General features: G+C 38.4%; 63 protein-coding genes, 1 tRNA gene and 2 riboswitches (2 of these 66 running past the window's edge). Of the genes, 9 read left to right on the top strand and 55 right to left on the bottom strand.

Annotated features, from left to right (window positions below; genetic code table 11):
- The 4 genes in view from tenA to IGI97_RS03355 are tightly spaced (at most 11 nt apart) and all read right to left on the bottom strand, a layout consistent with a single transcriptional unit that may run on beyond the window.
- Positions 1-269 carry the beginning of a thiaminase II gene (gene tenA / locus IGI97_RS03370; protein WP_002379778.1) on the bottom strand. Its footprint begins 394 nt before the window's first position, so only the first 269 of its 663 coding nucleotides appear in the window; its start codon is at positions 267-269; the stop codon falls past the left edge of the window.
- 11 nt (positions 270-280) lie between these two features.
- Complete coding sequence (locus IGI97_RS03365) at positions 281-934, bottom strand: CbiQ family ECF transporter T component (protein ID WP_002359432.1); 654 nt, start codon at positions 932-934, stop codon at positions 281-283.
- The gene (locus IGI97_RS03360; protein WP_282897083.1) at positions 925-2283 is read right to left on the bottom strand and encodes an ABC transporter ATP-binding protein; all 1359 of its coding nucleotides are present in this window, start codon (positions 2281-2283) and stop codon (positions 925-927) included. The genes IGI97_RS03365 and IGI97_RS03360 overlap by 10 nt, the downstream gene beginning before the upstream one ends.
- The gene (locus tag IGI97_RS03355) at positions 2280-2843 is read right to left on the bottom strand and encodes an ECF transporter S component (RefSeq protein WP_002359429.1); all 564 of its coding nucleotides are present in this window, start codon (positions 2841-2843) and stop codon (positions 2280-2282) included. Before IGI97_RS03355 ends, IGI97_RS03360 begins: the two co-directional genes overlap by 4 nt.
- A 104-nt stretch (positions 2844-2947) precedes the next feature.
- Positions 2948-3038: riboswitch (TPP riboswitch) on the bottom strand.
- Between the two features lie 178 nt (positions 3039-3216).
- On the opposite strand from IGI97_RS03355, the gene IGI97_RS03350 reads away from it, so the two are divergent.
- Together IGI97_RS03350 and IGI97_RS03345 are read left to right on the top strand one after the other, a co-directional pair.
- Positions 3217-4002 (top strand): TraX family protein, encoded by a 786-nt coding sequence (locus IGI97_RS03350; RefSeq protein WP_002362333.1) that lies wholly within the window; start codon positions 3217-3219, stop codon positions 4000-4002.
- Positions 4003-4165: 163 nt separating this feature from the next.
- On the top strand, positions 4166-5527 hold the full coding sequence (locus IGI97_RS03345) for an MFS transporter (protein ID WP_002362334.1): 1362 nt from the start codon (positions 4166-4168) through the stop codon (positions 5525-5527).
- Between the two features lie 42 nt (positions 5528-5569).
- On the opposite strand, the gene IGI97_RS03340 is transcribed toward IGI97_RS03345, so the two are convergent.
- Complete coding sequence (locus IGI97_RS03340) at positions 5570-6760, bottom strand: MFS transporter (protein ID WP_438737984.1); 1191 nt, start codon at positions 6758-6760, stop codon at positions 5570-5572.
- Between the two features lie 145 nt (positions 6761-6905).
- Between IGI97_RS03340 and IGI97_RS03335 the strand changes: the two genes are divergently transcribed.
- Complete coding sequence (locus tag IGI97_RS03335) at positions 6906-7265, top strand: winged helix-turn-helix transcriptional regulator (protein ID WP_438737982.1); 360 nt, start codon at positions 6906-6908, stop codon at positions 7263-7265.
- An 89-nt stretch (positions 7266-7354) separates the two neighbouring features.
- On the opposite strand, the gene thiD is transcribed toward IGI97_RS03335, so the two are convergent.
- The 8 genes from thiD to galE form a co-directional block, all read right to left on the bottom strand.
- A complete protein-coding gene (thiD, locus tag IGI97_RS03330; protein WP_010712777.1) occupies positions 7355-8185 on the bottom strand; it encodes a bifunctional hydroxymethylpyrimidine kinase/phosphomethylpyrimidine kinase in 831 nt (276 codons plus the stop codon).
- The gene (gene thiE, locus IGI97_RS03325; RefSeq protein WP_002368794.1) at positions 8182-8817 is read right to left on the bottom strand and encodes a thiamine phosphate synthase; all 636 of its coding nucleotides are present in this window, start codon (positions 8815-8817) and stop codon (positions 8182-8184) included. The genes thiD and thiE overlap by 4 nt, the downstream gene beginning before the upstream one ends.
- Entirely contained in the window at positions 8814-9632 is an 819-nt protein-coding gene (locus IGI97_RS03320; protein WP_002397896.1) for a hydroxyethylthiazole kinase, read from the bottom strand. The genes thiE and IGI97_RS03320 overlap by 4 nt, the downstream gene beginning before the upstream one ends.
- The gene (thiW, locus tag IGI97_RS03315; protein ID WP_002356342.1) at positions 9616-10104 is read right to left on the bottom strand and encodes an energy coupling factor transporter S component ThiW; all 489 of its coding nucleotides are present in this window, start codon (positions 10102-10104) and stop codon (positions 9616-9618) included. The genes IGI97_RS03320 and thiW overlap by 17 nt, the downstream gene beginning before the upstream one ends.
- Positions 10105-10244: 140 nt before the next feature.
- Positions 10245-10333: riboswitch (TPP riboswitch) on the bottom strand.
- Positions 10334-10480: 147 nt separating this feature from the next.
- The gene (locus tag IGI97_RS03310) at positions 10481-10795 is read right to left on the bottom strand and encodes a YbaB/EbfC family nucleoid-associated protein (RefSeq protein WP_002382484.1); all 315 of its coding nucleotides are present in this window, start codon (positions 10793-10795) and stop codon (positions 10481-10483) included.
- A gap of 20 nt (positions 10796-10815) precedes the next feature.
- On the bottom strand, positions 10816-12576 hold the full coding sequence (gene dnaX, locus IGI97_RS03305) for a DNA polymerase III subunit gamma/tau (protein WP_438737980.1): 1761 nt from the start codon (positions 12574-12576) through the stop codon (positions 10816-10818).
- A 71-nt stretch (positions 12577-12647) separates the two neighbouring features.
- Entirely contained in the window at positions 12648-13898 is a 1251-nt protein-coding gene (locus IGI97_RS03300) for a UDP-glucose--hexose-1-phosphate uridylyltransferase (protein ID WP_025193878.1), read from the bottom strand.
- A complete protein-coding gene (gene galE / locus IGI97_RS03295; RefSeq protein WP_010824854.1) occupies positions 13879-14871 on the bottom strand; it encodes a UDP-glucose 4-epimerase GalE in 993 nt (330 codons plus the stop codon). Before galE ends, IGI97_RS03300 begins: the two co-directional genes overlap by 20 nt.
- 267 nt (positions 14872-15138) lie before the next feature.
- On the opposite strand from galE, the gene IGI97_RS03290 reads away from it, so the two are divergent.
- Positions 15139-15306: a DUF3042 family protein gene (locus IGI97_RS03290; protein WP_002356337.1), complete on the top strand. Its 168-nt coding sequence runs from the start codon at positions 15139-15141 to the stop codon at positions 15304-15306.
- 162 nt (positions 15307-15468) lie between these two features.
- Here the strand turns inward: IGI97_RS03290 and IGI97_RS03285 are convergent, their stop codons facing one another.
- From IGI97_RS03285 to IGI97_RS03250, 8 genes are all read right to left on the bottom strand, one after another.
- Entirely contained in the window at positions 15469-17307 is a 1839-nt protein-coding gene (locus IGI97_RS03285; protein ID WP_002370550.1) for an FAD/NAD(P)-binding protein, read from the bottom strand.
- A gap of 13 nt (positions 17308-17320) precedes the next feature.
- Complete coding sequence (locus IGI97_RS03280; protein WP_002362343.1) at positions 17321-17671, bottom strand: DUF488 domain-containing protein; 351 nt, start codon at positions 17669-17671, stop codon at positions 17321-17323.
- A gap of 121 nt (positions 17672-17792) precedes the next feature.
- The gene (locus tag IGI97_RS03275) at positions 17793-18191 is read right to left on the bottom strand and encodes a rhodanese-like domain-containing protein (protein ID WP_002356334.1); all 399 of its coding nucleotides are present in this window, start codon (positions 18189-18191) and stop codon (positions 17793-17795) included.
- Between the two features lie 15 nt (positions 18192-18206).
- On the bottom strand, positions 18207-19178 hold the full coding sequence (locus IGI97_RS03270; RefSeq protein ID WP_002356333.1) for an ROK family glucokinase: 972 nt from the start codon (positions 19176-19178) through the stop codon (positions 18207-18209).
- The gene (locus IGI97_RS03265) at positions 19179-19397 is read right to left on the bottom strand and encodes a YqgQ family protein (RefSeq protein ID WP_002356332.1); all 219 of its coding nucleotides are present in this window, start codon (positions 19395-19397) and stop codon (positions 19179-19181) included.
- 17 nt (positions 19398-19414) lie between these two features.
- A complete protein-coding gene (locus tag IGI97_RS03260) occupies positions 19415-20125 on the bottom strand; it encodes a rhomboid family intramembrane serine protease (protein WP_438737977.1) in 711 nt (236 codons plus the stop codon).
- A 10-nt stretch (positions 20126-20135) separates the two neighbouring features.
- Positions 20136-20678 carry a 5-formyltetrahydrofolate cyclo-ligase gene (locus IGI97_RS03255; RefSeq protein ID WP_002379786.1) on the bottom strand — a complete coding sequence of 181 codons (543 nt, stop codon included), beginning with the start codon at positions 20676-20678 and terminating at the stop codon, positions 20136-20138.
- A gap of 87 nt (positions 20679-20765) precedes the next feature.
- A complete protein-coding gene (locus IGI97_RS03250; RefSeq protein ID WP_002356329.1) occupies positions 20766-21536 on the bottom strand; it encodes an alpha/beta fold hydrolase in 771 nt (256 codons plus the stop codon).
- A gap of 165 nt (positions 21537-21701) precedes the next feature.
- On the opposite strand from IGI97_RS03250, the gene IGI97_RS03245 reads away from it, so the two are divergent.
- The 3 genes from IGI97_RS03245 to IGI97_RS03235 all read left to right on the top strand — a co-directional run bounded on the left by IGI97_RS03245 (position 21702) and on the right by IGI97_RS03235 (position 25018).
- On the top strand, positions 21702-22277 hold the full coding sequence (locus tag IGI97_RS03245; protein WP_438737974.1) for a DUF805 domain-containing protein: 576 nt from the start codon (positions 21702-21704) through the stop codon (positions 22275-22277).
- A 90-nt stretch (positions 22278-22367) separates the two neighbouring features.
- The gene (locus IGI97_RS03240) at positions 22368-23933 is read left to right on the top strand and encodes a membrane protein (RefSeq protein ID WP_016632964.1); all 1566 of its coding nucleotides are present in this window, start codon (positions 22368-22370) and stop codon (positions 23931-23933) included.
- A gap of 353 nt (positions 23934-24286) precedes the next feature.
- Entirely contained in the window at positions 24287-25018 is a 732-nt protein-coding gene (locus IGI97_RS03235; RefSeq protein ID WP_410497184.1) for a DUF4950 domain-containing protein, read from the top strand.
- Between the two features lie 277 nt (positions 25019-25295).
- On the opposite strand, the gene IGI97_RS03230 is transcribed toward IGI97_RS03235, so the two are convergent.
- From IGI97_RS03230 to IGI97_RS03190, 9 genes are all read right to left on the bottom strand, one after another.
- On the bottom strand, positions 25296-26360 hold the full coding sequence (locus tag IGI97_RS03230) for an FUSC family protein (protein ID WP_002362350.1): 1065 nt from the start codon (positions 26358-26360) through the stop codon (positions 25296-25298).
- Between the two features lie 255 nt (positions 26361-26615).
- Positions 26616-26867, bottom strand: a complete 252-nt coding sequence (locus tag IGI97_RS03225; RefSeq protein WP_002382470.1) for a hypothetical protein — start codon at positions 26865-26867, stop codon at positions 26616-26618.
- Between the two features lie 89 nt (positions 26868-26956).
- Positions 26957-27046, bottom strand: a tRNA-Ser gene (locus IGI97_RS03220).
- A 95-nt stretch (positions 27047-27141) separates the two neighbouring features.
- Positions 27142-27291, bottom strand: a complete 150-nt coding sequence (rpmG, locus tag IGI97_RS03215) for a 50S ribosomal protein L33 (protein WP_002356321.1) — start codon at positions 27289-27291, stop codon at positions 27142-27144.
- Between the two features lie 125 nt (positions 27292-27416).
- Positions 27417-29552 (bottom strand): peptidoglycan D,D-transpeptidase FtsI family protein, encoded by a 2136-nt coding sequence (locus IGI97_RS03210; protein ID WP_116495276.1) that lies wholly within the window; start codon positions 29550-29552, stop codon positions 27417-27419.
- Between the two features lie 164 nt (positions 29553-29716).
- Positions 29717-31654 (bottom strand): threonine--tRNA ligase, encoded by a 1938-nt coding sequence (gene thrS, locus IGI97_RS03205; protein WP_010777906.1) that lies wholly within the window; start codon positions 31652-31654, stop codon positions 29717-29719.
- A gap of 396 nt (positions 31655-32050) precedes the next feature.
- Complete coding sequence (locus tag IGI97_RS03200) at positions 32051-32230, bottom strand: 2-hydroxymuconate tautomerase (protein WP_002356318.1); 180 nt, start codon at positions 32228-32230, stop codon at positions 32051-32053.
- A 165-nt stretch (positions 32231-32395) separates the two neighbouring features.
- Positions 32396-33841 carry a L,D-transpeptidase family protein gene (locus IGI97_RS03195; protein WP_048943714.1) on the bottom strand — a complete coding sequence of 482 codons (1446 nt, stop codon included), beginning with the start codon at positions 33839-33841 and terminating at the stop codon, positions 32396-32398.
- 133 nt (positions 33842-33974) lie between these two features.
- Positions 33975-34838, bottom strand: a complete 864-nt coding sequence (locus tag IGI97_RS03190) for an aminoglycoside 6-adenylyltransferase (RefSeq protein ID WP_141435639.1) — start codon at positions 34836-34838, stop codon at positions 33975-33977.
- A 121-nt stretch (positions 34839-34959) separates the two neighbouring features.
- Between IGI97_RS03190 and IGI97_RS03185 the strand changes: the two genes are divergently transcribed.
- Together IGI97_RS03185 and IGI97_RS03180 are read left to right on the top strand one after the other, a co-directional pair.
- Positions 34960-35541 (top strand): YdcF family protein, encoded by a 582-nt coding sequence (locus IGI97_RS03185; RefSeq protein WP_002359392.1) that lies wholly within the window; start codon positions 34960-34962, stop codon positions 35539-35541.
- Between the two features lie 157 nt (positions 35542-35698).
- The gene (locus tag IGI97_RS03180; protein ID WP_002382461.1) at positions 35699-36643 is read left to right on the top strand and encodes an endo-beta-N-acetylglucosaminidase; all 945 of its coding nucleotides are present in this window, start codon (positions 35699-35701) and stop codon (positions 36641-36643) included.
- A gap of 280 nt (positions 36644-36923) precedes the next feature.
- Here the strand turns inward: IGI97_RS03180 and IGI97_RS03175 are convergent, their stop codons facing one another.
- From IGI97_RS03175 to bgsB, 25 genes are all read right to left on the bottom strand, one after another.
- Positions 36924-37754: a DUF6287 domain-containing protein gene (locus IGI97_RS03175; protein WP_438737971.1), complete on the bottom strand. Its 831-nt coding sequence runs from the start codon at positions 37752-37754 to the stop codon at positions 36924-36926.
- Between the two features lie 234 nt (positions 37755-37988).
- A complete protein-coding gene (locus IGI97_RS03170) occupies positions 37989-38708 on the bottom strand; it encodes a YebC/PmpR family DNA-binding transcriptional regulator (RefSeq protein ID WP_002356305.1) in 720 nt (239 codons plus the stop codon).
- A gap of 86 nt (positions 38709-38794) precedes the next feature.
- Entirely contained in the window at positions 38795-39982 is a 1188-nt protein-coding gene (locus IGI97_RS03165) for a nucleotidyltransferase (protein ID WP_002362361.1), read from the bottom strand.
- A gap of 80 nt (positions 39983-40062) precedes the next feature.
- Complete coding sequence (locus tag IGI97_RS03160) at positions 40063-40803, bottom strand: class I SAM-dependent DNA methyltransferase (protein ID WP_002356302.1); 741 nt, start codon at positions 40801-40803, stop codon at positions 40063-40065.
- A 1-nt stretch (position 40804) separates the two neighbouring features.
- Positions 40805-41143, bottom strand: a complete 339-nt coding sequence (gene rsfS, locus IGI97_RS03155) for a ribosome silencing factor (protein ID WP_033072556.1) — start codon at positions 41141-41143, stop codon at positions 40805-40807.
- Between the two features lie 46 nt (positions 41144-41189).
- Entirely contained in the window at positions 41190-41780 is a 591-nt protein-coding gene (yqeK, locus tag IGI97_RS03150; protein WP_002356300.1) for a bis(5'-nucleosyl)-tetraphosphatase (symmetrical) YqeK, read from the bottom strand.
- A complete protein-coding gene (locus IGI97_RS03145) occupies positions 41758-42417 on the bottom strand; it encodes a nicotinate-nucleotide adenylyltransferase (protein ID WP_002365150.1) in 660 nt (219 codons plus the stop codon). Before IGI97_RS03145 ends, yqeK begins: the two co-directional genes overlap by 23 nt.
- A gap of 17 nt (positions 42418-42434) precedes the next feature.
- Positions 42435-42746: a ribosome assembly RNA-binding protein YhbY gene (gene yhbY / locus IGI97_RS03140; protein WP_002356298.1), complete on the bottom strand. Its 312-nt coding sequence runs from the start codon at positions 42744-42746 to the stop codon at positions 42435-42437.
- A gap of 23 nt (positions 42747-42769) precedes the next feature.
- Positions 42770-43879: a ribosome biogenesis GTPase YqeH gene (gene yqeH / locus IGI97_RS03135; RefSeq protein WP_033595547.1), complete on the bottom strand. Its 1110-nt coding sequence runs from the start codon at positions 43877-43879 to the stop codon at positions 42770-42772.
- Complete coding sequence (locus tag IGI97_RS03130; RefSeq protein ID WP_438737969.1) at positions 43876-44403, bottom strand: YqeG family HAD IIIA-type phosphatase; 528 nt, start codon at positions 44401-44403, stop codon at positions 43876-43878. Before IGI97_RS03130 ends, yqeH begins: the two co-directional genes overlap by 4 nt.
- 222 nt (positions 44404-44625) lie before the next feature.
- Positions 44626-45414, bottom strand: a complete 789-nt coding sequence (locus tag IGI97_RS03125) for an acetyl-CoA carboxylase carboxyl transferase subunit alpha (RefSeq protein ID WP_438737967.1) — start codon at positions 45412-45414, stop codon at positions 44626-44628.
- A gap of 1 nt (position 45415) precedes the next feature.
- Positions 45416-46282, bottom strand: a complete 867-nt coding sequence (accD, locus tag IGI97_RS03120) for an acetyl-CoA carboxylase, carboxyltransferase subunit beta (RefSeq protein ID WP_002356293.1) — start codon at positions 46280-46282, stop codon at positions 45416-45418.
- A gap of 94 nt (positions 46283-46376) precedes the next feature.
- Complete coding sequence (locus tag IGI97_RS03115; RefSeq protein WP_010817634.1) at positions 46377-47747, bottom strand: acetyl-CoA carboxylase biotin carboxylase subunit; 1371 nt, start codon at positions 47745-47747, stop codon at positions 46377-46379.
- A gap of 7 nt (positions 47748-47754) precedes the next feature.
- Entirely contained in the window at positions 47755-48180 is a 426-nt protein-coding gene (gene fabZ, locus IGI97_RS03110; protein WP_002356286.1) for a 3-hydroxyacyl-ACP dehydratase FabZ, read from the bottom strand.
- 3 nt (positions 48181-48183) lie between these two features.
- Complete coding sequence (accB, locus tag IGI97_RS03105; RefSeq protein WP_002397489.1) at positions 48184-48672, bottom strand: acetyl-CoA carboxylase biotin carboxyl carrier protein; 489 nt, start codon at positions 48670-48672, stop codon at positions 48184-48186.
- A gap of 1 nt (position 48673) precedes the next feature.
- Positions 48674-49909, bottom strand: coding sequence for a beta-ketoacyl-ACP synthase II (gene fabF / locus IGI97_RS03100; RefSeq protein ID WP_002356284.1), 1236 nt, complete (start codon positions 49907-49909; stop codon positions 48674-48676).
- Positions 49910-49927: 18 nt separating this feature from the next.
- Positions 49928-50665, bottom strand: a complete 738-nt coding sequence (gene fabG / locus IGI97_RS03095) for a 3-oxoacyl-[acyl-carrier-protein] reductase (protein WP_002356283.1) — start codon at positions 50663-50665, stop codon at positions 49928-49930.
- A gap of 3 nt (positions 50666-50668) precedes the next feature.
- Positions 50669-51598, bottom strand: a complete 930-nt coding sequence (fabD, locus tag IGI97_RS03090; protein ID WP_438737964.1) for an ACP S-malonyltransferase — start codon at positions 51596-51598, stop codon at positions 50669-50671.
- A gap of 32 nt (positions 51599-51630) precedes the next feature.
- Positions 51631-52587 (bottom strand): enoyl-[acyl-carrier-protein] reductase FabK, encoded by a 957-nt coding sequence (gene fabK, locus IGI97_RS03085; RefSeq protein WP_002356279.1) that lies wholly within the window; start codon positions 52585-52587, stop codon positions 51631-51633.
- Positions 52588-52723: 136 nt separating this feature from the next.
- On the bottom strand, positions 52724-52951 hold the full coding sequence (locus tag IGI97_RS03080) for an acyl carrier protein (RefSeq protein ID WP_002356278.1): 228 nt from the start codon (positions 52949-52951) through the stop codon (positions 52724-52726).
- A gap of 52 nt (positions 52952-53003) precedes the next feature.
- Positions 53004-53969: a beta-ketoacyl-ACP synthase III gene (locus tag IGI97_RS03075; protein ID WP_002362374.1), complete on the bottom strand. Its 966-nt coding sequence runs from the start codon at positions 53967-53969 to the stop codon at positions 53004-53006.
- Between the two features lie 15 nt (positions 53970-53984).
- The gene (gene fabT, locus IGI97_RS03070; RefSeq protein ID WP_002362455.1) at positions 53985-54425 is read right to left on the bottom strand and encodes a fatty acid biosynthesis transcriptional regulator FabT; all 441 of its coding nucleotides are present in this window, start codon (positions 54423-54425) and stop codon (positions 53985-53987) included.
- A 389-nt stretch (positions 54426-54814) separates the two neighbouring features.
- Positions 54815-55045, bottom strand: a complete 231-nt coding sequence (locus IGI97_RS03065) for a YkuJ family protein (RefSeq protein ID WP_002379802.1) — start codon at positions 55043-55045, stop codon at positions 54815-54817.
- Positions 55046-55145: 100 nt separating this feature from the next.
- Positions 55146-56036 carry an NAD(P)-dependent oxidoreductase gene (locus IGI97_RS03060; protein ID WP_002356274.1) on the bottom strand — a complete coding sequence of 297 codons (891 nt, stop codon included), beginning with the start codon at positions 56034-56036 and terminating at the stop codon, positions 55146-55148.
- A 72-nt stretch (positions 56037-56108) separates the two neighbouring features.
- Positions 56109-57274: the 3' portion of a cell wall glycolipid biosynthesis glucosyltransferase BgsB gene (gene bgsB / locus IGI97_RS03055; protein WP_002389260.1), read on the bottom strand. It continues 58 nt past the right edge of the window; only the last 1166 of its 1224 coding nucleotides appear in the window; its start codon lies beyond the right edge, outside the window — the gene reads right to left on this strand; it ends in the stop codon at positions 56109-56111.

The raw sequence follows: 57274 nt of genomic DNA, 5'->3' as shown, positions 1-57274 counted from the left end.
AAAAAAGTTTCACGAATAGCTAATTCGCCCAACGCGAGATTTTCCGCATTTGTTAAGAGTAATTTTTTCAATCGAGGTTGTTGCGTTTGTGCCGCAATCAAGCGATAAAGTTGACTAAAGTGTTTTAAATAGTAATGATCTTGAATTAAATAGTAGCGAAAAATCGTTGGACTCAAGGTTCCTTCATGTAATTCTGTGATAAAAGGATGCTGAAAACTCCCTTGCCAAGAAGCTTGCGCTTGATCTTTGGCTTGTTCTGTAAATGTCATAGGTTTCTCCTTTACGTTAGAAAAATAAACAAATTTGTAAAAATGATGATCAAAATAGCAAGCCCCAGACTGACTTTTGCTGACACAAAATGCTCTTTTCGACTTCTGGTGGCTCCTTCTTCATAGCCATGGGCAGACATTGCTTCAGTATATTTATCTCGCCAAGAAACAGCGACGAGGAGTGTTTTAACATAAAGCATCGGCGACCAAAAATGAAACGTTTTGCCACGGAGTAGGCTTGCTTCTTTTAAATCATTAATTTCTCTTTTCACTTCCGGTAAGGCGTGAACCACCACTAAAATTCCATAAACAAAGTTTGGTGCTAGCCCCTTTTGTTCCAATAACAACAATAATTCTTCAAAATCAACGCCTACAGCAAAAGCTAGTCCTAAACCGGCAAAGGCATACGTTCGACTAAACAAAAGCCAGGCTTGTTGACTACTCGTACCATGCAAATAAATAGACCAAAACGTCCCGATTGCTGGTAAAAGTGGCAAGAAAAATAACCAAAGCAGTAAGCGGGATTTTCGCTGGCCTATTAAAAAAATGATACAACCCATAAAAACCGCCAAATTTGCCAAAATTGACTGAGAAAAAGATAATTCAAAGGTCAGAATAAGAATCAAAGAAGCATAAATTGCTGCATTTGTTTGCTTTATTTGCATGTGGTTCCCTCCTGCCAGATAATCAGTTGTTGCTGCAGCAATTCTATTCGGTAATTGCTCACGCCAGAGAGAGGTTCTAGCCGATGCGTGACGATTAGAAAATCTTGTTGCGCACTTTTTTCTTTGATCCATTCAACAAAATAATTGCATGCTCGCTCATCTAATCCAGCAAAAGGTTCATCTAAAAGTAAACAGTCCAAATCTAAGCTCAGCAAACTAATTAATTGCACCATCTTTTTTTGCCCTTCACTTAGTTGAAAAACACTGTGCTCTAGTTTTTCTTTTAAACCTAAAAAAGTTAAGGCTTCCTCTTGTTTTCTTCTTTTTTCTGCTGTCATGTTCTGACCAAACAAAAGCTCTTCTCGTAAAGTCAACGTGACAAACTGACGATTGGCTTGTTGCACCGCTAATGTCATGTGTTGATACAACTTTTTTGAAGCCCGCAAGCGGCGGCCCGCCAAGAACATTTTCCCTTGATATTTTTGTCTCTGAACGATGGCTTTTAATAAGGTGGATTTCCCCGCCCCATTTGGCCCCGTCAACGTGGTAATTCCTTTAAAAAAAAGCGCTTCTTTTTCTTCAATTAGCACTCGTTTTCCCTGAGACAAACGAAAATTTTTCAATTGGAGCATTGGTTGTTTTACCACAGAAGTTGTAAGCTGAAATGTCTGCGATTTTGTTTTGATAAACGTCAACGGTTGCTTTTCAAACTGGCCATTTTTCAACGTGACGACTTGGTCCACAACATCAGCGTAATCGTTGAAATCGTGGTCGCACACCAAAATCGTTTTGCCTGCTTGATGGAGTCTTGCTAAAATTTGAATAAATTGTTTTCGAGAGGTTGGATCAATGCTTGCAAAAGGTTCATCTAATAAAAGAATATCTGGGTTCATTGCTAGCAGAACTGTCAACGCCGCTTTTTGTTTTTCACCACCAGATAACGTCGCTAATTCTCGTGTGAATAAGGCTTGAGTCTGAACAAGTTGAAGCGCTGTTTGGATTTTTCGGTTCATTTCTTCAGGCGAGATTCCTAGATTTTCTAAAGCAAAAATCAGTTCTCGTTCCAAGGTTTTCATTGTAAATTGCTGACTGGGGTTTTGAAACAGCATGCCAATTTTTTGCGCCTTTTCACGAGTTGATAATTGTCGGCGTTCCATTCCTTCAATCAAAATTTCTCCTTGGTAATCAAGCGGAGCAAATCCGGCAATCAATCGTAAGAGCGTTGATTTTCCACTACCACTATCGCCAATTAATAAGGAAAACGTTCCTTGAGGAATTGCTAAATTTGTCTTTTCAAACAAGGGTTGTTCTCGTGAAAAGGACACAGCTTTTAATTGGATACTATTCATTTTGCCTTCACAGCTAACCCTTGCGCAGACTGATACATTCGTAAAATAACTTTCGTTAAGAAAATACCAAAGAAACAAATAGAAACGAACCGAACGCTAATTAAAGCAATGTTCATCCCCAGACCGTAATTGCCATAACCAAACTTAAAGTATTCATACACATAACTAAAAATAGTCGTCCCAATCGCACTATAAAATAACGTAAGTGTATCGTACCGTTTGTAGCGTGTCACAAAAAAGCCACTTTCACTACCTAGGCCTTGAATCACACCAGAAATTAATACACTAGGTCCGAAATACGAACCATAAAGCATTTCTGCCAAAGCGGCTAAAACTTCCGCCAAAACAGCACTTCCCGCTCGTGGAATCAGCATCGCTGCAATTGGTGCCACCATGGTCCACATTCCAAATAAAAGCTCATTGGCAAATGGACTCAGTCCTAATGGTAACAGCGCAGCATTCAATAACGCATAGAGGAACCCTGCCCCCATAAAAACACCGCCAAACAAAAAGGCTAAAAAAGCGAGTAAGACGACTTGTTGCAATGACCATTTTTTCAATAAAAAAACTCCTTTCTCTTAACAAAAAGCAAAAGGAGTGACTTAAATAAACCCTGATAAAAGAAAACACACTCATCCTAGGACAGAATGAGTGCGTGAAAAATCAAAGTAAATCGGCATTTCCCTGCGACAGTACTAACTGCATCAGGTTCAATGGGTATCATCTCAGCCATAACAGCACCCCAAATGTTTTTTATTAAAATGTACTTTTACTATAGCATAGAATAATTATAAAAACTAGTCTTGGCACTTTTTTCTTTCATCAAAAGCTGAAGAAATCAAACAATTTTGTAAGATAACTGTTAGGCAAATAAATGGTTGGTTTTTATGAACTTTGTTATATTGTTCTTTATGAAAGAGAGGCGTTTATACTATGGGTAAAACATTAACTGGCTTTCATTTGAAAGTCATTGGGGTTATTTCAATGGTCTTTGACCATCTATTGCAATTTTTTAGTTTTTTAGGCGTGCCTGGTTGGTTCGGATGGATTGGACGAATTGCTGCACCTATTTTCTTATTTGAAAGTTCTGAAGGCTTCATTCACACAAGCAATCGGCGAAAATACATGTTCCGGTTATTGTTAGGCTTCTGGATTATGGGGATTCTGAACGGCATTTTAAATGCGTATTTTTCAACAGGTGGCTTAATTATCAATAATATTTTTGGGACGTTATTTTTAGGTACGGTCTACATGCAGTCTATGGACTATTTTAAACAAAAACAAATTGGTAAAGGGCTTCTTTGGTTTATTGTGCCTTTATTAATCAGTGCTCTACCTCTCGTTGTTTTTAGTTCTCCAGACATATTAAGCAACCCTGCTATCTTAATTGGTTTCCAACTTTTCAATCTGATTGTGCCATCACTAATGATGACAGAAGGTGGTTTTTTATTTGTTCTCTTGGCCGTGGCTTTTTATTTATTCCATGGCAAAAAATGGTTACAAATTTCAGCGATTGGCGTTGTTGCGTTGATTTCAGCAGCCAGCTATAATTTCCAAGAACTATTCGGGGTGAACCACCAATGGATGATGATTTTAGCAGCGATTCCAATTGTTCTTTATAATGGTGAAAAAGGCCGTGGCATGCGGAATTTCTTTTATATTTTCTATCCAGCTCACATTGCTATTTTTGCAATTATTAGTTTCTTCATGCAACGTTAATTATTTTCTGCTTGACGATTGCCTAAAAACTGTTTACAATGCAACATGTAAACAAATCGTACAGATAACACGCAAGTTGCGTGTCGAGAGAGAGGCGGTTTCTATTATTATAGAAACTGCTTCTATTTTTTTACGAAAAAATGAAAACTATAGAGGTGATTAAATGGAACAAAAAAACGTACGATTATTCCCTGCCGTTTTAGCGACAGGAATTATGTCTTTTGCTGGCGTATTAATTGAAACAGCAATGAATGTAACCTTTCCGACATTAACAAAGGAATTTGGTGTTTCCACCGGTACCGTGCAGTGGGTGACAACGATTTATTTATTAGTTATTTCTATCATGGTGCCCTTATCCAATTATTTATTAAAAACCTATTCGCTAAGACGCTTATTTATCGTTGCGAATCTTTTCTTTTTGATTGGTTTAGCGATTGATGTCTATTCGCCATCTTTCAGTATCTTGTTATTAGGCCGACTCTTCCAAGGGGCTAGCACTGGGATTGCTTTGCCACTGATGTTTCATATTATTTTGAACTTTACTCCGCTGGAAAAACGAGGAACGATGATGGGGGTAGGCACATTGACCACTTCAATTGCTCCAGCCATTGGTCCAACGTATGGTGGAATCTTAACATCTTCCCTATCTTGGCACGCCATCTTTTTATTCTTAATTCCTGTTTTACTACTTTCTTTGTTTATGGGATTATCTGCTATTCCAGAAATACCTGTTAAAAAAACCACCACTCTTGACTTGGTTAGTTTAATTGGTATTGCCCTGTTATTTAGTGGTTTGTTGATGTTTTTAAGTAAAATTGGCACATTGTTTGGCTGGCTTTCACTTCTGGCAGCCGTTATTGGCTTTGTTATTTTTTATAAACGAGCAACAACCGCTGAACAGCCACTAGTTCGTTTGACAATTTTAAAAAATCCCGCCTTTGTTTTATTTTTATGTGGCTTTTTAGTTTGTCAATTCTTATTGTTAGGTATTTCCTTTGTCTTACCAAACTTTGTTCAAATCGTCCTTGGAAAAAATGCGTTTGTAGCTGGGCTAGTCATGCTGCCAGGTGCTACAGTCGGGGCCATTTTGGCACCACTTTCTGGACGAGTGTTGGATCAATACGGCGCTAAAAAACCTATATTATTTGGCTTAAGTTTGGCGACAATCGGTTGGCTAGCTTTAACAATTTTACTAGAGATGCCTGTTTTATTAGGATTCGTTGCTGGACATGTTACCTATATGATTGGTCTAGGTTTTGCATACAGTAATATGATGACGACTGGTATGAGCTTGTTAGAGGAGAAAGATTTTGGCGACGGCAATACGTTATTTAATACACTTCAACAATTTTCTGGCGCTATTGCGACGGCCATTGTAGCGACGATTATTAATATCGCTCAAGACCACGCAGATAATTTTGCTCAGGGGACAACGATGGGCTCCCTCATTTCTCTGATTTTCTTGTTAACCTTATTAGTAATTGTTTTAATTGCTTGCTGGAATTATTTCCGCAAAAAAGCTTAAAAAAAAGCAGCTGGTCAGTGACCAGCTGCTTTTTTTAGTTTTCTAAAGATAGTTGTTTTTTTGTTCTTCTTGCTTCCGAATATAAAGTACGAACAAGACAGCAATTAGCACGATAAAACCACCAAAAATCGGTGTATATGTTACTGATAAATGATCTGTGACCACCCCACCTGTCATTGAGCCAACGGTAATCCCAATATTAAAGGCTGCAATATTAAAAGCTGAGGCCAAAGTGATATCTTCTGGAACATACTTTTCCGCTAATTCTACAACATATAGTTGTAAACCAGGTACATTCATAAAGGCAAATAGACCCAACATCAAACTTGCTAATAAGCCTAGAAGACTGTTATCCATTAAAACAGTAATAAATAAAAAGACTAAGGACAGAATTAATAAGCTAAACATTTTTACTAACGAATCTAAAGGTTTTTTATTTGCCCAGTGACCACCTACTGTATTGCCAATTGCGACCATTACGCCATAAACAACTAAAATAATCACTACCGCGTTGGCTGAAAAGCCTAAATTTTCCAATAACGGTGACAAGTACGTATATGCAGCAAACGTTCCACCATAACCAAAAGCAGTAATTAGAAAAGATAAAACGAGGGGTTTGTTCGTAAAAATCCGCGTGATTCCTTTTAAGTCAACCTTCCCTGGTATCGGTAAATTTTTGGGAACTAAAAAATAACTAGCAATCAGTCCCACCAAGCCAATACTGGCTATAAAAAGAAAGGACATATGCCAAGCTGTTTGTTGCCCAATAAACGTCCCTAAAGGTACGCCAGTCACTGTTGCAACCGTTAAGCCCGTAAACATAATAGCAATGGTACTGGCTCGACGTGACGGCGGCACAACATCTGCGGCGATGACAGTCGAAACAGACATGAAAATACCATGCGCCAATGCAGAAAGTATCCGCCCTACCAATAAAATAATAAACGTTGGCGCAAATGCAGCAATTAAATTCCCACTAATGAAAAGAATCATAATCCCTAGCATTAATGAGCGACGATTCCATTTTCCTGTCAAAATTGTTAATAACGGCGCCCCAATCGTCACACCTAAAGCGTATAAAGAAACAGTCAAACCTGCTTGGGAAAGACTAATATGAAAACTTTTAACAATCATTGGTAATAAACCCACACTAATAAATTCTGTTGAACCGATTGCGAAAGCATTGATAGCTAATGTAAAGAGCGTTAAATTTGGTGAAATTTTCTTTTCCATTCTCTTCCTCCTAAAAAAACATTTGAATTTCAACAAAAATTACTATATACTAAGATTGAATTTTTGATAAGTACCTACTTTTTTGTATCATAGGTACCTTTTAGTAACTTTTGTTTATTATCAACCTATTAAGGAGGAATGTTTTTTGGAAACTCGTACATATGCGATTGGTGTCGAAGCAACGATGGATGTTATTGGCGGTAAATGGAAACCAATTATTCTGTGTAATTTACGGCACGGCGCCATGCGCCCCAGCGATTTAAAACGCGGTATTACTGGCATTAGTCAAAAAATGCTGACACAACAATTACGGGAACTCGAAGAAGACAACATTATCGAGCGAAAAGTTTACAACCAAGTTCCACCAAAAGTCGAATATTATTTAAGCGATTATGGTCAAAGCCTCTCTGCTGTCTTAGATAACTTATGTAATTGGGGAGAATCCCACGTGGCTCATTTGCAAGAACAAGGCCAAGAAATTTATTTAAAATGTGAAGATTATTGAACAAAACGTTTATAAACTATATTAAGAGGGAACTTTAAGCTATTTAAAGCCTGGGGAAAAATCATTTTAGATTTTTCCCCAGGCTCTTCTTATGCTTTAATAACTTGAATATCTTGCGTTAATTGGGCCCAATGATTAGTAGGTCCGTGGCCATGTCCAACAGAAATTGCTTGGCTAATGGCCCCTTGTATAAACTGTTTGCCAATCACAATCGCCGCTTCTAACGGCGTGCCTTTTGCTAATTCGGCTGCGATACACGCTGAAAAAGTATCTCCTGTTCCATGAGTATTTTTCGTTACAATTCGTGGTGCACTTAGCCAAAAGCTCGAACCGTCTTCCATTAACACATAATCAGCCGCTTGTTGATTTGTGCTATGTCCGCCTTTCATAATAATATTTTTTGTGCCCAATTGCTGTAATTTTTTTGCTGCGGTCTGCATTTCTTGTTCTGTCTTGATGGTCGTCTCTAGTAAAACTTCCGCTTCTGGTAAATTAGGTGTCACGACCGTTGCTAATGGCAACAGTTGCTCTTTAATTGTTTGAACTGCCTCGGCTTCTAACAAATGATGTCCACCTTTAGCTACCATTACAGGATCGACAATCAACGGACCAAAATCAACTTTCTGCAAATTGCGAACAACAGCTTCGACACGCTCACTATCTGCTAACATCCCCGTTTTCGCTGCCCCAATTTTAAAATCAGCCGCCAGTGATTGAAATTGTGCATCAATAAATGAACTAGGAATCGGTAAGCTATCTTGCACGCCATACGTATTTTGTGCCGTCAATGCAATGACAATATTTAAGCCAAATGCCTGCCGTGCTTGAAATGTTTTTAAATCTGCTTGCATGCCAGCTCCCCCACCAGAATCAGAACCAGCAATCGTGACTACTTGTGGGGTCAAATTACATTCGGTCATTTTCTCGCCTCCAACATTCGCTCCGTTACACGCATCAACCCTTGAACTTTCTCGGTTATCTGTTCAGCCAGCATAATTTCACTGACCAGTGAAACACCAGCCACTCCCGTTCCCATAAGTTGTTCTATATTTTCTTCTTTGATCCCACCAATCGCCACAACAGGAATCGTGACTGCTGCAGCAATTTCAGAAAGTGTCTGCAAAGAAGTTAACGGACTGTCCTTAGTCGTTGTGGGAAAAATTGCGCCCACGCCTAAATAATCGGCGCCCTCGTTTTCCGCTTCAACTCCTCGTGCCACCGTTTTGGCTGAAACACCTACGATTTTTGTGGACCCAACCAGTTTTCGCACAAGAGCAACCGGTAATTCATCATCCCCTATATGCACACCTGCCGCATCCACTGCCAAGCAAATATCGACACGATCATTAATAATCAACGGAATCTGATACGCATCTGTTACCGCTTTAACTTTCACTGCTAATTCGTAAAAGCGCCGTGTTGACACTTCCTTTTCACGCAGTTGGACCAATGTCACTCCACTGCGACAAGCAGTTTCAATTCGTTTTAAAAATTCAGTATCACTAAAATCATACCGGCCTGTCACCAAATAAACTTTCAATTGCTCTCTCATAGCACTCGTCCTTTCACCGCCTCAAACCAATCCTTCTCCTTCATTAAAAGAGATAACTGATTTAACGTATTTTGGCGAAAATCGGCCAGCCCTTGGCTCTTAGTCTTGGCTTTTTCTCCGCAAAGATTAAAATAGCTCACTGCGGCTACTGCCGCAGTCATTGGCGCGTTGCCTTCACCTAATAAAGCGGCAACTAATGCGCCGACTAAATCGCCCGTGCCAGTGAAACAATCCAACTCAGGAACGCCATTTTGTAAGACAATCACTTGCTCTTGGCTAACCAAAACATCTTGAATCCCTGTTGCTAAAAATACCGTCTGGGGAAACTTTTGTGTTTGTTGACGTAAAGCCTGAATCAGTTCCTCAATTGCTTCTTCACTTTGATCCAAAGGGCTGCCATCCACTCCTCGGCCATGACTCACCAACTGGCAAAAAGTCCGCATTTCTGAAAGATTCCCTTTCACAACGGTTGGCTGATTGTGCACAAGCTTTTCCCCGACTTCATTTCGAATATCACTGGCGCCATAACCGACTAAATCGACTACGGTCGGTTTATTCACTTGCCGAGCATAATCACTAGCTGCTAACAAGCTTTGCTCTCGTTCTTGTGATAAATGGCCTAAATTCAAAACCAAAGCACTGGTTTGCTGAAACAACTGCGGAAATTCCCGGGGATCATCTGCCATAATGGGCTTAGCATCAATATAAAGTAATGCATTCGCCATAGACTCACACGTAATTTCATTCGTAATGCACTGAATTAATGGTGCCGTTGTCAGTGGAAAAATCGTTTCAAACTTAACGCTTGTTTTCATAAAAGTACCCTCCCAAAAATAATTCCTGTGTTTGTTTAAATACCCGAGTTTCTTTCAGTTTTACTAAGACAAGCCAAGCAATCACTGAACCAATCAGTGTGGCACCAATAAATCGTGGTGTATAAATGAACCAATAAAAATTCTGCTTACTGCCAGTAAACCAAACCATTACAGGATAGGACAATAACGAGCCAATGATGCCTGTACCAAAAATTTCCCCTAGCATCGACCAGCCTAATTTTTGTCCCCATTGATAAAATAAACCAGCAAAAAATGCGCCAAAGACGGCACCTGTTAACGCTAATGGCGGAATACCTAAGAATGTCATACGGATTAAGCCGCAGACAAGTGCCATGAGCGTTCCGTAAAGAGGACCTAATAAAACTCCGGCAATAATGTTCATGACACTGGACATAGGGGCCATTCCCTCAATTCGCATTAACGGTGATAATACGACGTCCATCGCAATCATTAAAGCTAGTAACGTAACTCTGTGGATTCGATTTTTTTCCACGTAAAAAAACTCCTTTCTGCGAGAAGCAAAAGGAGGCGCGACTGAAAAAGACAGAAAAACCCAACCACAAATAAACGTAGTTGGGTGCAATAATCGGTCAAAATTTCAAGACATTTCCCTGCGCCAGTCCTAACTGTTTCAGGTTCCATGGGTATAATCTCAGCTAATAGCACCCCAAATGTTTCTCTTCAATTGGCTTTAGTATAGCATAGTTTTTTGGAAGCGACTACTAAAATTGCCAAAGAGTTTTCCCACAAAAACAGAAAAAACGTCATGCCCAAAAAGTTCGATTTTTTGGGCATGACGTTTTTCATACTCTCGTTTGTCTTATTTTTTAGAATCCTGGCATTCCTTTGGTGTATTTACCTAAAGTTGCTTCGGTTTCTTTTTCAATTTTTACTAACGCATCGTTGACAGCCATAATGACTAAATCTTGTAACATATCAACGTCTTCAGGATCAACCACGTCTTCTTTAATGGTCAAATCTTTCATTGTGCGATCACCAGTAAAGGTCGCTGTCACAAGTTGATTGGTTGCTTCACCGATAAATTCTTTTTCATTTAGCGCTTCTTGCGCTTTAGCCATTTCTTTTTGCATTTTTTGTACTTGTTTCATCATGCCTTGCATGTTGCCCATTCCTCGCATCATAATTCCTCTACTCCTTCGTATTAATCATCTAGTACTTCGACAAGCTCTTCACCAAACATAGCGATTGCTTCATCTACTACTGGATTTTCTTGTGAATGTTCATTTGTTACAGGCGGTTCGTCCGCTAGACGAGCCATTTCATTTTCAGGTTCAGAATGATTCAAACTGCCCTGATTTTGGTTAATAAAACTTTGTCTTAGTTTTGGCCAGCTTTCTCTAGTAATGCAGACCATCTCTGGTGTATAGTCCATCAAACGGCTTAAATTATTATTGAAAGCTAACTGCATCTCTTCATCGTCTGTTGCACGAGCACAAACAATCTCATAGTCAAATGCCACCACGATCCCCTTAGGACTCGCTGCGACAGGTTCACTAGCCTTTAGCATCGCTCGTTGAGTCACAGATAATGTTTGCAGTAAGTCTTCCCAAACATTTTTCACATTCATTAAATGTGTTCTAGTCGCTTCGTTTAAGACTTGATATACCCGTTCTGTGGGTACACGGAACGAACTTTTTGGCGCTTGTGGTCGTGCTTGTTGACGTGGCGCATCTGCTTCTTTAGCAGCTACACCGTGTTTCTTTAATTCAGCCAGTTCTTTCTTCAGTTGCCCGATTTGATTTTGTAAATCTGCTAATTCTGGATTTCCCTCTGCACTACCATCTTGATTAGTTGTTTCTGGCGTGTTGTGTTTATTGGGTTGCACCGTTTTAGCTAATTTGACAGTGGCTACTTCCAGATAGATATTCGCATTGTTGGTAAAGCGGATCTCATTTTGTGTGTCACTTAAAATTTGGATTAGTTGGTAGATTTTTTCAGCAGGCGTTTGTGTAGCTAGTTCCTTAAATGCTTCTGTCAAAGTTCCTGCTTTTTCTGCTAATAACTTCGGTGCTTGCTGATACATCAGTAAATCTCGACAATATAATAACAAATCTTCTAAGAAACGGCGCGCTTCTTTGCCTTCGCCTAAAATACTTTCCAAGCCTTCTAATGCTCGTTCAACATCACCGGCGACACAACACTGAATATAATGATCCATCATTTCATAGGTTAGGCTGCCTGTCACTTGCATTGCATCTTCCAGTGTTACTTTTTCATCACTAAAGGAAATCGTTTGATCCAAGATACTCAAGGCATCTCGCATCCCACCTTCCGCAGCACGCCCAATCACATAAAGGGCTTGTTCCTCATAATCGAGAGCCATTTCCTGCATGATATGGGCCATATGATCGACGATATCTTGCGTACTAATTCGCTTAAAATCAAAGCGTTGCGTCCGTGAGATAATCGTTAACGGAATCTTGTGTGGTTCAGTCGTTGCTAAGATAAAAATAACATTTTGTGGCGGTTCTTCCAAGGTTTTTAAAAGTGCATTGAACGCGCCTGTTGATAGCATATGAACTTCATCAATAATATAAACTTTGTACTCGGCTTGTGTCGGTGCATACTTTGCTTTATCACGAATATCACGGATTTCTTCCACGCCATTATTACTCGCCGCATCAATTTCAATGACATCATTTAAACGACCTTCCGTAATGGCTACACAGGTTTCACAAACATTACAAGGTTCACCATCTTGACTATGTTTACAGTTAATCGCTTTAGCAAAAATTTTTGCGGCACTGGTTTTACCTGTACCACGAGGGCCAGTAAATAAATAGGCATGAGATGTTTTCTTTTGCACTATCGCATTTTTCAGTGTCTGAGTAATTGCTTTTTGTCCTACTACGTCATCGAAACGTTGTGAACGCCAGACCCGATAAAGTGCTTGATAAGCCATTTTTTACCCTCCCTTATTTTTCATTCTTATCTATTATACGTGATTTTTAATCATTCGGCATCTTTTTTCTTTTAACGAGTCACTGGTGCAACCATTGCTAAAAAAGCCGCTTTTCCTTCACTTGTTTCTGCAAACGCACTGGCTTCTTTTAGTCGCTGTTGATACGCTGAAGCGACAGTTTCAAGCGCCTGCGTTTTCTGATTGCTCCAAGTCGTTAAACCTTGGACTTCCGCTAACGTTAACGAAGGCTTTGCTTGAGGTCGACTAAAAATTAAGTCCATGACATATAAAAGTTCTTTTCGTCGGGCAACGATTTGTATCTCATCCGTTGGCAGTTTTAGCATTTGCCACTGCTCAAAAATATCATTTGCGGCTTGGGCAACTTCTGACGCATTCGGTCCCTCTAAGCGAAATGTCGCAACTGGCCAATTCACCATTCCTGCGTTGATTAAAGGATAGTTAGCTAACTCAACATATTCTGAAATGCTCGCTTCGGCTAATGGAAATTGTTGCAAACCCGTTTGATAATAGACATGCTCATTTTGTTCAAAGTCAGCATCAATCCCAGCAAAATAATGAGGAAAGACCTCAACAATTTTCAACAATTGCTGAAAAGTCTTAACTGAACGTTTCGCTGCCTGATGTTTTTCAAACGCAATCACACCTTGTTGCTGATATTGTGCCTGTTTTACAAAGGAAAACCCCCAGCTTTCGCCATCTAAGTTCATTCGAATCACTCGATGGTTCGTAGTCGCAGGAAATTGCTGACTTCCCTGGTAGCCTTCTGTTGCCATGCACCATTCACAGCGGGGATAGCTTTGTGCAGAGAGCGTTGCTTTTGGCGCCTCACTGTGGACCTTATTTGCTAAAAAATCACCATAGACTGTTGAAAAAACAACAGGTTTTTCCTGTTCAATGACCGTACCGTTTTTTTGACAAAGTTGGTAAAAATACTCGGTAGCCTCTTGTGGCTCTTTGGCATAATGTTGTGCAAAAAAAGCATTAACCACAGAAGGTGGCGGTGTCAACAAATCCATCAATTGCACCATGAACTGTTCTTTTTGTTGCTCTGTTTTTACAAGTTGGTTGGCACTCGCAATTTGACACAATTGTTCCGCCAAATCAGCGGCGGGTGTTGCCACAGGCCGTATGTCTACTTCGCCTAATTCTTGTTCACCAATCATTGATAATAAACGGTTCTGAAGATATAAGCGATCCAACTCCATCCAACCACCTGCTTGAATAGCAAGTGTGGTAAAATCGGCAATCATTTGACTCGTGGTCATCGATTCATTCCTCCTATTACTTTTCTTGATATCCATGTGGATGAGCTTGGTGCCATTGCCAAGCGGTGGCGATAATGTCCTTGACCTCAGTTACTTCTGGTTGCCAGCCTAAAACTCGTTTGGCTTTTTCACTAGAAGCAATTAACGTACTAGGATCCCCTGCTCGGCGTGGCGCGATTGTCGCAGGGATTTCTTGACCTGTCACTTCGCGAGCAGCATCTAACATTTCTTTAACAGAATAGCCGTTGTTGCTACCCAGGTTAAAGACGTCACTTTCGCCGCCATTTTTCAAGTATTCTAAAGCCAAAATATGTGCTGCAATCAAGTCTTCAATATAAACATAATCTCGAATGCACGTGCCATCTGGTGTATCATAATCATCCCCAAAAATACTTAGCTCTGCTCGTTGGCCTAATGCCACTTGTAAAATAATTGGCACAATATGCGTTTCTGGCGTGTGATCCTCACCAATTGAGGCATCTTTTTTTGCTCCTGCAACATTAAAATAACGCAAAGCAACATATTTCATTCCATAAGCGTTGTCGCACCATTTCATGATTTTTTCCATCATTAATTTACTTTCCCCATACGGGTTTTTAGGATTCGTTGGGGTTTCTTCTGTAATAGGCATTGCTTTTGGTTCGCCATAAGTGGCCGCTGTGGAAGAAAAAACAATATGTTTCACTCCGAATTCTTGCATGACTTCCAAGGCAATTTGAGTGCCGTGAACATTGTTATTGAAATACATTAACGGTTTCTCCACGGATTCTCCTACTAAAGAATTGGCCGCAAAGTGCAACACCCCTTCAATTGATTCTTTTTCAAAGACACTACGTAAAAAAGCTTTATCACGAATATCGCCTTCATAGAAAGTCGCTTGTTCATGAACTGCTGAACGATGCCCTGTTAATAAATTATCAACAACCACAACGGTATAGCCTTTTGAAATTAATTGATCGACGGCATGTGAGCCGATGTAGCCTGCGCCACCTAATACTAAAATAGACATAAATACGCTCCCTTTTCTCTCTAATTTCTTTTTCTATTGTACCATTAAATAAGGTTTACTTCTGAATTATTTCATTTTGTAAACAGGATTTAATTTGGCCATTTCTCCTTATTCATTTTTCCTATAAAAATACAGAAAAGACTTGGTAAATTTTAACAAATCTCTAAATTAGTCGTAGAGTTTATGAAAAATCATTGTAACTATTGGATTTTTTTGCTTTTTTCCGTCATAATAGAAACAAATACAATTTGAAAGAAGGAATGAACGATGAAAAAATTTGTATCAGGTATGTTAGTCGGTACTGCTATCACAGTTGCTGCTTTAGCCGGTGTGGCTACAACTATTAAAAAAACAGTCATTGATCCAATTGAAGAAAAAGAAGATATGATTGAAGAAAACCGTAAAAAAGCGATGCGTAAACGTATTGCACGTTAAAAAATAGCTGTGACGTTGAGATAAAAAATCTAACGCCAAGAAATCAACAGGAGCGCTTCTGGCTCTGTTGATTCTCTTAAGCATAACAAGTGGTCATCCATCGCTTTGATGGATGACCACTTGTTATGCTTTCTTTTTTACCAAAGGAGCTGACTATTTTTCTTAACTATTAAAAATAGTAGCAGCAATCCGATCCATATCGCGCATATTCCAAGGATCCACACCAGGACGAGCTGCAGCGGCTGTTAACCAATGAATCCCTTCTGTTGGAATACCACAACTAAAAAGGCCTGTCGCCACCTGTCCATCTTTTGTGATGACTTGATTCGTGGCAGGCACAATCAAGAGTGCACCTGTTTTGACTATTTGACCATCGGCTAATGCTAGTTGATGGAGCGTAGCTAGCTTATCGGCTAATAACTGCCTTGTTAAAGGATTCAAACTTTTTTCATTATTGACTTTGGGAATGCGTGCTTCAATTAAAAAGTGACTATTATACCGATTTTCCGGAAACAAATTAGCATAAGTAATAAATTGACCCGCTTTCATTTCGACACGCATTTCTGGCCCCAGAATCGTGACTAATCCCAGTTCAACTAACGCCTGTAGCTCTTCTGTTCTTTCAACAGAAGGTCCCACCGACAAAAAGGTATTCAACGGGGTAAACCAGTGCCACAACCACTTCTGACTCTCGTCATTCGTTAATAACCCTTCATCCAAAACAAAGCGAATCTGATCTCTTAAATCTTTTAAACTGTCTAAAGCAGTGGTCAAAGGACCGCTAAGATTGCCTTTCTCTGCTTCTTGAATATCCCATTTTAAATACTCTAGTAAAAACGAACGAAAACTTTCATGAGTGGTTTTCTTTGTTTCAGGATGTTCTAACGCTTGCCAATCAAACCAATCTTGTTTTTCAAAGTGGGCTAAGCTTTCCGGCGCTCCCTTGGTTTGAATAAACAGCTGTTGAAAGGCCTCTTTAGAAAGATGCGGATATTTTTCTTCGATTAAGCAGGTGTAATACACATATTCCACTTCTTTTTTTAAATACCCAAAAAACTCTGCGCCTGTAACCTGTCCTTTTTTACGACATTCAGCTAAATACGTTTCGGTTAAAAAAACAGGCTGATAGGTTTCCCCGTAACCTTTTTGATTAATCCCTCGAGGATGAGAAGGAAAACCGCGACCAGAACCAGCAATAATAATAGGCTCTCTTCCAGAAGGTTCATAACGTAAGCGGCCATTTTGACGAGAAAAAACACCCCCGCGGCCAATCGTCAAGGCAGATAAATAGTCAAAAAATGCCAAACCTAAGCCTTTTAACACAACGGGTTGTTTTGCGGGTATATTGGCAAGTGCCAATAAAGCATCCGCCGCATTTTTAGGAGAAGAATAAAACAAACGATGCTCCTTGGCGTAGTCCGCAAGCTCTTGTTCAACAGTCGTTAATTCATTTTCTTGGTGACCCAAAGCTAAAATTACTTTGTCTGCCGTAAACTCAATGGATTGGGTGTACACATAATAGTTATCCTCTCCTGCCCGCACAGCAGTTACTGGCTCTTTAAAAAACGTCAGCGATGTTTGTTCGTTACACCGCGTGGCTAAATACGTATAAAACCATTTTTGGTACATGCCATAAAAAGCCCTCGAGCAGTGATCATTCGGTCCAAGGCGATGACATTCTTTCAACAACTCAAGATAATTATAGGGTTGTTGCTGTTGAATGTACTGCGCAGCTTCTGTTTGGGTCCATTCATAGAGAGTGGGGCCCTTGACAATTGGTCCTTCGCCACTAAAAGATTCATCTGTAAATAAAGTGACTTGACTAATCACGGTGTTCATTAATAAATAATTAGGTTGCTCTGCTCGCCAAATTTTCCCACCTGGACCGTATGGATCAAACAACGTGAGCTGAACATTTATTTCCGTTTTACGAGCCCATTCAATGACTCGTTCTGCAGCTGATAAGCCTCTGGGTCCAGCACCTACAATTGCAATTTTCATCCAATCACCTACTCTATTTTTCTAATAATTCTTTTAAGACAACCGCTTGATTATGCACTGTATCTTTCGCCCCATAGACCAGCGTGACTACTGGCTGATTTTTTACAATCGTCTGTAACTGCTTAAACGCTGTGGCAGTTGGCTCATGTTTCAATTCTTCTTGGTATTTTTGTTTAAACTCGGGATATTTATTTGCTTCATGATTAAACCATTTCCGTAGCTCTGTACTTGGGGCCACTTCTTTGAGCCATTCATCTAACTTTTCAGATTCCTTGGATTTTCCTCGTGGCCAAACACGGTCAACTAAAACACGGTAGCCATCTTGCTCTGTCGGTGCTTCATATGCTCGCTTGATTTGAATCATCTGCCTTCACCTCTTCTCTTTATTGTAGCTCAAAAAGTGAGGACTGACAAAAAGCAACATCTCTATTAAGCTTTCCTATATAAAAAGAGTTGGTCTCAATGAAGACCAACTCTTTTTGTTATTAACTATTTCTCTTTTTCACTTTCCCAGTCCAGCCATCATAGCCGCCTTTTAAAATATAAATATCAGTATAGCCATTTTTGCGTAATAAATTAGCTGCTCGGATACTTAAAGCTTTCTTCTGATCATAAAGATAAACAGGTTGATCCTTACGAAGAGAACCAATTGTTGTTTTTAACATGCTGTATGGCATGCTGCGCGCCCCTAAAATATGCCCAGCATCAAATGTATCTTTCTCACGAACGTCAATCACTTGTGCTTTACGCATTGTTTCTTTAAATTCTTCTTCCGTCAGCATTTTTGCTGAACGTTTCACCATAATTTTCAAATATAATTCATTGAATACCATCGCTAGTACAATAACTAGCAAAATGCCATTGATTACCCATAAAATACTCATTCTAAAAAGCCCTCTCTATTTCTCTTTTGAAAATTGTAATGCTAGTGAAGCGGCACCAATGACGCCGGCCTCATTACCTAGCTCTGCTAATTTGATTTTTGTACTATTTCGAACTTGTGGGAAAGTAAATTCTTGGAAATATTTTTCGACACGACTACGTAAAAATTCTCCTGCTGCAGAAACACCTCCACCGATAACCACGCTATCTGGATTTAACGTGTTACCTAAGTTTCCTGTGGCTAAGCCTAAATAGAAACAAACACGATCCACAACCATTAAAGCAAAATGATCGCCTTTTTCAGCAAATTCAAAAACATCTTTACTCGAAACATCTTGTCCATCATCAATCGCTTGTTTCAGTTCAGAGTCACCTGCAAACTCTTCTGATAAATGACGTGCAACACGAACGACACCAGTGGCACTAGAAACAGTTTCTAAACAGCCACGTTTCCCACAGGTACAGTCAAAGCCGTTAGGATCAACCGTCACATGCCCAACTTCACCAGCACAGCCAGCAACACCGTGGAGCAATTCTCCCGCTGCAACAATGCCTCCGCCGACACCTGTTCCTAAAGTAATAAAAATCACGTCGGGATTGTTTTCCCCCGCGCCCTTCCAACGCTCACCTAAAGCGGCAACATTGGCATCATTATCTAAGGCAAACGGAATTCCTAAAGCAGATTCGATTTGTTCTTTGACAGGCTGTACAGTCGTCCAGTTTAAATTATAGGCACCTACAACAGTTCCTTTTTCAATGTCGACACTTCCTGGTGTTCCCATACCAATTCCTACAAAATCTTCTTTTTTCATATTATAAAGATCTATACGGTGACGAATACTTTCAATAATTGATGGCACAATATGCTTGCCATCTTCTAAAATATTCGTTTCAATACTCCATTTTTGTTGAACAACGCCATCGGTTGTTAAAATAGCAAATTTGATGGTCGTTCCACCTAAATCAATCCCAATAATCTTCTTATCCATTTAGTCGATTCCTTTCTGCTTCCCTCTAGATTCTTCTATTCGATGCTCTCTTTGCAAAATATGCCGGGCCTGTAAATACGTATCTCGGTCTACCAATTGACCTTCATACAATTTTTTTAATTCAATCATCATTAACTCAATATCATAAATCCGTGCACCGACATAAATATACATCCCAAACTGTTTAAAAAGTTGTTGTACATCATATAACGTTTCCATACGAAAACACTTCCTTATTATACAGGTAAACCGTATTTTTTAAAACCCAATAACAGACAAATTACGACAAGAAAAATAAAAATTAACGTGGCCATAATTCGCTCGTGCTTATTAAATGCTTCTTCACGATTTGGAACAGCAAAAGCCGTCGCGACTAATAGTCCACCAATTAGACCGCCAACATGACCCATCATATCTACAGAGCTACTAAACAAGTTAAATAACAAATTAATCACAATAAACATTGAATAGCGTTGCACCATATACATAATCGCTGGATTGTCTCTAAATTGGCGTCCTAAAATAACAAATGCGCCGAACAAGCCAAAAAGCGCTGTACTAGCACCCGCTGAGACACTGTTGGGTGTCCCAAAGGCAAAACTGGCGATATTTCCAGCAATCCCACTCAATAAATAAATTCCCAAATAGCGCCAATGCCCATAAATTGCCTCAACCTGTGCGCCGATATAATAAAGAGTAACCATATTCAAAATAATATGCATAAACCCAATGTGAAGAAACATTGGCGTGATAAACCGCCAGTATTCATGATTTTGAGCTACCAGTGGACGAACCATTGCTCCCCAATTAACTAAGTTTAAAATATTTTCTGATCCTCCAGTTAATTCCAATCCAAGGAAAACAATGATTGAAATACCTAAAAGGGCATACGTAATGAACGGCTGATTTTTTAGCCGTTTCAATTTCATTTCTGTTTGATAATTCATTCCATTCCTCCTATTGTATAAATAATTGTTCGATTGGCTGATCAAACGCTTCTGGTTGCCATTGTTCATGGAGTTGTTCACTGAAAACTAAACTACATGCATGGCCCGAAAAATGTTCCAAATAACGATCATAAAAACCACCGCCGAAGCCTATTCGATAGCCAGCACGATTGAAAATAATCCCTGGCACAATCAATAAATCAATCGCTGTAGCTGTTATTTCTGCCGCTGTTAACGGAGGTTCTTCCACGCCAAATGCACTGGTGTCATAAACCGTCTCTGGAAAGACTTGATAAAAGTGCATTTTGCCTCCTTTAAATGTTCGCGGCACCGCCACTTGCTTGCTCTCTTGCATGGCCCGTTCGAAAATTGGCTGTGTTGATAATTCTAGCGGTAACGACCGAATCATTCCGATCGTTTGTGCTTGTTGCCATTGCTGACTAGCAAACAACTGTTCATAGAGACTTGATTCTTTATGTTGTTTAATTTCTGGATGTTGTTTTAGCCATTCCAGGGCAGTTAAGCCCACTTTTCTCAACTTGTTTTTCTCCATGTACACCTTCAACCCCTTTTCTGTTAAGTTTATAGAAAGTGTTCTTAAAAAACAAGCTGATTCCCCTTTTCTCTTTGAAAAATCCCGTTATTTTTCTAACGTTTTTGACGCTTCTTTAAAAAAGTCAACAACCAAATCCATTGTTTCTCCTTTCACTAAATGCCGCTCACCGATTTCCGTTATAAATTGCGTATTTCTCGCATACGTTTTCCCAGACACTAATTGTTCAAAATCAGCCATGTCTTCATAAGGAATTTTTTCATCTTCCGTTCCATGCCAAAACAGCATCGGTCGTTCTTGTAGTCTTTCTGGCGTTTGTGATAAATCGTATTGATGCACCCAACTTAGCAACAGTGGCAAGTCTTTAGGTACAAAAATAGCAAATTCTTTCGCCCGTTGAATCACTCGCTGAATATAGCGCGCCGGATAGGGTGTTCCCATTAAGCAAGCAGCAGCTTGAATCTCAGGATGTTGGGTCATAAGAGCGCTAGTAGTAATACCGCCCATGGATACACCACCCACGCCAATCCAATTTTCTTTAATCAACCCTAATTTATGAAAATGATGGATAATTACTGGAAATTCAATTAAATTATATTGAATGCTACTCCAAAATGTAATCGATGGAATCGTGGAAATAGGTCCTGTTTTTCTTTCTCCATGGTTCATGGCATCTGGTAAAATGACCCGAAACCCCTCGTGTGCTAATTTTCTTGCTTGTGTTAAAGATAATTCTTTAGCTGATTGCCAACCATGATAGTAAACAATTAAAGGTAATGCTTCGTTTTTTTGCTCTTCTGTTGTCACTTCTAATGCTGGAATTTTTGCTATGTAGCGATGTCTAATACTGATTTTCATTCATGATTCCTCCATTATAAAATATCTTCTCTTATTTTACCGTTTTTTGATAAAACCTGCTCTTTATATGATTTATCAAAAAAATCACAAAATATGCGAATTCGCATTTTCCTATTTTATTACTTTCCGTTATAATCATTTTATTAAATACAAAGGGGTGTTTTTATGGTTAAAATTGAGGAAAAAGGTAAAGTAACATTTGGACAAGCTTTTAAAGATTATTTTCGTGGATATGTTGATTTTAAAGGTCGGACCACACGTGCTGGTTATTGGTGGATGACATTGGTATTAAGCATTTTAGCACTTATTTTTTATATTGCCATTGTCGGCAAAGCCGTGTCAGCAATTTTAGCAGCTGAATATTTTGAAACCTATGATTTTGGAAACTTATTACCGTTGATGCTTTTTGCACTTGTTTTATGGTTAGCTTTATTATTACCAACGTGGGCAATGTGTGTACGTCGTTATCGTGATGCTGGGATGACAGGTTGGGGCGTGCTTGTTTTATATCTACTTTCTATTGCCTGTAGCTATACACAAGTTTTCTCTGTTATGTCAACTTTTAAATATGACGTTCAAACAGATACTGTGATAACAGGTGGCAGTTCCGTCTTCTTATTTTTCACTCTTGTGATTAGTCTGTTTTTCTTCTTACTAACAGTCTTACCGACAGATAAACTAACAACAACTAGCCAAAATAGCGTCTTACGCTTCTTCTTCCGTTACAAAGAAGTGAAGTAAGGAAAAGTTTTAAGCCTTTCTTTTAAAAGAAGGGCTTTTTTCTTATTTTAAAATCTTTATGATAAAATAAGAACTAGTCTAGCTAAAAAAATGGAAGGAGAAAATATGGCTACTTTTAAACGGATTCTGAATCTAGAAAATTATATTTTTACTTTTTTTATTTTATTTGTCTTTTACGGCGCAATTAACTCTCCCTATTCTCTGGTAAAAATTCTTTGGGAAAAGCCTAAGCACTTGCTTGTTTTACTTCCTCTATTAATTATTCTATTGTTGATTATTTATAAAAACAAAAAATTTCTTTACACTAAGATTCAAGCGCTCTGGCACTTAATAAAAACCCATGATCGTGTGGTTATTATTGGTAGTTTGGTCAGTTTATTTTTACTACAACTTTTACTCCTGACGCAGATTACTGTGCCGATTGGCTGGGATGTTTTTGACAACTTTCATAGTATTACCACTGAAAATAGGGATTATTCAAAAATCGTACTTTCTTTAAACCCCAATAACGAATTTTTCTTTTTCATGATGTATTACCTGAATAAATTTTTGCGTTTCATTGATGTAACAGGGAGCTGGAGCAATACTTGGTTTAGTTGGCAAGTGGTTAATTGCTTGTTTATTAATAGCAGTTTATTTCTCTTTTATCATGCCTCTAAGCGTGTCTTTAATCCATTAACGGCCTTCGTTGCTTACAGTTTATTTTTTCTTTCTTTCGGATTGTCTCCATGGTTACTCACGCCTTATACAGATACGGCCGTCTTATTGTTCATCAACCTAGTCTTTTTTGCATATAGCCTTTTTGACCAAGTTTCCCCTCCCTTCGTAAAATATTGTTTATTACTGTTTATTGGAATTGGCCTAGCTTGGTGTTTTTTAATGAAACCTTCGTCTATTATCTTTTTTATTGCATTTAGTTGTATCAAAGTGCTGCAACTTCTTTTAGTAAATCGGAACAAACAGTCTATCGTAAAATTAACCGTGGTTGCTCTCTTTTTACTGACTGGTTTCGCCAGCGCATATTATAGTTTTCAATTTTTTGTGGAAAAACAAACGATTACGGAAATCGATAAAGAACAAGCCAAACCTTGGACACTTTTTGTAATGATGGGTTTGACGGGAACTGGCGGTTACAATGATGCAGATACACAAGCAGTAAATCAGTTGCCTACACAAGAAGCCAAAAAAGCTTATACCATAAAAATGATTCAAGACCGTTTAAAAAATAAAGGATTCTTCGGTTATCTCCGTTTTCTGGCTCAAAAAAATCGTCATAATACTGCCAATGGTGATTTTGACTGGGGTTGGGATGGCGGTGATTTAATCCCAGAAACACCTTCTAAAAATCGTTGGCAAGAACACTTGCGGTCACTGTATTATCCGCAAAATCAAAAAAGTAACTATCTACGAATTTATATGCATTTTTTCTATTTACTCACATTACTAGGTCTATTGTTCAGTATCCCTCTAAAAGATTCAAAAAATAACTACGCGATTTTAAAATTAGCTTTCATTGGAGCTATTCTGTATTTATTGCTCTTTGAAGGCGGCCGCTCTCGCTATCTAATCCAGTTTATGCCGTTTTGGTACTTGTTATCAGCGAGTGGTTGGCTGGGGTTGAGAGAGATTCGAAGATACAAAAAAATAGTAAAATAGAAAAGAGGATTGAGTTAAAAATGAAAAAAAGTTTGCTGGGGTTGATTGTTTTTTTATCCTTACTGACCCTTACTTCTTGCAGAAATAAAGTGACCACAAAAGAGCTGATGGCAAACGAGTGGGCCGTAAACTCCAACGTTGATGAAGTAGTAATGATTGTATCATTCAGCGAAGATACCGCTACTTTCAAAATCAATACAGATGAACACACATCAACTGCAAAAAATGATTTGGAAAAAGCAGGCGAAGAATTAGGTAAACAAATTGCAAATAAAATAGAATACAAAGTCAAATACCATCTAAAAAACAATCAAATTCGTTGGGAAAATGAAGGAAAAGAAGTAGCTTACAAGATAAAAAAAGAAAAGCAAAATCTACTTTTCACTCCTACTAAGACAAACAATTCTGATAACCAAACAAAACTAGTTTTGAAACCTTACACAAAGAAAAGTATTGATTCTTCTACTCAAAAAGATAAAACGGAAGAAACCAGCTCTAATTATCAAAACGTCTCATCTGAAACAAACCAATCTACCTCTTCATCTACTACTAAAGAACCGCTACCACAAGTTAGCTTAGCTGATTTTATAGGCGGTTGGGGTATTCCTCAAAGTGATAACTTATTTTTTATAAATGCTGACGGAACACTCACTAGCATAACTCAATCGAATGTTCCTCTTCAAAATGTAAGTTTTTCTGTGGATGAGAATGGTAATCAAACAATGACGTTTCTTTTGAATAATACGCCCCGAACAGTAACGAAAAATAATGATGGTACTTTAACTGTTAATGGACAAATATACACTTATCTAGGTAATATTACGTTGGAACAATTAATTGAAAGAAATAATCAAACTCAACAAGTTTTTGAACAATCTGAACAGCAACCACCACAAAACTCTGATTCTAGTGAACAAATACAAAATTCTAAATCAGACCAACCTATATACGATACGGTACGAAGTGGTGAAGGTGGGCGACAGTTAGCCGAAAGAAATGGTTTAACCTTAGAAGAATTATTAGCGTTAAATCCAGGCATTGAAACTTCTGTTTTTTATCCTGGTCAGTCATTACGAATTAAATAGAAATTTAGGTATACTAATAGATAATAGTCTATAAAAGTAGAACTGGACCATCTACCATTTACTTTGGGATACCAGTTGATGGCAATCAGTTTGACGAAGTGGAACTAGACCTTGTACCGACTGACTCAGCAAAAATTGCGACATTGGATATAGCAGTTGGTCATTGATTAATAGCATATATGGAATATACGCTAAAATGAAACTTTCCCCATTCTCTATAGTTAAAGTAATGTCTAAGGAGCCTAACATTCTTTCAAGAAAGAATGTTAGGCTCCTTTTATTCAGACAATTTCAGCCACTCTTTGCGATTGCAATAGGACATAGTTTTTACAAAGACAAAATGATAAAGCAAACCGTAAGCTAGCCCCAACATATTTAACAAAATTCTTAAGTAAAGACTTGTTTCTAGCCCAAATATCATAGAAGCTGCCATGATAGCACCAACACAATTAAAAATCGTTTTACTTTTATAAGATGTGCATAAGCCTAAACAAAGTCCTCCTAAAATACCAAGTAGGTTCGTTGGTATATAAAATAACAAGATAGCCGATACTAGAGAACCAATAACGACCCCTATTATTCGTTCTTTGGCTCGTTCAGACAATTTAAACGTATCATACCCAGAAAATAATGATGAACTAGCAAATGTTGCCCACATAAAGCGGTCAATCTGAAGGTGCGTTCCTATAAAAAGTAATAAGCTAATGCCTAAAGCGTAATAACCAAACCAAATATTTCTTTGATTAAAAAAACCATTTTCTGTAACCATCTGTATAAAAGTAATCTCTTGATCCAATTTTTTATGTTTCACATGATAAACAAAAGCTAAAAGTAGATAAGCAAACACTAATACAAAGAAAGTTTGTTCTAATTGCTGAAACGATTGATAGTGAACCGTGCCAACTAAATATAAGTAGGAGAACGTATACAAGCCAGGATTACCCATTTTAGGGTTTTTACCAGTTAAGAAAAACAATGCCAGCAAGCAGATAAAATGAAGACCCCATTGTAAAAATGATACAGAAATCAGTGAAATTAGTGGACTAACACCTAGAATTGTTAACACGATTCCTAAACTAAGCAAGGCCTGTTTTTCCCTGTAGCCATATGAGACGAAACGGATACTCAACAGCAAACAAAATAATACAATTGAAAAAGGCGCTACAGCTTTTCCAAAGAAAAAAGTAATCGTCGACACCCATAAAATCGCAAACGAAACTAATAAGATATCCCTTATTAACAAGGCGCGCCAAAAATATCTCCGCTGTTTTTTAGTGTCCGCTTGATGAATTTTTTGTTTTAAAATAAATGGATCTAACTGCAATAATTGATAAAAAGTCACCTAAAATCATCTCCTAAAAATCGACTCTTCTCAATTCATTATTCCAACTTTTCCTTCTATGAAATCAGAAGAAAAGTAGTTGTGACGAACATTTTACTACAACTTTTTTTCTGAATCAATACATGCTTTATTTCTTAATTCAATACCTCTCCCGATACGATTTGCTTACTTCATAAAAAATAAGCCTAGAAAAAATCAAAACGATTAATTCTAGACTCAAAATTAAATAACTGTTGAACAAAAGCTAGCGCTTTTTTACATAAACTTTTCCAACAGATCCATTTCTTTTTCTAATTCTTTTTCATCATACTTGTCATACTTACCAGCTTCGTGTGCAATTTTTTTAATCTCATGAATGGCTTTTTTTTCAACAATCCATTTCTTCATACTATGTTTTTTTGTATCCTCATCTAGCGAGCCCAACTCTTCTAAACTTGCATCCAATTTGTTCAAAACGTCGGCAATTTTTGCTAATGCTTGCGCTTCTTTTTCTTCATAGTTTGACATAATAGACACCTCTTCTTAAGTATTTTTCTACTTTAAGTGTACGTCTCTGTCGTTTTATTTGCAACTAATAACTCAACTGCTTCTCAGTACGGAGGATAAGGGATTCGAACCCTTGCACGATGTTACTCGCCTAACGGTTTTCGAGACCGTCCCCTTCAGCCAAACTTGGGTAATCCTCCCTCTACATTCCATCTACAAATGAACATGTAATGAATCTATAGATAAAAAGCCTAGACCCTTACACAACAAGGATTCTAGGCTCTATCTAAATAAATTATTTAGTTTCACGGTGTAAAGTAACTTTTCTTTCACGTGGGCAATATTTTTGTTTTTCTAAACGATCAGGATTGTTACGTTTATTTTTATTTGTTAAGTAGTTACGTTCTTTACAAGAAGTACACTCTAAAGTGATGTTTACGCGCATGTTTTCCCCTCCTACTAATAATTGATCTTTCCAAGAGATTTCTTAGACTTGAATATCATACCATTTTTTTTGTCATTTGACTACCCTTTTGGGCAAATTTGTAAAGTAGTTCTACTTTACAAATTTTATTTTTTGTACATTTCCATATACGCTTCTAAAACTTCTTTGGCAATCGTTTGGTTTGGTTTGGATTCTTCGTCATTTAAGTGCGGTAAAACAACGCTAATTGCAATTTCAGGGTTTTCGTAAGGCGCATAAGCCACCAAGTTACTATTAACCGTTGTGTGAACAATTCCGTTAGCATCCTTTGCTTGCGTTTCGGCGGTCCCTGTTTTAGCAGCAATCGAAAACTTGTCTGATTTTAAACCCGGTGCCGTAGTAAATTGACTAGTTCCATTTACCACATTATAGAAACCTTGTTGAAGAATTCCTATCTGGTCTTCAGAAATATTCACTTTATTCAAAACTTTCGGTTCGATTTCTTTTAAAATTTTTCCTAAAGCTCCATTTTCATCATTGCCATAGATTCCTTCTACCACATGGGGTTGCACGCGGATACCATTATTTGCGACAGTGGAAACGTACTGTGCTAATTGTAACGCGCTATAGGTATCATATTGTCCAAAAGATAGGTCAAGAAGATTACCGCCTTGTGGCGCAGAAGACGAATCCTTAAAGTCCTTGTTTTGAATTCCTGTTGTTTCTCCTGGTATATCAATTCCAGTTTTCGTTCCCATACCATATTCTGCAAAAGCTTTTCTTAATTCTTTAAAGACAGTGTCATCTCCTACTTCATAAGGGAAAATCATATTGGGATAATAATTCACACCCATCATTTTAAAGACTAATTTCATCATATAAGCATTCGAAGAATATTCTAACGCTTGCTCCGCAGTTAATTGCATGGTTGTTCCGCCAGAAGCATTCCACCAAGAAGCTTTTGGATTACTACCTGCTAGTAAAATAGCTTCATCTGTTAAAACATCATTGCCTTTAATGACGCCTGTTTCATAACCAGCTGTTAAAGTACCTGCTTTCACAACTGATCCAGGAACTTCAGAATTCAAAATAGGTGCTAAAGGATTAGGTGTGACTTCTCCAGTTGCTAAATCATGATGAAATCCTGACATCGCTAAAATAGCTCCTGTTTGAGGGTTCATAGCAACGACATACGCATTTTCTGAGTATGGTCCAATGGTTTTGACTATTTGTGAATAGTTTCGTTGTAAAATTTCATCAACTTTGTTTTGGAAATTTGAATCAATCGTTAATTTTAAGTTGGAACCTTTTTCCCCTTTGGAAATTGGGGTTTGTGAAACAATCTTTCCATTATTGTCTAAAACGACTTCTGATTTTGCTTTTTTACCTTGTAGAACGTCTTCATATTGTTTTTCTAAATAGCTAGTTCCAACACGGTCATTTCGTGCATAGCCTTTTTTCAAATATTCATCGACTTCTTCGGCTGGCAATCCTTGTTTTTCAGTTGAAACGGTGCCCAACAGGCTACGTAATGCGCCACTTTGAGAATAATCACGCGTCCAATCAGTCCCTGTTGAAACACCAGATATTTCCGCTGTGTGTTCACCAATTGTCGCAATTTCACCTTCTGTTACCCCTTCATTCTTGATGAAGACCGTGTTCATTTGTGACGCTGCATTCATTCGTTTAAAAATCGTCACTGCTTGTAAGGTTCGGTCATCAAATGCAATTTCTTCAGGGGTGACTTTTTCAACTGCTTTGGCATATAATGTGCCTTCGTCCGTAATTTTGTTGCCTTTTTCATCTTCTTTATCTTGATCGGTTAAACGGGATTGGGCTGCTTTTAAATTTTCAGGATTCGCTAACCAATAATCTTTTTTGTCACGATCCGTTAAGTTTGGATCAACTGGAACGTTAATAAGTTCGTTAACTTTATTCGCAATCGGTAAAATATCTTTTCCTTCAATATTTTTTCCTCGTGTGTATGTGATTGCTAAATTGGCTTTGTTAGAAACCAAGACTTTTCCTTGTGAATCATAAATTTGTCCTCGAGGGGATGGTGTCGTGATTTGTAGTGAAGAATTGGCAGTAATTTTTTTGTTAAACTCTTCTCCTTCTACAATCTGTAAATACCCTAAACGAACAATTAATGAAACAAATAAAGTGAATATCACAAAAAATAATAAGTTCAATCGAAAAGGAATATGTGGCTTTCTACCTCGTTGACTCTTTGCTGCGGCATCTGTTTTTTTTATTTTATCTATAAATGAGTTTTTCTTCATACCTCTAGTCCCTTCACTAAAAAGTTTCGCATTCTCATTGTAACAAAAAATAGTCAAAAAATCAGGATTATTCCCAGCTCTAAGGAAATATTTAATTATTTTGTTGTAGAAAAAAGTCAAAAGGACTTCTGAATTCAGAAGTCCTTTTGACTTTTTCTCTTTTTTTAACGGCTGTAATTGTGAACTTCAGCAGCCATGCTGTCAATGAAAATTGATAAATCTTCGACAGACGTTTCTTTGCTTCCATAACGACGGACGTTCACCGTTGCGTCTTCCATTTCTTTGTCCCCGACCACTAATTGATAAGGTACTTTTTGTGTTTGAGAGGCCCGAATTTTGTAGCCCATTTTTTCGTTACGATCATCGACTTCAACACGTAAGCCTTGTGCTTGTAAACGTTCTTTGATTTCATAAGCATACTCAGAATGCGCTTCTACAGAAACTGGGATAATAGTTGCTTGAATTGGTGCTAACCAAGTAGGGAAAGCGCCTTTGTAAACTTCTGTTAAGTAAGCCACAAATCGTTCCATTGTTGAGACAATACCACGGTGGATAACAACTGGGCGATGTGCATTTTCACCATCTTCGCCAACATAAGTTAAGTCAAAACGTTCTGGTAATAAGAAGTCTAATTGGATGGTTGATAATGTTTCTTCCATTCCTAAAGCTGTTTTTACTTGAACATCTAACTTCGGACCGTAAAAGGCAGCTTCGCCTTCTGCTTCAAAGTAATCTAATTCTAATTCATCCATGGCAGCTTTTAACATCGCTTGCGCTTTTTCCCACATCGCATCATCATCAAAATATTTGTCTGTATTATTTGGATCACGATAGCTTAAGCGGAAACGATAATCTGTAATGTTAAAGTCAGCATAGACTGCCACCATTAACTCCAAAGTACGTTTAAATTCGTCTTTAATTTGGTCAGGACGAACAAAAGTATGGCCATCGTTTAAAGTCATTTCACGAACACGTTGTAACCCTGATAATGCGCCAGATTTTTCATAGCGGTGCATCATCCCTAATTCAGCGATTCGAATTGGCAATTCGCGGTAACTATGAATGTCATTTTTATAAACCATCATATGGTGTGGACAGTTCATTGGACGTAATACCAGCATTTCGCCATCGCCCATATCCATTGGTGGGAACATATCTTCATGGTAATGATCCCAGTGACCAGATGTTTTGTATAATTCCACATCTGCCATAATTGGTGTATACACATGTTGGTAACCTAAGCTAATTTCTTTGTCCACAATATAACGTTCAATTGTACGACGAATGGTTGCGCCTTTTGGTAACCAGAAAGGTAACCCTGAACCAACTTCTTGTGAAACCATAAATAAATCTAATTCTTTTCCTAATTTACGGTGGTCACGTTCTTTGGCTTCCTCGCGCATTTTGATAAATTCTTTTAAATCTTTTTTATCGAAAAAGGCAGTGCCATAAATCCGTTGCATCATATGATTGTCAGAGTTTCCGCGCCAATAAGCACCAGCTACTGAAAGTAGTTTAAAGACTTGAATCCGTCCTGTTGAAGGGACGTGAACACCACGACATAAATCAACAAAATCGCCTTGATCATAGACAGTGATGATTTCATCTTCTGGCAAATCTGTAATTAATTCAACTTTGTAAGGATCATCAGCAAATAATTCTAACGCTTCTGCACGTGAGATTTCTTTACGAACGATTGGGTTATTTTCCTTCACAATTTTCATCATTTCGGCTTCAATTGCAGGTAAATCTTCCGCTGTCACAGGAGATTCCCCATTATCTGTATCATAGTAGAACCCAGAATCAATCGCAGGACCTACGCCAAATTTAATGTTAGGGAAAAGACGACGTAAGGCATTAGCCATTAAATGAGCTGATGAATGACGTAAAATTCCTAAAGCATCTTCATGATCAGGTGTCACGATTTCAAGCGAACCATCTTCTACGATAGGACGATCTAAATCGATTAAAACACCATTGAATTTACCAGCTAAAGCTTTTTTGGCTAAACTGTTGCTAATACTTTTAGCAACATCAAATGTTGTAATCCCAGAATCAAACGGTTTAACAGCGCCATCTGGAAAAGTAATGTGAATAGACATAATAAAATTCTCTCCTTTTAATTTTTTTGATTTGAAGCGTTTCATTGTGTTCCTGTTTTTCACAATGAAACGAAACAGCCACCTGTTCCCCTTGTTAAAAAACAAAAAGTCCTAGTATTCTAACGAATACTAGGACGAAAATATCGTGGTTCCACCTAATTTTGAACACAAATAATCTGTGTTCCTCTAGCGTGTTAACGGTGCGACCGCCTTTGTTTCAACAAAGGTTTCGAAAGTGGTCATCCCTTGTGCCAATCTGGAAAATTTTCAGCCAAGATTTTCCTCTCTAATAGATCGCGGGCAAGTTCAGTTGTCTTTCTCATCAATCATTTATGCACTTATTTAACCACTTATTTTCAGAAAAAGCAAGTGATTCAACAGAAATTCTCTGAAAACTTATTTTTTCCATTCGCCGCCTTGTGCATAGCGGTCTTTTTTCAATTCATTGACAATCACATGGATATTCTCTTTTGGTGCACCAGCGTTTTTTGACACAGCTTCTGTAATATCTTTGACCATATTAGTTAACTGTTCTTCTGTGCGGCCTTCAATTAATTCTACATGTACAAATGGCATCTTCGTTCCCCCAATTTAAATTGCTTGTTCTGTTTGTATCATAGAGCGGGTTATGACGCTTGTCAATAAAAAATTGGAGACGTCAGTCGTTACGGTTGACGTCTCCAATTTTTACTTTTCAGATACACAGCTGGACCAAAGTACGGTCTTGCCTAATATCTCTTTTTATACTTCTTCGCCGTAATCTACAGGTTTATCAAATTCACCTGGTGCATCATCATAGATATGTCCATAAATAATTACCGGCATTCCGTCATAGGATACATCAAAGATTTTTGAAACTTCTGTTCCTGGCGTATTGATACAGCCATTACTACCAGCATCGGTTTTAAAGGCTTCTTTATCGCCATACTTATCCAATTTATGGTCGGAGTCATGAATCCCGATTTGTGTGACAACGCCCCCTTGACTTAATAACGGCATCCAATATTTTACTGGCACACTGTATCGAGAACCATCAAGCATTTGACCTTCTAAATTCACATCGGTTGTCCGATATAAAATTGTATGGAATCCTGGTACTGTTGCGGTTCCTTTGTTATATCTGCCAGTAATGACATCTGTGGTGACTATTTTTTTGCCATCAATGAAACAATACATTTTTTGATCTTTTAAATCAATTTCAATGTAATTATTGGCAATTTTACTATTTTCTTTGGTATCACCAACCAACGGAGCAGTGATTGCATTCGTTTGTTCTTGGCTATTCAGCGCGTTTACTAGTAGTTCTTGCGTTTTGGTCCCATCAATCGACCAGCCATAACTTCCGTTGTTTTTAAAACGACGTGTCGTGCCGTGAACATCTGTAAATAAAACTGGTTGATTAGCAGAACCATATGTTGTTTCTAATTGTGTCACCCAAGTAGTTAGTTTTTCTTTGTTGATTGTGCCATCATCATTCAGCACGTTTTGAATTTGTGTTTTATCAAAGGCTACTTTTTCACCATTAATATCAACTGTAATTGTTTTATTTAACTTGTTATTGAGCGTTGTCAATGTTGCCTTTAACGTTTGATCCTCTTTTGTAATTTCAGGGGCTTTATAAAAATCTTTGGCGTTGTATTGATAGTTGCCTTTTCCCGCTTCAACATCCGCAATAATCTGCTGATTTAAGCGCTGTGTGTCCACTACTGTGCCTTGTTCTTCGGGAACAATTTCAAAAGTGCCATTGCCTCGACGGATACTCGCATTTTTGCTTGGTTTCCCCTCTGGAAAACTCAAAGTTGCTAATTTGGCTTCTAGTTCTTTTTTGAATGCCTCGTTTAACGGTAGCTTCACCTTGCTACTGTGTAAATGGTCTTTTAAAAATTTTTGATCCAATTGGTATTTTTTAGGAAGTTGAATTTTTTCTTCTTTTGTCCCCGTTTGAACCACAACTTCTTCGGTTTGATTCACTTGCGCTAATTTTTCTTCTGCAGCATTTACATTTAACCAGCCTACAGAAACTCCATTTACTTTTGTGGTTGGTAAAAAGTGACTTTGAAAATAAACATAGCTGCCCCCAGCAACCAGAGCTAGTCCAACCAAAGAAGTAATAATTACTTTCTTTTTATTATTTTTTCCTGATTTTTGACGACGTGTATTACGCATTTGCATTTCTTCTTTTTTCATTTGTTCATCCTTTATATCAATAATTTTAGGTTTATTTCTTAGAGACTATGCAACAAACAACTGCGGTAATAGGTTCCCTTTCTCTCGCAGATTAATTTTTTCAATTATACACTATTTCTACGTTGTTTTCAGCTTATTTTCCTTGTAAATCCTTTAATCTTAAAGAATTTGTATACTCTGTGACTTTTTTTGCTTCTTGTAAATGATACGTAAACTGGGCCATTTTAGCAAAATCCTGAGCGACGACGTCAAAAAAGGCTTGTGTCTTTATTAAGCTGTTCCAACAAGCTTCTTTACTAGAAAAATCCAGCAACGATGCTAATTGATCCATCGTGTCAGGAGTGACATAATTTTTCAGATACTTAAATTGTTTCCCAACAGAAATTGGCTCTGGTTCCTGCCAAGCCGCTTGCCAAGAAAGCAAGCGCAACAGTTCCTGCTGACAATATTCATAGAGATGTGTGACAGCGTAAAATAGTTCATTCCGACAAAGTCCCTTAACTACATACGTACTAACCCACCAAAATTCATTGCAACAATCGTTAAACTGCTGCTGATTCGGAACTGTTACTGTATAATTTTTATCAGATGCTACAGGTAAAGGCGGCAAATTTTCATCTTTGTCTAACAAGATAATTGCTAAAGAATCGCCTTCATGCCAATTGTCTTTTTCTGCGAGAGGACATAACGTTAAATCGATACGTTGGCCATCTTCAAATAACATTAAAAATGTTTCCCGCGTCTTCGGTTCTATGGGAAATAAGGTCATTTCCTTGGGACGTTGCATAATTAATGGTTGACCAAATTTTGCTGTCCACGTTGCTGTTTCAAACAACTCAGCACATGGTTCTACAATATAAACAATGTCGAAATCTTGAAAACTATCTTTTGGCGCTTTCACATTCGTACGAGAACCCACCATTCCCACGGCTCGAATGTGTTCTTCTTGTTTTGCTACATCCATAATAAGTTGAAACATTTCTTCTTCTGTACGCATTCACTCGCTCCCTCTCTTCAAAAGTTTCTATTAAAACATAGATTTTTTTATAAGTCTTTTGTTTTCTATCGCTTTTTCTATGGTACTTCGTATACACTAACATTACAAGGAGGGATGTTTCATGCATTGGTTAAAAATAACAAGTTTATCCATTGTCAGTTTTGGCTTTTGTATTCTTTTGATTTTAGGTCTACTTATTTTTACTGGCAAAAATACGCAACCCACCGATAAACCAGATGCTATTTTAATTTTAGGGGCCCGTGTTTTAGGGACGTCTAAAGAAACCGCACTGCCCAGCCGTGTTTTGCAAGCTCGGTTAGATGTGGCTATCCCCTATATTAAACAACACCCCGAGACACCCGTTATTGTTAGCGGAGGGCAAGGAGCAGATGAGCCGGCTACGGAAGCCGCGGTTATGAAACAATACTTGCTAAATAAAGGTGTTCCAGAAAAACAGATTCTCTTAGAAAATCGTGCCACACGCACCAAAGAAAATATTGTCAATTCACAAAAACTCCTTTCTTTTAAACGGCTAGTGATTGTTACTAGTGACTTTCACATGTACCGCTCGCAACTTTTAGCCAAGCGAGCAGGCATCTCAAATGTTTCAGGCATCACTGCGGCTTCTTCTTTTCCAAAAGATATCAAAAATTTTGGTCGAGAGCTGCTTTCTTTAGGCTATGCCTTACTCTTTGATTGGTAAAAGAGCGTCCTTCGCAAGACCATTTTGCGAAGGACGCTTTTATATTCTGTGGATTTGCTCACTTTTGTTCTCTTCTTCTTGTGTTTAAATTATAAAAATGATAACATATCTTTGTTAGCGCTTACAAACAATATTTATTTTATAGGAGGAGAAAGTTATGGGGCATCAATTGAGCACTCATTTTTTTAACAAGAAAACAGGGATTATTTCAACTTTTTTAAGTTTGATCCTTTTAGTCGGTGGGTTATTGTTTGCACTACCTGCATTTGAAGTACAAGCAGCATCAACTGTTACACCTAAAACAGTCATGTATGTAGAAGTAAACAACCACGATTTTAACAATGTGGGAAAATATACTTTAGCTGGAACCAATCAACCTGCTTTTGATATGGGGATTATTTTTGCAGCCAATATTAATTATGATACGGTCAATAAAAAACCTTACTTATATCTAAATGAACGGGTCCAACAAACTTTAAACGAAGCTGAAACACAAATTCGTCCAGTTCAAGCACGCGGCACTAAAGTCCTATTGTCTATTTTAGGCAACCATGAAGGTGCTGGCTTTGCTAATTTCCCAACTTACGAAAGTGCGGATGCCTTTGCAGCTCAATTAGAACAAGTCGTTAATACGTATCATTTAGATGGTATTGATTTTGATGATGAGTATGCTGAATACGGAAAAAATGGGACGCCTCAACCAAATAATTCTTCGTTCATTTGGTTACTTCAAGCCTTAAGAAATCGCTTAGGCAATGATAAATTAATTACTTTTTATAATATTGGACCAGCGGCTGCGAACTCTTCAGCTAATCCTCAAATGAGTTCTTTAATTGATTATGCTTGGAACCCTTATTATAGTACCTGGAATCCACCACAAATTGCAGGTATGCCTGCTTCTCGTTTAGGTGCTTCTGCCGTTGAAGTTGGTGTCAATCAAAATCTAGCTGCGCAATATGCCAAACGTACAAAAGCGGAGCAATATGGTATTTATCTAATGTATAACCTCCCAGGAAAAGATTCATCTGCGTATATCTCGGCGGCGACACAAGAACTTTATGGTCGAAAAACGAACTATTCACCAACTGTTCCAACACCTTAATTATTATCTCGTGTCTACAAGCGCCAACATGTAAAGAGTTAAAAGCCAGCTTACTACAAGCTGGCTTTTTGGTATCTTGAGCGAATCGTTTTGAACATAAAAAAGACCCGCCCTTTGGGTAAGGACGGGAAAGGAGTTAAAAATGAAAAAGTGTTTTGTGTTGTTAAGGTTGTTTGTTGATATGCTTATATCTTACAAACTAAATGTGAAGATTTTGTGATCATTTCATTCTTATTTTGCTACTTTTATAGGAATTAAATAGATTGCCACTAGACTATCTTTAGTTGCCTCGTGCATCCGTTATTCTGACTGCTCCTTGTGGTGATACTCTGTAAAAACCGACAGTCCCTGTCCCTCCATTTGCAACCATCTGTTTCGATTGGGCTCTAAAAAAGAAGTCATTTCCATTCATACCCAAAAATCCAAGGTTCGTATCATTATTTTCTGCATCAGTCAGTGTCTTTCTAATATATGTCTCTGCTTTTTCTTGTGTATCGATGATTTTTGCCTCTTCATTTTGGTCTTGATTTTCCTCTTCAGAAGAACGATAGTAATACTCTTCCGCAGGATAATTTCCACTATCTTGAGTAATTAACAATCGCGGTTTCGTCTTATCCGATTGGTCGCCGTTAGGATTTTCAACACCAATTCTATATAATAATAGCGCAGCACCAGTAGGCCCCCACCTAATACTTAAGCTTGTAATTGGTCGCGACTCATCAGTAGGTGAATCCTTCGTAATCATTCCTCCGGTATTTGTGCTACCATCAGGATGAATGATCAAACTCTCTCCTTTACCATTTTTCCATGTTCCAACTAAAGTAGTAAAATCGCCAGCATTAATCGCTGTAGTATCTAAATCAGCTGTGGTTAGCTGACTGTTGTTTTCATCAGCTGCAGACTCTTCACTTTTCACTGATTCGTTAGACTCGACACTGCTGCTCGCTTGTTCGTTTGTCTTATCAATTGTTTCACTCGTTTTTTCATTCGTCTCTTCAACTTTAGAGGATGCCTCCGTTGAAGCGGTCACTTTCTTTTCTTTTGGTTCCCGACAAGCAGTTAATGATAAAACCGCTAGCCCGACAAAAAACGCGAACATTCCCTTTTTCACGCCTATTCACCCCGTTCAATGATCTATCTTACTAGACTATTGTACTATTAATTCAACTGTTTAGACAAATATTTATGGAACAGACAAAAGTTGAACCTGTCATTGAATGCTTTGTGTCACATGGACCTATCAATCAACTTTCTTTTTTCTATGTATTATATGAAAAAAAGTGAGCCATCAGTCAAAATGACCGATGGCTCACTTTCTAAATCTTAAAACAAACGAACAAATGGATTATTCAGGTAAATCTACATTATGATGAACTTTTTGAACATCTTCTAAATCTTCTAAAACGTCTAACATTTTTTCAAAGTTCGCTAAATCGTCGCCTTCTAATGTTACTTCGTTTTGTGGAACCATTTCTAACTCAGTAACCGTGAATTCTTCAATGCCTTTTTCTTTTAACGCTTCTTGTGCATGGTGGAAATCTTCTGGTTCTGTGTAAACGATAATTTGACCGTCTTCTTCAACAACATCGCGAACATCAATGTCTTTTTCCATTAAGTATTCTAAAATTTCATCCGCATCGTCACCAGCAAAGCCAATGATACCTGTATTATCAAACATGTAGGAAACAGCACCGCTGACACCCATGTTTCCGCCGTTTTTACCAAATGCGGCCCGTACATCTGCTGCTGTTCGGTTCACGTTGTTTGTTAAAGCATCAACAATGACCATTGAACCATTTGGCCCAAATCCTTCATAGCGTAATTCAGAATATTGTTCATCTGCTGAACCTTTTGCTTTTTCAATAGCGCGATCAATAATATGTTTTGGTACATTGTATGTTTTGGCGCGTTCGATTACAAACCGTAATTTTTGGTTTGCATGAGGATCAGGGTCTCCTGACTTCGCTGCTACGTAAATTTCAATCCCGAATTTTGCATAAACACGGCTATTGTTTGCGTCTTTGGCAGCTTTTTTCTCTTTAATATTTGCCCATTTACGGCCCATATTCTCACTTCGCTTTCTCTGATTTGTTGTTAGTATCTTATCCCTTGTTTATTATACTGGGGAAACTGATTTTTGTTAAGTATTTTTTAGGTATCTGGCGAAAATCGTAAGGGAAACCGACCAAAATTTTGTTCTTTTAAAGAAGAATCTCCCATCTGATATAGTTGATTGGCGCGAATATCTAACGAAAGCATTGCGCGGTTTTCTTTAGATACTTTGGAAATTACCGGCAATTGAATCTGTGCTTTGGTTTCTTTTAGATAAGCTTGTCCCTTTGGCGTAAATCCTAGCACATGGAGATAACTGTTTTGCCAAACAGTTTCAACTTCTTCTTTGGTCATATTTAACAATATATAGGTTGCTAATCGTTGCAACCTTGTCCAAGTATAACGCTTCGTTTTCATACGTTCCATTAATTCGTGAAAAGAACCTGCTGCTTGGATTTGATCTTTTAGTCGATATTCAAGTCCTTCCGTCATTTGGTAAATGGCTTGTAACTCTTCTAACGAGGATTGAACAATTTTATACTTTAGGAAGGGCCAATAGTTTTCCCATGAAATCATTGTCTGTGTTTGTAAATGTTGTGCGGTTATAGAAGGAACCGTTGGCAGCACTTGCGTTATTTCTTGTTGAAAAACACTTTGCCTAATCGCCGTGGCGCTAGCAACTTTCCCAGAAATCGTTGCATCATGAAAGCCCGCTTGTTTTCTAGCAATTGGGTAGAGCGTCATCGGGGTTGGATACGTGGCATTTTCCTTTGCATAACTCATCCCCAAAATATGATTAGGCGAAGAAAAATCAAACCTGCTTTCAGGATATACTTGACGAAAAACAGCAGTCATTTTTTGTGGATAACTCAATTGTTTGTCTGTCAATGCGTGAAACGTTTGATCAATTAAGGATTGGTTTTCTTGGACAAACTGGCCGAAAGCCGCATAATCAATTGCACTTGTACTATCTGTTCCAAAACATAAGCTCTCACATTGCAACGCCTGCAATAATTTTATACCGCCTTTGGCAAAGTAATCCGCAGACTGTACCGACCAAGCTGTCGGCAATTCAATGACTAAATCCACACCATTTTGCAAAGCTTCTTCTGCTCTGGCCCACTTATCTAGTAAGGCTGGTTCTCCTCTTTGTAAAAAATTTCCACTCATTATAGCAATCACTACTTCAGCTCCGCTTTGTTGGCGAGCTTGTTGGGCATGATAGCGATGTCCATTATGAAAGGGATTATATTCCACGATAATGCCACAGGCTTTCACTCTAGCCACCTCCGTTATAAAAAAATGGACTTATCAGCAAAGAGACAAACGTTTTTAAGCGCTGTCCCAAGCTCATAAGCCAAATCTTATTAATCTCTTTGACAAACAAAGAACCAGCGTTCACTTGTTTCAGTTGGTGCTTCATCTGTAAAGTCTGCATAAACTTTGACGTTCATGAAACCAGCACTTTCTAACATTCGTAAATAGTTATCTAACGAATAGGTTCGTTCTTGATGCAATTCATCATACCGAACAAAGTGCTCATCTGTTTCCTGTTCTTTCACAAAAAATGTTAAGAAATGTTCGATGCTGTGTTCTTTTTCACCAGCGTAACTATCCCATAGAAAAGCAAATTCTTCTGTTTGATAATGATAGCTATATTCTGGAAAAACTGAATCAATTTTGTAAGTAGAATGAACATCAAAAATGAATGTTCCTTCCTCTTCTAACGCTTGATAAACTTCATCGAACACTTGTTGTACTTCTTGGCGATTAGCCATATAGCACAGTGAATCAGAAAAACAAGTGATGGCTTGGTATTGTCCCACTTCAGATAAATCTAGCATATTTCCCTGAACAAATTGAACTGGTACTTCTTCTTCAAAGGCTCGTTCACTAGCAATCATCAACATTTCTTCTGATAAGTCTAAGGCCGTCACATCGTAACCACTTTTCGCAAAATCAACTGCTAAAGCGCCTGTGCCACAAGCCATTTCAAGAATTTGTTGGGTTCCCTGTGGGAGATGACGATTGGAAAAATCCAACCATTTTTGGTATAGGCTTTCGTCCATCACTTCGTCATAGACGAAAGCAAACGTTTCATAGGCCATTTTAGTCGACCCAAGCGCTTAGATCAACCATTGGGGCATCTGACCATAATTTTTCTAAGTTGTAAAAGGCACGTTCTGAAGATTGGAATACATGGACAATAACATCGCCTAAATCGATTAAAATCCATTTTCCGCCTTCTTTACCTTCCACACGTTTGACTTCTACTTGATTTTTGGCTTCTTGTTCGTTAATTTCATCAACAATCGCATTGATTTGACGTTCACTATTGGCTTGGCAAATTAAAAAATAATCTGCTAATAATGAAATCTCTCTTACGTCTAATGCGACAATTTCTTCTGCTCGTTTTGAATCTGCTGCTTTGACAGCAATTTCTAAAATTTTCTGGCTATCTATGATAGTTCCCTCCTAGTAATTCTTTCTTCTTTTATTTTTGATTAACGACCCATTGATTGTAGGTCTCTAACGTTTTTGGATAAATTTTATGTTCTTGTTCAATCAAATGTAACAAGGTATGTTTCGTCTCATAAGCAACCGCTGCATCTAAGTCAACAAGGGCAATTTCACGGGCTTCTTTCACACCTGGAAAATCACGTCCTGGTTCAATGTAATCTGCTACATAAATAATTTTATCTAGCAAGCTCATCTTAGCAGCCCCAGTTGTATGCACACGAATTGCCTGCAAGATTTCTTCGTCATCAATGGCTAATTCCCGTTGAACAATATCCGCCCCAACTAAGCCATGCCAAATTTCATTGCCATAGTTTAATAAAGCCAAATCAAAACCATCTCGGCGAATAATCAACTCGAATTCATCGTTTGGACGTTCTTTGGCGTAATCATGCGTCAAAGCAGCAATACTTGCTTTGGCTTCATCGGCACCATATTTCGCTGCCAAGGCCACAGCTGTTTCCTCGACTCCTAACACATGGCGAAAGCGACGTTCACTCATTTGCATTTGAACTTTTTGCATTAATAATTCACGTTGTGCAGCATCATAATTTGTTATCCAGCTCATCTTGATACAGTCCCTTCTCTTGAATATAGTTTATCACATTCTCTGGAAGAAGATAGCGTGTTGAGCAACCACTTTTGACTTTTTGTCTAATCAAAGTGGAACTAATCGCCATCTGCGGAACATCGACCCAAATAATTGGATAGGTAGATTCCGTTGGATAATTAGGACGCCGAATGCCGACAAATTGAACTAAATGGAGTAAGTCATCAATCCGATGCCATTTGGGCAAGTATTCCACCATATCTCCACCAATTATAAAATAATAATCAGTATCTGGATTGGCTTCTTTTAAAGCTTTCATCGTATCATATGTGTAACTTTTGCCTTTGCGAATTAATTCAATTGGCTCAATATCTAAGCAGGGATTATCAGCCACTGCTAGTTCTAACATCGCTAACCGATGTTCACTGCTAATTGTTTTCTTTTCGTCTACATGTGGTGGTAAGTACGTAGGCATTAAGTAAACTTTGTCCAAACCTAGTTGATTTTGAACTTGATCGGCCATGACAAGATGTGCTAAATGAACGGGATTAAAATTACCACCTAACAAGCCGACTTGCTTTCTTGTTTGAAAACGTAACGGTTCCTCTTGCAAGAGAACGTCCGCTCCTTGACGCGCTTGTCTTTTTTCTCCCATTGTTCATCCCTCCAATATTAAATCTCTTTGACTGCTGCTGAAATTTTTTGATATTTTTCTTTACTTGATGGCTTGAATAAGACCAACACGCGACCAATAATTTGTACCACATCGCAATGAATGGCTGCTGTTAGTTCTTCTGCAACCTCTTCTGCTACTTCATCTGTATTTTGTAATAACGTGATTTTAATCAATTCACGTTTTTCCAACGCTTCATCAATTTGTGTAATCATTGCGTCATTCAAACCACCTTTGCCTACTTGAAAAATAGGTTGTAAATGATGTGCCTGACTACGTAAATAACGTTTTTGTTTTCCTCTAAGTTTCAAATTGTTTGCCTTCTCTCTAAAATTTAAATTAATGCTTTTCTACGTAAAACATCGACACCTTTAGGCGCCCAACCAGCGACTACACCAGGTTCTGTGACAGTAATCCAACCTAGACCAGCAAACACAATATCCGTTTTTTCTTTCACGGAAAATTCAAAGCGCACTAATTCAGGAAACTCAGCGACTTCATCGGCACGTGGGGGCTGCAATAAGCCACCAACATGTTTTTCATAAAAAGCATCGGCGGTTGCTGTTTTTGTTCGGTGTAAATTTAAGTCATTGGAAACGTAGGCAATGAAGGAACTTTTAGCACCTTGGACATAATCAAAGCGAGCCAAGCCACCTAAAAACAAGGTTTGTTCAGCATTTAATTGGTAAACTTTCGGTTTGATTTCTTTTTGCGGTGCAATAATTTTCAAGTCTTTTTTACCTAGGTAATGTGCCATTTGATGACGGTGAATAATTCCGGGCGTATCGATTAAGAAGTGGCCATCGTCTAATGGAATTTCAATTTTATCTAGCGTTGTTCCAGGAAATTGTGATGTCGTAATCACATCTTGAACACCCACTGTTTGTTGAATGATTTGATTGATTAATGTTGATTTTCCAACATTGGTCACACCTACGACATAAACGTCTCGGCCTTCACGATATTTTTCGATTGTATCTAATAACTCTTGCATTTCTTGTGGTTTCTTGCCACTTGTTAGTAAAACATCAACAGGGCGTAATCCTGCTTCATGGGCCCGTTCTCTCATCCATTGAACCATTTTAGGTTTTTTTAATGATTTAGGCAAAATATCCACTTTATTGCCAACTAACAACACAGGATTATCTCCGATAAAACGATGTAGTCCTGGAATAAGAGAGCCATTAAAGTCAAAAATATCCACTACGTTCACAATCAGTGCATCTTCTGTTCCTAAACCATTCAATAAACGTAAAAAGTCATCGTCGGTTAATTGGACATCTTGAATGTCATTATAATGTCTTAAGCGAAAACAACGTTGGCAATAAACTTCCCCTGTTTCCATTCCTTTTTCGAAAGCTGTTTTTGGTGTATAGCCTAATTCATGAGGATTTTCCGTTTGGATAATCGCACCACAGCCAATACAATGAACTGCCTCTGTCATTCTAATCCGCCTCTCCATGTCATTTCTGGATGTTTTTTTGATAAGTATTTCATAATTTTCCGTTCAAAGAACCGATTGATTCTAGTATTCCAGCCATCTGTATCGACAATCGGTTGAACTAAAACATTGCGTATACACGCTGCGTTAGCTCCCCGAATATCTGTCATAATCTGATCGCCGACCATTAACATTTCAGATGGCTTCAAGCCTAATTTTTTTTCTGCTAATTTGAAGCCACGTGCGGTTGGTTTCAAGGCACGTGCTACATAATCTAAGTCAAACTTTTCAACAACGCGTTTAATCCGGCTGTCTTTGTTGTTTGAAACAACGAGGACAGTAATTCCTGCATTTTTCATTTCTAATAACCAAGTTTTTAATTCTTCTGTTCCATCGGGATTATTCCAAGCAATTAACGTATTATCTAAGTCAGTTAGTACTGCCTTAATCCCTAGTTTTTTTAATTGTGCGGGGGTAATTTTATAAATCGCATCAATCATCCATGTCGGTTTATATTTTGAAAACATCGTGACTCCTCTCACTGACACTATGTAGTTTCTTCGATTTTAAGAGACTGAAACATAACTAAACAATTATGCTTCAGTCTCTACCTATTGTATTATACTGCATTTTACTGAAAATTTCTATAAAGGACGGTCGTTCCTTGTAAAAGAACAAGTAAAATAAAAGAAAAAAATAAAAAAAGCCACCCATCAACCCCTGAAAAGTTCGTTGATGAGTAGTAACTTCTAATATTTGCGAAAACGTTGGTATCTTTTTTCTAGTAACGTTTCCGTATCTAATTTAGCTAATTCAGTTAATTTTGAAATGAACGCTTTTTGTAACATGCGATTAATTTTTGCTTGTTCCAGAGGCCGACCGTTCATAACTTCTGGAATTACTTTATCTACAATAGCTAATTCCTTCAGCTCTGTCGCTGTGATTTTCATCAATTCTGCTGCTTCTTTCGCACGACTGCCATCTTTCCACAAAATAGAGGCGAAACCTTCTGGCGAAAGAACCGCATAAATCGTGTGTTCCAACATCCAAACTTCATCTGCGACTGCTAAAGCTAAAGCACCGCCACTGCCGCCCTCACCAATGATGACTGAGATGATTGGCACTTTCAAATCAGACATTTCTAACAAGTTTTGCGCAATGGCTTCCCCTTCTCCTCGCTCTTCGGCACCAATTCCACAATAGGCACCAGCAGTGTTCACAAAGGTAATGACTGGGCGGTTAAATTTTTCCGCTTGTTTCATTAAACGTAACGCTTTGCGATACCCTTCAGGATTAGGTGAACCAAAATTACGTTCAATATTTTCTGGTAGATTTCGGCCTTTTTGGATACCTACCACTGTAACTGGTTTCCCTTGCAAAGTAGCAACACCACCGACTACAGCTAAATCATCGGCAAAGTAACGATCCCCATGAAATTCTAAAAAGTCCTCAAAAATTGCTTCTATATATTCTAAAGTTGTCAAACGATCTTGGGCTCTTGCCAAGGTAACAACATCATTGGCTGTTTTCTTTTCCATGTTAGCGCCACCCTTCCAAAGAATGTAAACGTAACAAGTCGCTCAATCGTTGACGCAAAAGATTTCTTGGCACAATCTGATCTACAAAACCATGTTCTAAAAGAAACTCGGCCTTTTGAAAATCATCTGGCAACTCTTGACGAATCGTTTGTTCAATTACACGGCGGCCAGCAAAACCGATTAAACTCTGAGGCTCTGCCAAAATAATATCGCCATCCATCGCAAAACTTGCGGTAACACCGCCAGTCGTTGGATCAGTCAATACCGTAAGATACAGCAGCCCTGCTTTGTTATGCCGTTGCAAAGCGGCCGAAATTTTCGCCATTTGCATCAATGAAAAAATTCCTTCTTGCATACGGGCACCACCAGATGCAGTGAAAATCACTACTGGTAAATGCTTTTCCGTCGCCCGCTCAAACAAGCGTGTGATTTTTTCACCAACAATCGTTCCCATACTGCCCATGATAAAATTAGCGTCCATGATTCCAATTGCAACAGCTTGTCCTTCAATTGTTGCTTCTCCCGTTAAGACAGCTTCATCTAGCCCAGTTTTTTCTTGCATTTTTTCAATTTTTTCAAGATAACCAGGAAAATTTAGTGGATCTTTTGTCACTAATTCACTGTCCCAATTGTGGAAACTTTTTTCATCAACGGTTATCGCTAATCGTTCCCATGCACCAATCCGAAAACTATAGCCACAATGCGGACAGATTTTTTCTGCACCCATTTCTTTTGTATACAGTGTTCGCTTACAAGAAGGGCATTTTGCCCACATATTATCTGGAACAGAAGGCTTCTTTGATGCATCATTTGCATCAGCACGATTTGGATTAATGCGAATGTAATTTTTCTTTTTAAATAATGCCATTTGCTTACTCCTCGTATTTTAGCGGCAAGAGCACAGCTTCTTTCAAAAGATCAATGATCTTTCCAAGCAAGAGAGCTCTTGCGGCGTTCTTTCTTTAATGATTGCTTTCTGGCTCCCAATTTGGTAGAAATGTTTCTTGTAAAAAGCTTGTGTCATAGTCACCTGTCAAAACATTGTCATGTGTAATTAAATCCAATTGGAATTCGGCATTCGTAATAATACCTTCTGTTACAATTTCATTTAAAGCCCTTTGCATTTTCATCAAGGCATCAAAACGATTTTCACCATGTACAATGACTTTCGCAATCATTGAATCATAATAAGGTGGAATTGAATACCCTGAATACATAGCGCTGTCTACACGCAAGCCCATTCCACCACTAGGCAACAAGAGATTTTGAATTTTACCTGGTGAAGGAGCAAAATTAAAGGCAGGATTTTCAGCGTTAATTCGGCACTCAATCGCATGCCCAGTCATGGTAACATCCTCTTGGGTATAGCCTAAAGGTTCACCTGAAGCAATTTCTAATTGTGCTTTGACTAAATCAATCCCTGTTACCATCTCCGTAACTGGATGTTCGACTTGGATGCGGGTATTCATTTCCATGAAATAAAAGTCGCCAGCTGGATCCATCAAAAATTCAATGGTTCCGGCATTTTCATAATGCACAGCTTGGGCTGCTCGAACGGCCGTTTCGCCTAACATCTGACGCTTTTCTTCAGAAATAGCAATCGATGGTGATTCTTCTAACACTTTTTGATTATTTCTTTGTAGTGAGCAATCACGTTCCCCTAAGTGAATCACATGCCCATATTGATCACCTAAAATTTGCACTTCGATATGACGTGCTGGATAAATAATTTTTTCTAAATACATATCATCATTACCAAATGCGGCTTTGGCTTCTTGCTGCGCTGAAGTAAAGTGTTTCGGTAACTCTTCTTTTGAAAGAACTTTTCGGATTCCTTTTCCGCCACCACCAGCAGCTGCCTTTAACATCACTGGGTAACCAATTTCTTCAGCAATCGTCAACGCTTCTTCGACAGAATTAATGACGCCATCACTCCCAGGAATAACAGGTACCTTGGCTTTTTGCATCAGTTGACGTGCGTTTATTTTATTGCCCATTGCATCAATCGTTTCTGCTTTAGGACCGATAAAAGTAATGTTGCATTCTTCGCACATTGAAGCAAATTGACTATTTTCAGATAAGAAACCAAACCCTGGATGAATCGCTTCAGCATTGGTAACAATCGCTGCACTTAAAACAGCTTGAACATTTAAATAAGAATCAGTTGCTTTCGCCGGTCCAATACAAATGGCTTCATCTGCTAACTGTGTGTGTAACGCTTCTTGATCCGCTTCAGAGTAAACAGCAACTGTTTGGACGCCTAATTCGCGACAGGCACGAATAATACGAACAGCGATTTCTCCGCGGTTTGCGATTAATACTTTCGAAAACATTTTTCACCTATCCAATCATAAAGGTTAATTCAGCCTCGGCAACTTTTTTTCCATTAACTTTTGCCACACCTTTACCCATTCCAGCAGAAGCGCGGACTTTTAAAAGTTCAACCTCTAAAATTAATGTGTCGCCTGGTGTTACCTTTTGTCTAAATTTTGCTTTATCTAATCCACCAAAGTATGCCGTTTTCCCTTTGAATTCAGGCATTGAAAGTAATGCCACGGCGCCTGCTTGAGCCAACGATTCAATAATTAAAACTCCTGGCAAAACAGGATTCCCAGGAAAATGACCTTGAAAAACTTGCTCATTAACCGTTACATTCTTTTTCGCTACAACACGTTCCCCAGGAATAACTTCTTCAACACTATCTAATAGTAAAAAGGGATAGCGATGTGGTAAAATTTCTTGAATTTCTGTAATTGTTAATTTCATGTTTTATTCTCCTTTAGCAACTCGGAATAGCGGCTGACCAAATTCAACCACATCTTCATTGTTGACTAATACTTCAGTAATCACACCGTCAACTGTCGCCGTAATTTCATTCATTAATTTCATCGCTTCAACGATACACACAACGTCACCCGTTTTAACAGTATCTCCTACTTTGACAAAGTTTTCTTTATCTGGTGCTGGTTGTAAATAAACGATTCCTACAATGGGTGACGTAATTTCTTCTGTCTTTTCATTGGCTGTTGGTGTATTGGTTGGCGTTTCTTCAACGACAGAAACTGTTTCAACAGGCACTGACACACCACTAGCGGCTACTGGTGTTTCTTGTGGTTGCGCCACTGGTTCTACGGCACTTCGTCCAGAAACTGTATTTTTATTCATATATAATTCAAACGAGCCTTCTCGTAAATCAAATTCGGTTAAAGTTGATTGATCAAATTGTGTTAATAATGCTTTTACTTCTTCTAACTGCATGTTAATCCTCCCAGCGTTTTAAGCAAATAACTGCATTGTGGCCACCAAAGCCTAGCGAGTTACTTAAAGCATAATCAAATTTATGCTCTTTGCTTTCGTTTAAAACAACGTTCACCGTAATTGCTTCATCTTGATTTTCCACATTAATGGTTGGCGGAATAAATTGATGTTGTAAAGCATTTAGGGTAGCAATTCCTTCAATTCCACCAGCGGCGCCTAAGAGATGTCCCGTCATACTCTTCGTACTACTTACATACGCCGTTTTTGCGGCATCACCTAAAGCCAATTCAATTGCTTTAGATTCTGCACTGTCATTGGCTTGTGTGCTTGTTCCATGGGCGTTAATATAGCCAATTTTTTCTGGAGAAATCCCCGCTTCTTCCATTGCTAGTACCATGGCTTTCGCTGCGCCGCTCCCATCTGGTGTTGGTGATGTCATATGATAGGCATCGCAATTAGCACCATAGCCAACCACTTCACCTAAAATAGTTGCGCCTCGTTCTAGAGCATGATCTAATGATTCTAAAATAAAGACACCCGCTCCTTCTCCCATCACAAATCCACTACGTTCTTTATCAAAGGGAATTGAGGCTTTTTCTGGGTCAGTCGCCTTTGTTAAAGCGGTTAAGGAAGCAAATCCTGAAATACCGATTTCTGTAATAGGCGCTTCTGCTCCACCGGCAATAATGACATCGGAGTAGCCATGTTTGATATTGCGGAACGCTTCCCCAATTGAATGAGTTGCACTAGCACAAGCCGTCACTGTTGAAGTACAAATTCCTTTGGCACCAACACGTAAAGCAATATTTCCCGCCACCATGTTTCCAATCGCCATTGGAATAAATAACGGTGCCACACGTTCAGGTCCTTTGTCGTGCATCCGAATTACTTGATTTTGAATTGTTTCTAAACCACCAATCCCGGAACCCACCATAACGCCAAACCGATCCACATCTAGTTGACTGGTATCCAAGCCACTCATAGCCATTGCTTCTAAGGCCGCATAAATGCCAAATAACGAAAACTTATCCATGCGTTTGCCATCTTTTTTAACAAAATATTTTTCCATTGGAAAGTCTTTCACTTCAGCTGCTAAGGTGACACCTGTTTCACTAACATCAAATTTACTAATCGGTCCGATACCATTTTTCCCTGTTTTCAAACTTTCTAAAAAAGTCTCAGGTTCATTGCCAATCGGCGAGGTGACACCGTAACCGGTAATAACTACTCGATTCATCCTTTTGACTCCTTTCGTTTATCCGTGCATGACTAAGCCGCCATCAACATTCACGACTTGCCCAGTAATATAGGGACTTTTAGCTAAGAAAATCGCTGTAGCTGCGACATCTTCGACTTGCCCAAACGTTTGTAAGGGAATTTGCGCATTCATTTGTGTTTTAACTTTTTCCGATAAAACATCCGTCATTTCTGTTTGGATAAACCCTGGTGCAATCGCATTGCAGGTAATACCGCGCGGCGCAACTTCTCGTGCCACCGATTTAGTAAAACCAACGACACCCGCTTTACTCGCAGCGTAGTTTGCTTGACCAACATTTCCCATTAAACCGGAAACGCTAGCCATATTAATAATCCGACCACTTCGTTGTTTCATCATACGCTTAACCGCTTGTTGGGTCATGTTAAAAGTTCCTACCAAGTTAATATCTAAACAGGCATTAAAATCCTCTTTTGTCATTCGTAATAATAATTTATCATTCGTAATCCCAGCGTTATTCACCAGAATATCAATCGAGCCTAATTGGTCAACGGTTGCTTGAATCATCTCACCTGCTGCATCAAAATCAGAAATATCTCCAGAAAGGCCAATACATTTTACCCCAAAGGCTTCAATTTCTTGTCGTTGTTCTGGCGTAATCTCACTCCGACCGTTTAAAACAATATTGGCGCCCTCTTTCGCAAAAGCCAATGCAACTGCTTTGCCAATCCCACGAGTGCTTCCAGTAATAAATACGTTTTTTCCTGTTAATTCCATTTTTTACCTCCCAGTAAGTGCTGTTAACGTTTCTGTTAATGTTGCAACATCTTCCACACGGTGCATTTCAATTGTTTTGTCAATTTTTTTAACAAAACCAGTTAATGTTTTCCCTGGACCAACTTCAATCATCGTTCCCACGTTCATAGCCTTCATCGTTTCGATACTGTCTTCAAAACGTACCGCAGACATGACTTGCTTTTCCAATAACGCTTGAATTGCCTCTTGGGGCATAATTTCGGCAGTCGTATTACTAATGACAGGAATTTGCATCGTTTGAAAGTTCAATTTTGCTAAATCCTGAGCCAATTTTTTTGATGCTGGTTGTAACAGCGCCGTATGGAAAGGGCCACTCACATTTAACGGAATCATTCGCTTTACACCAGCTTCTTTGAGAAGTGTCATCGCTTGATCAACAGCAGTAACCTCACCACCAATCACGATTTGTTGTGGTGTATTATAATTTGCTGGAGCCACAATTCCGAAAGCACTGGCTTCTTGACAGGCTTTTTCAATTACTTCACGCTCAGCATTCATGACAGCAACCATTTTGCCAGTCCCTTGTGGTGCCGCTTCTGTCATGTACTGACCGCGCTTTTGGACCAAGGCCACTGCTTCTGAAAAACGCAAAGCCCCGCTGGCAACCAATGCGCTATATTCCCCTAAGCTTAAACCCGCTACGACATCAGGCGTTAGTCCTTTTTGTTGCAAAAGACGGTAAAATGCGACACTGACTGTCAAAATAGCAGGTTGCGTATATTCTGTTTCATTTAAACGTTCATTTTCAGTAAAACAAAGTTCTGCCATCTCATAACCTAAGATATGACTTGCTTCATCGAAGGTTTCCCGAACAATCGCTTCTTGGTGATATAATTCTTCACCCATCCCTTGATACTGGGCTCCTTGTCCACTAAATAAAATCGCTGTTTTCATACGACACCTCATTTTTTGTTAAAATTATTCACTTAGCCCCAACGCTGATTCATCTTATGTACAATCGCTTTGCATTCAGACATGAGTGAATCAATGATTTCTTGGGCTGTTTCTTCTTTTTTTATTAACCCGGCAATTTGTCCCGCCATGACGGAACCGTAATCCATATCCCCGTCAACGACAGCTTTGCGTAAAGCGCCCTGACCAATTTTTTCAAACATTTCTAAATCAGGCACTTCTTTTTGGAGTTCTTGCTTTTCTAATTGATTATATTGAGCGGTTAATTTATTTTTTAAAGTACGCACTGGATGGCCAAAATGTTGACAGGTAATTACTGCATCTAAATCACGTGCCTTTAAAACTTTCTGTTTATAATCTGGATGAACGTTGCATTCTTTGGCAATTAAAAAACGTGTACCTAACTGGACTGCTTCAGCACCCAACATAAAGGCAGCAGCCATACCACGACCATCACCAATCCCACCTGCTGCAATCACAGGAATTGACACGGCGTCAACGATTTGCGGTAAGCCACTCATAGTGGTTAATTTGCCAATATGTCCACCAGCTTCCATTCCTTCAAAAATGACAGCATCGGCACCAATCTTTTCCATTCTTTTTGCTAAAGCAACAGAAGGAACTACTGGTATTACTTTAATGTTATGTTCTTTAAAACGAGCCATGTATTTGGCTGGATTGCCCGCACCTGTCGTTACGACAGGAACCTGTTCTTCACAAACCAAATCGACAATTTCATCGGCAAAAGGTGAAAGTAACATGATATTGACACCAAAGGGTTGTTCCGTTAATTCTTTAACTTTTTTAATTTCTTTTTTTACGACTTCTTTTGGGGCATTGCCGCCAGCAATAATCCCTAATCCACCAGCGTTTGACACGGCACTTGCTAATGAAGCATCGGCTACCCAAGCCATACCGCCTTGAAAAATGGGATAATTAATTCCAAGCAACTCACATAACTGTTGATTCATTGATTTTATACGTCCTTTAGTTCTAAGATAAGTACACTTCATTCAAGTAAAAAAGGATTTTTCCAGCTTATTTACTTGTTTTTTTAGGGACTGGGTCATTTAGCAATTAAATGTCCCAGCCCCCTATTTTCATGTATTAGTTTGCTTGTTGTTTTTCTACATATGTTACTAAATCTTGAACGGTTTGGATGCCATCTTCTGTTTCGATTTTCACATCAAATTCATCTTCGATTTCGTTAATGATTTGGAATAAATCTAAGCTATCCGCGTCTAATTCTTCTTGAATGTTTGTAGTTAATTGTACCTCTTCAGCATCTTTTCCTAATTCTTCTACGATAATTGCTTGAATTTTTTCAAATACCATGTGTATATTCCTCCAAAATAGTCATTTTCTTCATTTATATGTGAACAGTTTTTTACAGCGTTAGGAGCAGTGAGCCCCATGTTAAGCCGCCGCCAAATCCTGTTAGCACCACGCGTTGTTGGGAACCTAAAATTAAGGTCCCATTTTCAACTGCTTCATCCAACAAGATGGGAATGCTAGCAGCTGAGGTATTGCCATATTTATCCATATTCGTTAAAAACTTCTCGCGGGAAATCTTCGTCTTACGTGCAATTTTATCGATAATGCGCACATTTGCTTGATGTAGTAGAAGATAATCCACGGTTTCGTCCGTCACGAGGGATAAAATATTTTGTGAAACATCTTTAATCGCAAAATCAAAAATACTACGTCCTTCCATCTGTAGCGTCTTACTAGCCTGCTCATGCCCCTGATAAAAAGGACTTTCGTTGATCGTGTAGCCTGACGTTAAAGCCGCCCACCGTTGTCCATCTGCTTGTAATTTTTCATCTAGAAAATGCGGTGTCTCAGCCGCTTCAATCAAGACGCCGGCAGCCCCATCACCGAAAAGCACCGCTGTGGAACGATCGGTCCAATCCAACATTTTGGAAAATGTTTCGCCACCAATTACTAGACCTGTTTGATAACGACCACTTAAGACTAGTTTTTCTGCCATGCTTAAGGCATAGACAAAACCAGAACACGCTGCACTGATGTCAAAAGCAAAGGCCTCAGTGGCGCCAATTGCGCCTTGCACTTGGCAAGCAACAGAAGGCATATTGAAATCTGGTGTCACTGTTGCGACTAAAATAAAGTCAATCTCACTTGCTTGCTTTCCAGATTTTTCCAATAACTGTTTTGCGACTTGATGACATAAATCAGACGTATTTTCTTGCGTAACGATACGACGTTCACTAATGCCTGTTCGCGAATGTATCCATTCATCAGAGGTATCCATCATTTCACTCAGTTGGTGATTCGTGACACAATTCTCTGGAACATAACGGCTTGTACAACTAATTCGTGCATAATTCTTCATGGGGATCCTCACTTTTTATTTGTATTCTTGCAAGAAATCATGAAGATTTTTTAGTGCTCTTAACAGCGCTTGTTCTTCTTCTTGCTCCATGCCTTTCAAAATGTTTTTAACCATTTCACGATGAAAATGCTGATGGACTCTAAAAAGTAATTTTCCCTTTTTGGTTAAGCCAAGCTTTACTACACGTCGATCATCTTCACTACGCAAACGTTCAACATAGCCTTTTTTAACTAAGTTGTTAATCGCTACAGTAAGTGTTCCGACGGTAATTGACAGTTCCTTGGCTACTTCTGAAGACGTTTTTTTCTTGTACATACCAATTGCTTCGATTGTGTGCATCTCCGTAATGGATAAATCATTAAATTGTGATTTTTTCAATTCAGATTCTTCAATCGTTAAGATGTCATTAAAGACACTGACTAAGTAATCGTTGACTGTTTCTAAATTAGGTTCCATTCTGTGCACCATCCATATACTTTGATTATCAAAACATTTGATGTTCAAACTATATCGTAAATAAGCAAAGAATGCAAGAGAATTTTCTATATTTTTAATGAAATATTCTTCAAATATTTCAAAAAAGGCGCATTTTCAAGGGACGAGGCTTTTAAAAAAAAGATCAATTACTTTGATACCCAAACTATTTTCACAAAAAAAGGAAAGAAGTGCAACTAAAAAGCATCACTGGCACTCCCCTGATTGAGAAGTGCCAGTGATTTTTGTTATATAATTCTTAAACTCCCACTAAGCTATTGCTACAACTTGACTGGATAATACGAGAAGAGAGTGAACCAGAAGCTTTGGTGCTTCTACTCCACTCCCTTATTAAAATGTAGGACGATTAATTATTGAATTAAGTCGTAAATTTCCATTGCTACAATATCGATGTTATCGAATTGATAGCTTTGGTGCGTATCAGATTCTGTTAATTCAAATGTTTCTGTTGATTTATCAAAACTTACAATACATTTCTCTACGCCTTCACGTTCAAAGCGGCGTACTTGTACTTCATTATCTGCTGCTTCGATCATTGCTTCCAGTCTCTTAATAATCGCCACAAGTTGTGAATGTTTCATCAGTGGGCCTCCTTTTGCAAACTAGTTCTGTACCATTGTAACAAAACATTGCCTAACTTGCATGATTTTTCGTCATTTTTTTTGATTTTTTTGTTGTTCTTTAATTTTTATTCGTTGGTTGCTTGCCATCTGTCCACCAAAGCTTAATTAAGGCCTGTGTGCCATCATTTTCAAACCCTTTATCTGCAAGGCTTTCATATAATTCTGTCGCTTTTTGCGTCGCTGGTAATGGAAGGTCAAGTTTTTTTGCTTCATCTAACGCAATCTTTAAATCTTTGATAAAATGTTTAACAAAAAAGCCTGGCGTATAATCTTCTTTTAAAATACGTGGTCCATAATTACTTAATGACCAGTTTGCAGCACTGCCACCACCGACTGTTTCCAGAACTTTTTCTAAAGTTAATCCTGTCGCATTTGCATAAACGAGCATTTCAGTCAAACCGGTCATTGTGCCTGCAATCATTAACTGATTCGCCATCTTAGTATGTTGCCCTTTTCCAGCTGAGCCGTGTAGCATAAACGTTTTACCAAATGTTTTGAAAATTGGTAAGACGGTGTCATAACTTTCTTGATCGCCACCAACCATAATTGTTAAAGTACCATTTTTAGCACCTAAGTCACCACCAGAAACTGGCGCATCCAACGCATGAGCACCCACTTCTGCTGCTTTTTTGGCAATCTTTTCAGCCAAGGTCGGCGTACTTGTGGTTAAATCTACTACTATTTTACCTGTAAGATCTGCTTGAAAAATCCCTGTTTCATTAAAATACACGCCTTCAACATCTGAAGGAAAGCCAACCATTGTAAAAATGATATCACTCGCTTCCGCAATTGCTTTTGGCGTATCATACCAAACTGCTCCTTCAGCAACTAAATCATCTGTTTTACTTTTTGTTCGATTGTAAACATTGACAGATAAATTGTTTTTCATCATGTTACGAATAATTGATTTTCCCATGACACCCGTTCCAATAAAGCCGATTTTAGACATAGTAGCTTCCTCCGTTCTTAAAATAAAAAACTTTCCTCCTTCAGTATAAACGAAGGAGGAAAGTTTTGCAGTTTATTTTCTTAAAGATGTAAATTTTACTTTAATTTTTTTAATTGAGTCCGCATTTTCTTTTTCCATTTGAAGTTGATCAAAGTAAATCAATGTGTCTTGATAAAATTCAATCATTTTGTTGCCAAAGTTTGTAGAAGAAATTTCAAATAATTTTTCATCTAAAATAGTTTGGTCCATTTTAATATTTGCTTGTATATAGTCAATCAATGTTGGGGCAAAATCACTGTCTGTCTTAAAAGTTTTGCCTAAGCTTTCATGATCAAATAAATTATTTAAATAGGCGTTCCCTTCTGCAACACATTGAACGCCAGCAGCCATCGCTTCTGTATAAGTTAAGCCTTGTGTTTCCGACGTTGAGGCGCTGACAAAATAGTCAGCAGCTTTATAATAAATGGCGACTTCTTCATTTGGCACTTCACCCGTAAATTGAACGTATTCACTGACTTCTAGTTCTTCTGCTAATTCTTTTAAATCCTCTAGATAGGGACCATTTCCAACTATTACTAAACGAGTTTGTGGTAATTTTTCAATAATTTGTGGTAACCCTTGAATAATTGCTTGAATATTTTTTTCATAAGAAATTCGACTTAACGATAACAACATAATCTGTTGCTCTTCAATACCTAGTTGTTGACGCATTCCAGCGATCATTTCTTCAGTAATATCGGGACGTAAAAACTTATCAATTTCGATCCCTGTTGGAATAATTCTCATTGGTGCGGTCACTCCATAATCCCGTAATTTTTCAATTACACGTTCACTGGGACAAACAACACCTGTCGTATGATTTGTAAACACTCTTGAAAAGAATTTAACATGTGATGGACGGACAACTTTTCCTTTAGCAATATAATGTAAGTAATCTTCATACATCGTATGATACGTATGGATGACAGGAATTTTCATTTTTTTCCCAACCATTTTCCCTAAAATACCCGCACCAAATTCAGTATGTGTATGAATTAAATCTAATTCCAATTCTTTGGCAATTAAATAGGCGTACCACATGCCGCGAACCACTACTCGGCGATCTTTAAAAGATACGAATGGCACACTAGGCATTCGTATGACATCTTCTTCAAAATCAGTCGCGTTAGGATCGGTTGTCGTAAAAATATACACTTCATGGCCGTGCTTTTCTAATTCATCTTTTAAGGTCTTAATAG

Origin of the sequence: Enterococcus sp. DIV2419 (genome assembly GCF_051711865.1) — a bacterium.
Lineage (GTDB): Bacteria > Bacillota > Bacilli > Lactobacillales > Enterococcaceae > Enterococcus > Enterococcus faecalis.
Note: the sequence above shows the minus strand (reverse complement) of the source record. Positions and strands in the feature narration are given on the sequence as shown.

Coding starts and splice junctions, on each gene's coding strand:
- IGI97_RS03275 (WP_002356334.1), bottom strand. CDS start 18,191: ATGAGTATTTTATGGGTAATCAATGGCATTTTGCTAGTTATTGTACTA.
- IGI97_RS03115 (WP_010817634.1), bottom strand. CDS start 47,747: ATGTTTTCGAAAGTATTAATCGCAAACCGCGGAGAAATCGCTGTTCGT.
- IGI97_RS03345 (WP_002362334.1), top strand. CDS start 4,166: ATGGAACAAAAAAACGTACGATTATTCCCTGCCGTTTTAGCGACAGGA.
- IGI97_RS03280 (WP_002362343.1), bottom strand. CDS start 17,671: ATGATTCAAATCAAGCGAGCATATGAAGCACCGACAGAGCAAGATGGC.
- IGI97_RS03300 (WP_025193878.1), bottom strand. CDS start 13,898: ATGGATATCAAGAAAAGTAATAGGAGGAATGAATCGATGACCACGAGT.
- IGI97_RS03130 (WP_438737969.1), bottom strand. CDS start 44,403: ATGTTTTCAAAATATAAACCGACATGGATGATTGATGCGATTTATAAA.
- thrS (WP_010777906.1), bottom strand. CDS start 31,654: ATGTCTATTCACATTACTTTTCCAGATGGCGCTGTTAAACCGTTTGAT.
- IGI97_RS03240 (WP_016632964.1), top strand. CDS start 22,368: ATGGAAGGAGAAAATATGGCTACTTTTAAACGGATTCTGAATCTAGAA.
- IGI97_RS03180 (WP_002382461.1), top strand. CDS start 35,699: ATGGGGCATCAATTGAGCACTCATTTTTTTAACAAGAAAACAGGGATT.
- fabG (WP_002356283.1), bottom strand. CDS start 50,665: ATGGAATTAACAGGAAAAAACGTATTTATTACTGGAAGCACTCGTGGG.
- IGI97_RS03185 (WP_002359392.1), top strand. CDS start 34,960: ATGCATTGGTTAAAAATAACAAGTTTATCCATTGTCAGTTTTGGCTTT.
- IGI97_RS03250 (WP_002356329.1), bottom strand. CDS start 21,536: ATGAAAATCAGTATTAGACATCGCTACATAGCAAAAATTCCAGCATTA.
- IGI97_RS03145 (WP_002365150.1), bottom strand. CDS start 42,417: ATGGGAGAAAAAAGACAAGCGCGTCAAGGAGCGGACGTTCTCTTGCAA.
- thiE (WP_002368794.1), bottom strand. CDS start 8,817: ATGAGAGAGCAATTGAAAGTTTATTTGGTGACAGGCCGGTATGATTTT.
- IGI97_RS03195 (WP_048943714.1), bottom strand. CDS start 33,841: ATGAAAAAAGAAGAAATGCAAATGCGTAATACACGTCGTCAAAAATCA.
- dnaX (WP_438737980.1), bottom strand. CDS start 12,576: ATGGCTTATCAAGCACTTTATCGGGTCTGGCGTTCACAACGTTTCGAT.
- yqeH (WP_033595547.1), bottom strand. CDS start 43,879: ATGACAGAGGCAGTTCATTGTATTGGCTGTGGTGCGATTATCCAAACG.
- galE (WP_010824854.1), bottom strand. CDS start 14,871: ATGTCTATTTTAGTATTAGGTGGCGCAGGCTACATCGGCTCACATGCC.
- IGI97_RS03225 (WP_002382470.1), bottom strand. CDS start 26,867: ATGTCAAACTATGAAGAAAAAGAAGCGCAAGCATTAGCAAAAATTGCC.
- fabD (WP_438737964.1), bottom strand. CDS start 51,598: ATGAAAACAGCGATTTTATTTAGTGGACAAGGAGCCCAGTATCAAGGG.
- IGI97_RS03160 (WP_002356302.1), bottom strand. CDS start 40,803: ATGGCCTATGAAACGTTTGCTTTCGTCTATGACGAAGTGATGGACGAA.
- fabZ (WP_002356286.1), bottom strand. CDS start 48,180: ATGAAATTAACAATTACAGAAATTCAAGAAATTTTACCACATCGCTAT.
- IGI97_RS03075 (WP_002362374.1), bottom strand. CDS start 53,969: ATGAAGAATTATGCACGAATTAGTTGTACAAGCCGTTATGTTCCAGAG.
- thiD (WP_010712777.1), bottom strand. CDS start 8,185: ATGACCGAATGTAATTTGACCCCACAAGTAGTCACGATTGCTGGTTCT.
- IGI97_RS03365 (WP_002359432.1), bottom strand. CDS start 934: ATGCAAATAAAGCAAACAAATGCAGCAATTTATGCTTCTTTGATTCTT.
- fabK (WP_002356279.1), bottom strand. CDS start 52,587: ATGAATCAACAGTTATGTGAGTTGCTTGGAATTAATTATCCCATTTTT.
- IGI97_RS03210 (WP_116495276.1), bottom strand. CDS start 29,552: ATGAAGAAAAACTCATTTATAGATAAAATAAAAAAAACAGATGCCGCA.
- IGI97_RS03290 (WP_002356337.1), top strand. CDS start 15,139: ATGAAAAAATTTGTATCAGGTATGTTAGTCGGTACTGCTATCACAGTT.
- fabT (WP_002362455.1), bottom strand. CDS start 54,425: ATGGAACCTAATTTAGAAACAGTCAACGATTACTTAGTCAGTGTCTTT.
- IGI97_RS03360 (WP_282897083.1), bottom strand. CDS start 2,283: ATGAATAGTATCCAATTAAAAGCTGTGTCCTTTTCACGAGAACAACCC.
- IGI97_RS03245 (WP_438737974.1), top strand. CDS start 21,702: ATGGTTAAAATTGAGGAAAAAGGTAAAGTAACATTTGGACAAGCTTTT.
- IGI97_RS03320 (WP_002397896.1), bottom strand. CDS start 9,632: ATGAAAACAAGCGTTAAGTTTGAAACGATTTTTCCACTGACAACGGCA.
- yqeK (WP_002356300.1), bottom strand. CDS start 41,780: ATGAGCTGGATAACAAATTATGATGCTGCACAACGTGAATTATTAATG.
- rpmG (WP_002356321.1), bottom strand. CDS start 27,291: ATGCGCGTAAACATCACTTTAGAGTGTACTTCTTGTAAAGAACGTAAC.
- IGI97_RS03285 (WP_002370550.1), bottom strand. CDS start 17,307: ATGAAAATTGCAATTGTAGGTGCTGGACCCAGAGGCTTATCAGCTGCA.
- IGI97_RS03255 (WP_002379786.1), bottom strand. CDS start 20,678: ATGGAGAAAAACAAGTTGAGAAAAGTGGGCTTAACTGCCCTGGAATGG.
- thiW (WP_002356342.1), bottom strand. CDS start 10,104: ATGATTGCGATGGACGTCGTATTATCACCGTTAATGCGAATTGAGGGA.
- IGI97_RS03060 (WP_002356274.1), bottom strand. CDS start 56,036: ATGTCTAAAATCGGCTTTATTGGAACGGGTGTCATGGGAAAATCAATT.
- IGI97_RS03125 (WP_438737967.1), bottom strand. CDS start 45,414: ATGGAAAAGAAAACAGCCAATGATGTTGTTACCTTGGCAAGAGCCCAA.
- IGI97_RS03265 (WP_002356332.1), bottom strand. CDS start 19,397: ATGGAAACGTTATATGATGTACAACAACTTTTTAAACAGTTTGGGATG.
- fabF (WP_002356284.1), bottom strand. CDS start 49,909: ATGAATCGAGTAGTTATTACCGGTTACGGTGTCACCTCGCCGATTGGC.
- IGI97_RS03200 (WP_002356318.1), bottom strand. CDS start 32,230: ATGCCATTTGTACATGTAGAATTAATTGAAGGCCGCACAGAAGAACAG.
- IGI97_RS03270 (WP_002356333.1), bottom strand. CDS start 19,178: ATGGATAAGAAGATTATTGGGATTGATTTAGGTGGAACGACCATCAAA.
- IGI97_RS03080 (WP_002356278.1), bottom strand. CDS start 52,951: ATGGTATTTGAAAAAATTCAAGCAATTATCGTAGAAGAATTAGGAAAA.
- IGI97_RS03260 (WP_438737977.1), bottom strand. CDS start 20,125: ATGAATTATCAAACAGAAATGAAATTGAAACGGCTAAAAAATCAGCCG.
- IGI97_RS03340 (WP_438737984.1), bottom strand. CDS start 6,760: ATGGAAAAGAAAATTTCACCAAATTTAACGCTCTTTACATTAGCTATC.
- IGI97_RS03190 (WP_141435639.1), bottom strand. CDS start 34,838: ATGCGTACAGAAGAAGAAATGTTTCAACTTATTATGGATGTAGCAAAA.
- accB (WP_002397489.1), bottom strand. CDS start 48,672: ATGCAGTTAGAAGAAGTAAAAGCATTATTAACACAATTTGATCAATCA.
- IGI97_RS03170 (WP_002356305.1), bottom strand. CDS start 38,708: ATGGGCCGTAAATGGGCAAATATTAAAGAGAAAAAAGCTGCCAAAGAC.
- IGI97_RS03350 (WP_002362333.1), top strand. CDS start 3,217: ATGGGTAAAACATTAACTGGCTTTCATTTGAAAGTCATTGGGGTTATT.
- IGI97_RS03065 (WP_002379802.1), bottom strand. CDS start 55,045: ATGAAACATTCACAACTTGTGGCGATTATTAAGAGACTGGAAGCAATG.
- accD (WP_002356293.1), bottom strand. CDS start 46,282: ATGGCATTATTTAAAAAGAAAAATTACATTCGCATTAATCCAAATCGT.
- IGI97_RS03310 (WP_002382484.1), bottom strand. CDS start 10,795: ATGATGCGAGGAATGGGCAACATGCAAGGCATGATGAAACAAGTACAA.